Here is a 55,618-nt window from a genome sequence, read left to right as displayed (position 1 = left end):
CTTCCACCGCGTTGATAATATGCGTTAAAAAATAGTGCCCGTCGGAAAAATACGATGGGCAACAGGCGTTTCTTTGCGTACACTTGGGCTTACCCACAATGCAAGGAAACGCCATGCGGTTTTTCCGCCTTTCTGTCGCGCTGCTGTTTGCCTCTAGCCTCTTGACCCTGCCCGCGGCGGCCGAAACCCTGCGTCTGTGTTTCGAAAACAAGGATGCGCGCCCCTGGCGCACAGCCGAGGGCGACGGCCTCGACTTCACCCTGCTGCGCGAAGTGGCGCAGCGTCTTGATCTCCAGATCGATTTTCAGGCCCTGCCATGGAAGCGCTGCCTTGCCATGCTGCAGGCGAATCAGGTCGACGGCGCTTTTTCGGTCTCCTACAGCCCGGCGCGCGCCCGCATGGCCGCTTTTCCTGGCGCTGCGCGCGTGGACGAGAGCAAGCGCATGCACATCGCCTCGTACTTCCTCGTACGCAAGAAGGGCAGCGATCTCCGTTGGGATGGCCAGCACATCAGCAACCAGCAGGGGCCGATTGGCTACCAGCTCGGCTATTCGGTGGGCGATTTCCTGCGCGACCAGAAGGTGCCGACCCAGGAGCTGAACATGCCGGCTGTCGACATCATCCGAAAACTGCTCGGCAGACAGCTGGGCGGCGCCGCTGTATTCGGTTCCGATGTGGAATCGCTGACCAAGGGGCCGCTGAGCGAGCAGTTTGAGATTCTGCAGCCGCCGCTGGTGTCCAAACCCTATTACCTGGTGCTCTCGCATGCCTTGGTCGCTGCCCGCCCGCAACGGGCCGAGCAGATCTGGTCGGCCGTGGAGGCCGCGCGCACGAGCGCGGAATTTACGCGTCTGCGCTTCAAGGGCGGCGGCGCCGACTGATCAGTAGGGCAGGTTGCCCGCGTGCTTCTTCCACAGCGGCGCCAGTTCGCCGGCGCGCTGCATGTTTTCCATGATCGTGTTGAAGGCCGGCAGGAGTTTGGCGGCCGGTTTCTCGATGCCCGCAATCAAGTGCAGGCCGGGCGCCTGCGCACCCTCGATGTTCTGATGGCGCAGGGCGGGATCGTCCAGATAGGCATCGCGCCCGAGATTGAGGGTGGCGATCGTCTCCAGCTCTTCCGGGAAGTAATCGCAGCGGCCCGCTTTCAGCTTGTTGATCATGGCGCGGTAGGAATGCCCGCCCTGGTCGAGTTCGCCTTCGCGCAGCCCATAGTGCAGATAGCTGGAGCCGAGCATGCCGCAGCCGCGGTAACGCTTGAGCTCGCGCACATGACTGACCTGAATCGGGCGCGCGCTCGTGTAGAAAATCTGGGGCGTCAGCGTCTTGTAGGGTTTGGAGTAGGCAAAACGCTTGGCCCGCTCGGGATCGTAGTAGGCGCCGAAAGCAAAGTCGACCTGGCCCTCGGCCACCAGTTGCAGGCAACGCTTCCATGGAAGGTCGGTACGGAAGCTGGCCTGGTGACCCATGCGGCGGAAGGATTCGGTCAGCACGTCGACCATGAAGCCGGCCGCCACCGGCGCGCTGTTCGCGGATTTTTCGACGTAAAACCAGGGCGGACCTTCACCTGGCTCAGAGCAAAAACTCAGATGCGCGGCCCGTGCCGGCGCGGCCAGAAAAAACAGGCCCAGCAGAGTGATCGACAGTCGGGTATGCATTTTTGAGAAAATTGCAATAGCAACAAAATGTGTTGCATTGAGCTTATCACTTCTCGTGCTTACGCGAAAGGAATGATCAGCCGAAATCGAATCCGGCCTGCACCGGCGCTGGGGAGGATTGCTGGCTCACCGGACGCGCCAGCTGGGCGCCCTGATTGCGGACATTGCCCAAGGCCTTGTCGACCGGATACCAGTCAAACAGTTCCGCCTGCAGCGAGGCTTCATGCGCGAGGGTATCCGCCTGGGCGTGGGACAGATGCGGATCGAGCCACAGGGCAGCGCTGTCCGCGTCGAACACGAGCGGCCGGCGGCTGTGCAGGTCGACCAGGCTGCCCTCGGCCCCGTAAGTGATGATCACGAAACCGGACTCGGCAGGATGTTCGCCAGCCGGGCCGACTGAGGCAATCCCCGCCAGGAAAAGCGGCTGGCGCGATTTCAGATGGATATGCCAGGGCTGCTTATCCTTCGGGCCGCCCGTCCACTCGTACCAGCCATCGGCGGGAACGATCACCCGGCCATGTGCGAACAGCGGAGCCCAATAGCGCTGATTGAGCTTCTCGAGCCGGGCATTGGCCGCGACCGGAATCTTGTCCATGGCCCAGGCCGGGCGGTAACCCCAGAACAGGTCGTCGATGCGCTGCTCGCCATCAGCCACATGCAGGACTGGGCGGGCCGTGCCGGGCGACACATTGAACAGCGGCTGCGCCTGGCTGGCGTCCGTGAACGCCGTCCAACGGAAGGCGAGGGCGTAGTGGCGTGGGGTTTCGTTTTGGTCGATGCGGGCACACATGCCTGCATGATAGCGCGCATGCTATGCTGGCGCGTTTCGTATTCACAGCTTTTTATGAGCACTCTGGAACTGGCCGCGAACGCGATGATGACCATCGCCATCATTCTGGCGGGGCGCAATAACATCCATAGCTGGTGGACCGGCATCGTCGGCTGCCTGCTGTTTGCGATCTTGTTCTATGGCAGCCAGCTGTATGCCGACGTCGCGCTGCAAGCGTTCTTCATCGCGAGTAATTGTCTGGGTTGGTGGCAATGGCTGCGCGGGGCCGAAGGCAAACCCCTGCCCGTGACGCGCGTGCGCCTGCCGACTGTGGCCTGGATGATGCCGATCGGCGTCCTGGCCACCGGCGCCTACGGCTGGATGTTGCATCGCTTTACCAACGCCTACGCTCCCTTCATCGATTCGGCCGTGCTCGTTTTCAGCATCTTCGCCCAGTTGCTGATGATGCGGCGTAAGCTCGAAAACTGGCTGGTCTGGATTGCCGTCAACGGCGTCGCCGTGCCGCTCTACCTCAGCCGCGGCCTGCATTTGACGGCGGCCCTGTACGCTTTCTACTTCTGCTACGCCATCTATTCGTGGCGGCTGTGGCGCAAGCTGGCGCTGGTGGACGCGCCGGCGGTACTAGTCCCCGAGCGGCAATAAGGACGCCCGCGCCAGTGCGCGCACCTGGGCCGCCAGCCGTTCCAGCGCCGGCGACTGCACGCGCCAGGCGTGCCAGTACAAAGGCACATCGATCCAGCGCCCGGGCGCCAGGTCGTGCAGTGGCGTGCTGACCTGCTGGTCTGGCAGCATGCCGTAGCCGATACCGAGCGCGATGGCGCGCGCAAACGGCTCGCTGGCCGGAATGTAATGGCAAGGCACGCTTCCGGGCGGCAGGCCAAGCTCCTGCTCCAGAAAACGCGCCTGCAAGCTGTCCTTCCGGTCGAACACCAGCAAGGGCGCACGGCGTGCGGCCTCCCGCTCGAGACCCTTGGGGAACCAGCGCTGGGCGAACGCTGGCGCCGCCAGTAACCGGTAGCGCATCCTTCCTAATGCTTCGACGACGCCGCCGCGCATTGGTTCCGCTGCCGTTGAAATCGCGGCCAGCGCCCGGCCTTCGGCCAGCAACTGATAGGTATGGTCCTGGTCATCGAGGGCGAGATCGAGCAGCAGTCGCTCGCGTGCGAGAAAATCGGCCAGGCCGGGCAGCAGCCAGGTGGCGAGCGTGTCGTGGTTGACGGCCAGGGCCAGGCGCAGCGGCTGCTCGCGCGTGTCGGCCTGAAACTCTTCGCTCAGCAATCGGGCGCGTCGCAAGTATTGGAGCAGACGCTGGCCGTCCTGGGTGGCGCGGCAGGGCTTGCCGCGCACGACCAGGGTCATGCCGAGTTCCATCTCAAGCTGGCTGACCCGCTGGGAAACGGCCGAGGGCGTCAGATGCAGCTGCGCCGCCGCCTGGTCGAAACTGCCACTGTCGATCACGGCGAGGAAGGCCTCGCCTTTGCGGAAGTCCAGCATGCCCATGCTCCATAATTAAGCAAATTTAACTCTAACTGAAATTACGTAAATTTGGTTTATCTTTTGGCCGTGGGCGGGCAAAGTAGGCGCATGGACTATCTACCCGCTTACCTGCAAGGCCTGAGCCTGTCTGCCGGCCTCATCATGGCCATCGGCGCCCAGAACGCGCATGTCATCCGCATGGGGCTGAGCCGCCAGCATATTGCGCTGACGGTCGCCACCTGCACGCTGATCGACATGCTGCTGATCGCGGCAGGCGTTGCCGGGATGGGGCTGCTGATCCAGTCCTCGCCGCTGCTGCTGCAAGGGGCGCGCTGGGGCGGGGCCGGCTTTCTGTTCTGGTATGGCGTGCGCAGCTGGCGCGCCGTATGGCAATCGCACAGTCTGGCGGCCGGGGCCGACCGGCCGCTGACGGCGCGTGCAGCCTTGCTGACCGTGCTCGCCATGTCCCTGCTGAACCCGCACGTCTATCTGGACACGGTGGTGCTGATCGGCGCCATCGGCGGTGGCTTCCCCGCGCCGGCCCGGCCGGCCTTCGCCCTCGGGGCGATGAGCGCTTCGGCACTGTGGTTCAGTGCGCTGGCGCTGGGCGCCCGGCAGCTCGCGCCTCTATTCCAGCGTCCGCTCGCCTGGAAATGCATCGACGCCCTGACCGGCAGCACGATGCTGGTGCTGGCCTGGCAGGTGGACAAGGGCTGGTAAGCCGCCATTGGCCGAATTTCGCGCCATTCACCGACCCGCAACCGCCGTCCGCCGAATTCCGCTTTTGCAGTGGAAGGGCTTCCTTTATCTTTCATCCATACCAATTTTCCACCCAAGGAGAGAACGATGAAAGACGGGTATAGCTGGCGCGGCCAATTGCTTTGGGGTCTGATCCTGATCGCCATTGGCGCAGCCTTTTTGTTCGACCGCCTCGACATGTTCGATATGCGAGACCTGTGGCATTATTCGCCGCTGCTGCTGGTCGTTTTTGGCATTAACCGCCTGTTCGACTACACCCAGGTGAAGGTCCTGATCGGCGGCCTGTGGATGATTTTCATGGGCCTCTGGGTCTTCGCCAATTTCGAAGGCTGGTTCGATTTCAACTTCCACAATAGCTGGCCGCTGGTGGTCGTTTTCGGCGGCATCGTGATGATTGTGGAAGCGATCCTCAAACAACGCGGCAAGGAGTAATGTGCGATGAAACACGATTTTCAGAAATCTCTTCCGGGCCAGGTCGTCCTCGGCATTTTCGCGATCGGCTTTGGCCTGCTGTTCCTGCTCGATAACCTCGACATTCTGAATGTGCGTCACGTGTTGTCCTTCTGGCCGACCGTGTTCATTCTGTTTGGTCTGCTGAAGATTTACGATACGCGCACCCCCGGCGGTTTGTTCCTGGGCGGGATGCTGGTGCTGATCGGCGTGATCATGACGCTCAATCGTCTTGGCTTCTATTACCTGGGCTGGCATACGCTGTGGCCGGTGGTGATGATTTTGCTCGGCATTTCGGTGGTCGCGCGTGCCATGCTCAATCGCCGCAATATCGAGCAGGGTGCCGATGGCCTTGCCCCGGCCCCTGAGCGCGATAGCGACACGGTCGAAGCTACGGCCATTCTCGGTGGGTTCAAGCGCCGCATTCTGTCGCAGCAATTCAAAGGCGGCGAGCTGACCGCGATTATGGGCGGCTGCGATATCGACCTGCGCAATGCCTCGATTGAAAGCGAAGCGGTGATCAATGTGTTTGCCGTCTGCGGCGGTATCTCGCTGCGTATTCCGCCCGATTGGACGCTGGTGATGAATGGCACCCCGATTCTGGGCGGCTTTGACGAAAAGACCGCAACGCCGCCGAATCAATCCAAACGCCTCGTCATTCAGGGTTACGCCATCATGGGTGGTGTGGAAGTGCGCAACTGATGAATGGGCTGATGTCCTCGCGGCGCGGTGCTGCGCTGTATCTGCTGGTCTGGCTATTGACAGGCATGTCGCTGGCGGGCCTGATCGTGGCCTCAACCAATGCCGCGTGGACGAACGCACTGGTGTTTGCCGTCCCGGTCACCGAAATCTTCGCTTTCGGTGCCGGGTTTTCGGCTTTCTATTTGTGCCGCGCCTATCCGCTCGGTGAGCGCAGCGCCTGGCAGATCATCGGTGTATTTGTGCTGGCGGCGATCGTGGCCGCCAGTATCTGGGGCGGCATTTGCCTCGCCTGGAACGCTTTGCTGCAATCCTTCGGCGTGGAGTGGGCAGGGCTTGAATGGACGCCTTTTCTGCGCGGGCTGGTATTCGGTCTGGGCATGGCCTTGTATGGCCTGACTGGCCTCGCCCATTATCTGGTGCGTGAATTCGAGCGGGCGCGCCAGGCCGAAAGGCGGGAATTCGAATCCCGCCTGATGGCCCAGGATGCCGAATTGCGCATGCTGCGCACCCAGATCGATCCGCATTTCCTTTTCAATAGCCTCAATTCCATCAGCGCGCTGACTGCGTTCGACGCCGCCCGCGCCCGTGAGATGACTTTGCAGCTATCGGATTTTTTCCGTATGAGCTTGCGTCTGGATGCCCATAAAAAGGTGAGCATCGATACGGAAATGCGCCTGATTGGCCATTTTCTGGCGATTGAACAGGTGCGTTTTGGCAGCCGCCTGCAAGTGCAGAACGAGGTGGAAGAAGCGGCGCTGGCCTGCCTGGTGCCGCCGATGATTTTGCAGCCGCTGGTCGAAAACGCGGTCAAACACGGCATTGGCCAGATGACGGCGGGCGGTTGTATCCGCATTCGTATCGCGCGTCAGGGCAGCCTGTTGCGCATGGCCGTGGAAAACGAGATCGACCCCGATGGCGCAAGCGCCGCACCGGGGAATGGCATTGGCCTTGCCAATGTGCGTCAACGCCTGCAGACCGAATACGGCACCGAAGCGAGCGTATTCTGGGGCGCGCAGGATCAGGTATTCCGGGTCGAATTGACTGTGCCGGTTTTGGAGGGAGAGGACGCCCATGCGGGTAATCATCGTTGATGACGAAGAGTTGGCGCGCATGGTCGTGCGCGAATTCCTGCGCAAGCAGCCGGATATCGACATTCTGGCGGAATGCGCCAATGGCTTCGAGGCCGTTAAGGCGATCACCGAACTGGAGCCCGATCTGGTTTTTCTTGATATCCAGATGCCTAAGCTCGATGGCTTTGAAGTGGCAGAATTGGCCGGCAACCGCACGCGCTATATTTTTGTCACGGCTTACGATCAGTATGCGCTGAAGGCCTTTGACATCCACGCGATCGACTATTTGCTCAAGCCATTTAGCGAACAGCGCTTTCAGGCGGCCCTGCAACAGGCGCGCGAGCGGATTGCGCCGGTCAATGTCCAGGCACTGGCGCAAGAAGCGAACGCGCATAAGAGTCTCGAGCGCATTGTGATTCGCGATGGCAGCCGGGTACACGTCATTCCGGCGGAACGCATCAGCTATATCGAAGCGCAGGACGATTATGTGCAGATCCGTTCCGAAGGCAAGGACTATCTGAAGAACCAGCGCTTGTCGGAACTCGAAACCCAGCTCGATCCTGCCCGATTTGTGCGCGTTCATCGCTCCTACATCCTCAATCTGGAGGCGATGGAGCGCATCGAGCAGTATGCCAAAGACAGCCATCAAGCCATTTTGAAGGATGGGGCCAAACTGCCGATCAGCCGCAGCGGTTATCAGAAGCTGCGCGCCATCATTCAATAAGGCGTGGCTGCCACCATTGGGGGAGTAGGGCGCGCACATCCGGCTGGGCGAAACGGTCATCGATCAGGCAGACCATGCCGCGATCGCCTTCACTGCGAATTACGCGCCCGGCTGCTTGCACCACTTTTTGCAGGCCCGGATAGAGATAGGTGTAGTCGTAACCGGCGCCAAACAGGGCGTCCATGCGTTGGCGGAATTGCTCATTCACCGGATTAAATTGCGGCAGACCCAGACTGGCAATCCATGCGCCAATCAGGCGCGCGCCTGGTAGATCAATACCCTCGCTGAAGGCGCCGCCGAGTACCGCAAAGCCAATCCCCCGGGCATCCGGCTGAAAGCGGCCGACAAAGGCGGCGCGCTCCGCCTCCGGCATGGCGCGCGTCTGCCGAAAGACGGGGATGTCCGGGTGCGCGTTCTGGAATGCCAGGTAGACCTGCTCCAGATAATCAAAGCTGCTGAAAAAGGCCAGATAATTGCCGGGCTGCGCCCGATAGCCATTGGCCATCAGCGCCACAATGGCAGGCACGCTGGCCTGCCGCTCCTTGTAACGGGTCGAAATATGCGCAGCCAATTGCACTTCAAGCTGGCCGCTGTTGAACGGTGACGGAATATCGATGCAGCCTGCCGTTTCAGGCATACCGAGACTGTCGCTGACAAAATGCCAGGGACTGAGCGTGGCCGAAAACAAAACGGCCGACCGCGCAGCCGAAAGCCGTGGCTTCAGATAGGGCGCCGGGACAATATTGCGGATGCAGATAGTCTCGCCATCGCTGATATCGCAAATGGCGTGGGGGCCAAATTCCTCGGCGAGACGCGCGAATTGGATGGCATCGAAATAGACATCGAGCATGGCGGAATCGAGTGCCAGCGGGGCTTGCGCCAGCGTTTCGGTGACGCTTGAAATGAGACTCTGCACATCGGCGATCAGGTCTTTCGGTACCTCCTGCAGCACCACATAGTCGTCCTGCGGCGCCTGCCGCCAAAAGCGATTGATGGCTGAAAGACGCTTCTTGATTGGCGCGGGCGCCAATTTGCGCGCCCCGGCCAGCGCGCCTTTGCGCAGCGCGGCAGAATACATGGCGCGTGCACGCGGCAGCAGATTGTGCGCTTCATCGACCAATACCTGCACTTGCCATTGGTTTTCCAGCGTCAGGCCATACAGCATGCCGCCATAGTCGAAGTAGTAGTTGTAATCGCCGATGATCACATCGGCCCAGCGTGCCATTTCGCTCGACAGGTAATAGGGGCATACCGAATGGCGCTGCGCGATGGTCGCGATGCAGTCCTGATCGAGCATGCTCTGCTGCGCGGCTTCGGTACGTGCGGCGGGCAGGCGATCATAAAAGCCTTTGGCGAGCGGGCAGGACTCGCCGTGGCAGGTTTTGTCCGGATGAACGCAGGCCTTATCGCGCGCAACCAATTCCAGCACGCGCACCGGCTGCTTTGGCAAGGCGCGATGTAAGGCATCGAGCGCCAATTGCCGCCCCGAGGTTTTTGCAGCGAGATAGAAGCTACGGTCGATCAGACTTTTTCCCATGGCCTTCAGGCTCGGGAACAGGCAGGCCAAGGTTTTGCCGATACCGGTCGGCGCCTGCGCCATCAGCGATTGCCGCTTCAGACAACTGGCATACACGGCCTCGGCGAATTTGCGCTGGCCGGGACGGAATTGGGCGAATGGGAAGGCGAGCGCATTCAAGGCCGCATTGCGCGCCTGTTGATGCGCCATTTCCTGTTCTGCCCACACCAAGAAGCGCGTACAGAGCGAAGTAAAAAAATCGGCCAGTTCTTCGGCGCTGCGCGTCTCCGTCACGGCGGTTTCCTGGCGGCTGCCGATATCGAAATACACGATGGCGAGCTCAATTTGCTTTAAGCCGCGTTCGAGGCACAGCATATGCCCATATACGCGCGCTTGCGCCCAGTGCAGCGCGCGCTGATTCTCGGGCAGCGTGCTCAATTCACTGCGATGGGTTTTGATTTCTTCCAGCAGATTGCGGGAAGGGTCATAAGCATCGGCCCTGCCGCGCACCAGCAGCGGGCCAAATGCGGCCTGCAGTTTGACCTCGCATTCGCAGCCCGGTGCACGGCGTGCCTGGACTTCGGCATGCCCCGCCATGCCTTCCTGACCAGTGGGTGACGGGGTAAAGCGGGTATCGAGGTCGCCGTGTTTTGCCGCGAATTCGCACAGGCCGCGCACCGAAATCAGGTAGGGTTCTGCCATTGCAAATAACAGACAGTGACGGGCATCGCGTGCTCTGCACAATATGCAATCCAGCGCAGCTGGTTGTCCTGCAGGCGGTCGCCTGGACCTTTGACTTCCACCATCCGGTAGCGTTTTTCGCTTGGCCAGAACTGTATGAGATCGGGAAAGCCGGTGCGATTGGCCTTCAGATCGAATAGCATGCGTTCAAACCATTTGCGTAGATGCTCAACCGGAATGCAGTCGAGTGCCATGTCGATCAAGGCTTCATTCAGCGCGTCCCAGATCAGAAATGGCGATTGCGTGCCATGCTTGTCTCGGAAGGTGGCGAGGATGGTATCGCGGTAGCGGCCATCGTCCAATTGTTGAAAGCAGGCCTCAAACAAATGCGCGCGGCGGCCATGAAAATCGCCGCTATGCAGATCGACGGGGCCGCGGTGGAAAGGGTGGAAGAATGCGCCCGGAATCGCACTGAAAATGGCGGGCCAGCACAGCAGGCCAAACAGGCCATTGATCAGGGCATTCTCGACATAAAAGGCCGGCGCCTCGTCGGAATGCAGATGCAAGCGTACCGTCTCCTCCACACACCAGAAGTCCTCGGGCTGGGGTAGGCAAAGTTCCAGCGTGTCGGCGTCCCTGGCATTGGCTTTGGCGGATTTTTGCAGACCAAGCTTGCGTTGCAGACGCGGCGCAATCCGCTGCAGGTGCTGAATTTCGGTTTCGCTTTCCGGTGCAGCCAGGGCGGATTCCAGCAGCCGGTGTGCCGCACCATATTGCGCGTCTTTTTCCAGCACACGCACGGCACGTGCGCGCGCCCCGGGATAGCGCGTCTGCGCATAGGCGGCATAGGCTGCCTGCCATTGCTGGAGCTTTTCCAGTTGCTGACCGATCTGAAATACCAGCTTTTCGCGCCGGCTGCGCAGCCATTCGTTTTCCGGATGCGGCGGCGGCACTTGTCCGAGCAGATCGGCCGGGTCCTCGCCGGCGAAAAAACGGTCCTTCAGTGCCTGGATGGCGAGATAGGCGTCGATGTCATCGCGATTGCGGAAGCCGCGTGAGGCGGGGCTGAATTCGACGCGCTCGTATTTGAAAATGCCCAGGTCGGACAGCACGAATTCGGACCAGTCTTGGTAGGCATTGCCAAAAAAGATAAGACGCAGACGATCGCAGAGGGCCTGCACGCAGATGCGCAGCACGGTATCGCTACTGCCGCGGCACCAGTCAGAAAAACGGCGGGCATCCGGATATTGGCTGCGCAGTGCCTCGAGCTGATCGGCCTTGCGGGCCTGACGCTCATGACCATTGAGGCCAAAAATGCTGATGATCTCTGGCTTGCCTAGCAATTGAAACAGGGTGTCCAAGTCAATTGCCGGGTCCTGCTCGAGCAAGCCCGCGCCGATCAGCGGGCGGGCTGCATCGAGGGTATTGCCGATTTCCGCATAACTGAGTTTGGAGGCTCGAAAATGCTCCCCCTTGCGCATCACCATGCGCACAAACAGGGCTTGTGCAGGCTGGGGCAGGGCGCGAAAACACACGAGGAAGTCCGATTCCTCCGGCGTGAGCAGGTCGGCATAGCGTGCGCCAATCCAATCGAGGACTTGGTGAAAATTGTCCAGATAGTAGAAAGGATTGTCGATGGTGGCTTGCATGCGCGGCTCATTGCTGTGCATTTATACAGTATAACCGAAGCTGCGCAGACGTGATCAGGGCTTGGGCGTGGAGGCGGGCGGTGTTTGCGTGCGCCGCACAATGGCGGCAAGTAAGGCCTCGTCTGGATCACTGGCGACTGGCTTGCGTACCGGAACGAGCGGGCGGCGTGGTGGCGCCGGACGGACGGTCGGCGCGGGCTGAGGTATGGCGGCGACGGTGACCGGCGGCAGCGGCAGCGGCGCGACATCGGGTGCTTCGATCAAGACCGGAGCCGGAAGCGGCGCCGCGTGCAGAACCGGAGGCGGCTCTGCCATGACTTGTTGGACAGGCGGGTCGGGCCGGTCGAACAGGCTGAGCGCGAGGATTCCCGTCGCCAGCAGAAGCAGGGCGCCGGTCCACGCCCACGGACGCCAGTGCCGCCGGATGGGGCGGCGCGCGGGCAGTCCATCCAGCTGGGCAAGGATGGGTGCGTCGGCGTGTTGATGCGGCGCCTGATCGAGCAGACTGGGCGTTATGCGCGTGGCTTGATTTTTCTCGGGCTCTTGCACGGCTGCAATTCCTAAGATGGGCATGCCCCGATTAGAGCGCTTTCCCTCTCCGCCATGCTGATCTGCGTCGCATTCCTCGTCTTTTTCATCCTGGCCGCCCTGCTATGGAGCATGGCCTTTCCGGCTGAGACGGGACTGTGGCGCCTGCAATTGCGCCTGAAAACACCGATACGCTTTATTCGGCGCCACCCCTGGCAGCTGGCGGCGGGCATCGCCTTGCTGATGTTGCCGCTGGCCCTGGCGCTGTGGCTGGGCGGCGAGGGCAGCCTGCCGGAACCCGAAGAGCGGGCCGGCGCGCCCGACCCACTGGTACTGGAACTGCTGCGCGGCGAGCAGCTTGTGCCGCCGGTACCGCTGCCGCCCGACATCTTTACCACGCGCGAGGTCGAGGCCATCCGCCCGCTGCTCGGCGAGGCCAGCCGGAATTGGACGCAGCTCGACGCTGACTATCGCCAGCGCCTCTTGCTGGTGTTCCGATGGATGCACGAACGCTACGGCTATGACATGACCTTGATCGAGGGCTATCGCAGCGCGGAACGCCAGAACCGCCTGGCCAGCCTGGGGCCGCAGGTCACCAATGCGCGGGCCTTTCAGAGTTACCACCAGTTTGGCCTGGCAGGCGATAGTGCGTTTATTCGTGATGGGAAATTGGTGATTTCCGAGCGTGATCCCTGGGCGGCGCGCGGCTATCAGCTGTTCGGCGCACTGGCCGAGGCGGCCGGCCTGACCTGGGGTGGACGTTGGGCAATGGCCGACCTGGGCCACACCGAACTGCGGCGGCCGACGCGCTGAGCAGACGCTTGCTTGCAATCAAGCTTGCCAATTGGAATGGATGCGAGGATGGCTTTCCCATCGTCCACTTCCTGCACATCATGCGTCGATTTTGGCAATTCTGCACAGACGGCCGCGTGCTCGGCGGCATCGTGCTTACCGCACTCGTGCTCGCCTATGTTCTGGCGGACGAGACCTGGCGACTCTGGCTGTTGACGGGGATCGCGGCGCTGCTGGTCCTCCTTATCCTGGTGTTGGTGGTGTTTGGTGCGCGCTACGTGTGGCGACGCCAGCGCGGCATGCGGCTGCGCGCCGCCATGGCGCCTGCCGCAACCGTGGACAAGGGCGCGGCCGAACACGAGGCCCTGCGCAAACAGGTGCTCGATGCCGTCGACACCATTAAGACCTCGCGTCTCGGCCTGTCGCGCGGGGCGGCGGCCTTGTATGACCTGCCGTGGTTCATGATCATCGGGAATCCGGCGGCGGGCAAAAGCAGTGCCATCGCGCATTCGGGCCTGCACTTTCCGATCACGGACAGCAAAGCCCTGCAGGGTGTGGGCGGGACACGCAATTGCGATTGGTTTTTTACGACCGAAGGCATCCTCCTTGACACAGCGGGGCGTTATGCGGTGTCAGACAGCGACCGGCGTGAATGGTTCACGTTTCTGGACCTGCTGAAGAAGCAGCGCCCGCAGGCGCCGATCAACGGCATCCTGATTGCGGCCAGTCTGGCCGAGCTCGGGCAGGGCCAGCCGCAGGCCGCGACCGACCTCGCCAAGGCCCTGCGCTCGCGCGTGCAGGAGCTGACCGAACGCTTGTCGGTGCACGCGCCGGTCTACGTGCTGTTCACCAAGGCCGACCTGATCCCCGGCTTTGTGGACTTCTTTCAGGATCTTGAGCCAGCCGAGCGCGAGCGCATTTGGGGAGCGACCCTGCGCTACAACCGGCGCCGCAGCGGCGGCGATGTGCTCGCTTTCTTCGATCAGGAATTCGATCTGCTGTGCCAGGGTCTGAAGGCCATGCGGGTGGCCAATATCAGCGCGCGCAAGGGGCCGGCGCAGGCGCCGGGTGTGTTCAGCTTTCCGGATGAATTCGCCGCCTTGCGGGCCTCGCTGCACAGCTTCCTGTCGATTCTGTTCGACGAAAATGCCTACCAGTTCAGGCCCATCTTCCGCGGCTTCTACGTGACCAGTGCGCTGCAGGAGGGCCAGGCCCAGCCCGGCCAGCAGCGCGCCGTCGCCGAGCGCTTTGGATTGAACTTTGTGGCGAGTGCCCCGGTCACAGCTAAAACGGGCGGGATGTTCCTGCGCCGCCTGTTTCGCGAGGTGATCTTCGCGGATCGTGAGCTCGTGCGTCGCTATCGCAGTCCGGCCCGCATGCGCATGCGTCTGGCTGTTTTGGCCTTGGTCACCCTGGGGTTCGGCTCCGGTCTGGGCGTCTGGAGCTGGTCTTACATGGGCAACCGCGCCTTTCTGGCTGGCGTGCGCGCAGACCTGGGCAAGCTGCGCCAATGGCAGGCGCAGCGCAGCGATCTGCAAGCCCGGCTCGAGGCTCTCGAACTGCTGCAGGACCGTATCGACCAGCTGGCCGACTACCGCCGGGCGCGTCCGTTGGCGCTGAGCTTCGGGCTCTATCAAGGAGAGGAGGTGGACAAGGGCTTGCGCCGCGCCTATTACGACGGGGTTCGCACGATCATGCTCGATCCGGTGGTGGCGCAGATCGAGGCGCTGCTGACCGAAATGAGCAGCAATCCCGAGCGCCTGGGCAGCGCGGCGCCAGCGGAGCGTAAGCGTGACGAAACCTATGCAAGCGCGTCCGCAGCCTCGGCCGAGGATTGCTACAACGCGCTCAAGGCTTACCTGATGCTGGCCGATCCGGCGCGGGCCGAGGCTGGGCATCTGACGGACCAGCTCACCCGCTTCTGGCGCGGCTGGCTCGAGGCTAACCGCGGCAGCATGCCGCGCGAGCAGATGATACGTATCGCCGAGCGCGTGGTTGGCTATGTGGCCAGCCATGCGGACGACGCGCAGTGGCCGCGTGTGGCGGCAAAACTGGCCCTGGTCGATCAGGCGCGCGATAGCCTGCGCCGGGTGGCACAGGGGCGGCCGGCCATTGACCGCGTGTATGCCGATATCAAGGCGCGCGCCGGGACGCGCTTTCCATCGGTGAGCGTCGCGAGCCTGCTTGGCGAGCAGGACCGTGGGCTGCTCACCGGCAGTGCCGTCGTGGCCGGTGCTTTCACACGGGCCGCGTGGCAGGGCTATGTGGCCGCCGCCATCAAGGAGGCGGCCGGTAAAGATTTGCAGAGCACGGATTGGGTTCTCAAGACCGTGAACCATAATGACTTGAGTCTGGAGGGCAGCCCCGAGCAAATCCAAAAAAACCTGAGCGAGCGCTACAAAGCCGACTACATCCGCGAATGGAAGGCCTTTCTTCAGGGTGTCTCGGTGGCGGACATGCGCACCTTCGAGGCGAGCGTCAGTGCGATCAACCGCCTGGCCGAGCCGCAGGCCTCGCCGATCGCGCGTGTGCTGCGTGCAGTGGCCGAGCAGACACGCTGGGATCAGCCTGCCGCCGTGTCAGCGGACAAGGCGAAGCTCGAGCGTAGCCTGTGGGCCTGGTTCAAAGACCTGGTGGTGCGGCCCGAACTGCGCACCGGCGTGGATGCCGCCATGGAGCTGGGTGCGCGTGCCGATGCGCAGTCGGGCAGCGTGGCGCGCGAGTTCGCCGGTGTGGCGCGTCTGGTCAGTCCGCTGGACAAGGAGGCTTCGCTGCTGTCTGGCTATCTCGATAGCCTGGCCAGGCTGCGCGCGCGCCTGAACCAGCTGAAGAACCAGGGCGACCCGGGGCCTGGCGCGCGTCAGCTGATGCAGCAGACGCTCGACGGCAGCGGTTCCGAGTTGGCGGACGCGCTCAAGTACGTGGATGAGCAAATGCTGAGCGGCCTGCAGGACGGACAAAAGCAGAGTCTGCGCCCGCTGCTCGTGCGGCCGCTGATGCAGACCTTTGCCATGCTGCTCGGACCAAGCGAAGCGGAGCTCAACAAGATATGGCAGGCCCAGGTGCTGCAGCCATTTGAGCGCAATCTGGCCAGCAAATACCCGTTCGCGCCCAAGGCCACGCTTGAGGCGAGCTCGGCTGAGATCGGGCAGGTGTTCGGGCCCGACGGTGCGATTGCGAAATTCGTCGGCGCCAGCATGGCCTCGCTCGTCGTCAGGCGGGGTGACCAGCTTTCGCCGCGCACCTGGGCCGAGATGGGCATTCAGCTTTCGCCGCTGGCGCAGCAGGGCTTTCCTGGCTGGCTGGCGCCGCTGTCCAACCATGGCATTGCGGCGCCGAGTACGCCGACGACGGTGTTTCAGATGCTGCCCCAGCCCTCGCCGGGAGTGAGCAGCTTCACGCTCGAGATCGATGGGCAGCAACTGCAGTACAAGGGTGGCCAGGCGGCCTGGACCAGCATGGTCCATCCGGGCGCGCAAGGTGTGCCGGGTGCGCGGATTCTGGCCCAGACAAGCGATGGCCGCAGTGTGGAGATTTTGAATGAGGCGGGTGAATTCGGGCTCAAACGCATGATCGACGCGGCGGTACGCACGCGCAAGGACAATGGCGTGTTCGGGCTGCAATGGCAGCGCCAGGGCGCGATCGTCAATGTCGACCTCAAGGTGATCAGCAATAGCGAGGCCAGTGCGTCGGACAGCAAAGGCTTCCTTGGCCTCCGCCTGCCGGATGCTGTGGCCGGCACCGCTGTGCAGAACGTCGCGGGGACGCCATGACTACCGACACCCGTCTGACCTACTTTGGCAAGCTCCCTTCGCGCGGGGACTTTGTCGGCGCGGCGCCCGGCCAGGGCGTGGTTCAGGCAATCGACCAGTGGCTTGCCGCTACGCTGCAGAGCCTGCAAGCCAATCCGCGCTGGAAGCTCATCTACGACGCCTTGCCGCCGACCGACTTTGCCTTTGTCGGCCCGCGCCGGCGGCATGCGATCGCCGGGCATTTCCAGGCCAGCCGCGATCAGGCCGGGCGCCGCTTCCCCTTCGTTGTTCTGCAATTGCACGAGGGCACGGCAGACGCGGGGGCAGTAGCCGAGTCAGCCGTGCATTTCAGCCCGTTCTGGCAAGCCATGCCGCCACAGGTCAGCGAACTGATCGCGGCGGCCAATCCCGCCACCCGCCTGCAGCATCTGTGCAGCCAGAGTGTCGCGCCTGCGCACCCCGTCCCCACGGCGGACTGGACCCTGGAGGCCCTGGCGGCCAGCCTCGACATGCCAGACCTGCCGCGCCTGATTGTGGCCCTGGGTCTGCTGCTGCAGCCGCTGGCGGACCGGCCTGATGCGCCCGCCTGTCTGGGCAAGGCGCTGGTCCTGCCGATGCCCGATGCCTGGCCTGAGCGGAGTCAGGCGGCGTGGTTCTGGCTCAGCCTGCTGGAACCCTTCATTGCCGGCACCGATGTTGAACTCTTGCAGCTCTACACGCGCTTTGACGGCCGCCCTGTGTTGCTGCTGGACTTCCACGGCGCCTCCGCCAGCAGCCTGCTCGGTGCGATGGACCCTTTGGCCGGTGCCATGATCCAGGTCCGCTTTCATGAGCTGGGCTGGCTGGATGCGGCCCTCGGCAGCGCACTCGAGGCGCGCCAGCTGGCCGCTTTCCTGGCCCAGCCGCGTCTGCCACTTGGGCTGGCGCGCGAACTGTTTCTGCACACCTTCCTGAAGAGGGACGTCCATGCTTAGCCTGCTCATCGCATTCGCGGCCGAGGCCGTCAGCATCAGCGGCACCATGCCGGACGAAGCCACCCGCGCCGCGCTGGTCGCACGCCTGCGCAGTCAATTTGTCGAGGTGCGCGACGACACCAGTAGTGGCAAAGTCAGCATGCCCGCCAGCTGGGACCAGCAGATGCAGCGCCTGCTGGGTCCCCATCTGAAGCTGGTTCACAAAGGCACACTGACGGTGGAGGGTTACCGCGTCAGCATCGCCGGCGAGGTCGCGTCGGAAGCGCAGCGGCAGCAGGTGCTGAGCGAACTGAGCGCGGCGCTCAGCCCGAATTACACGGTCAGCCACAAGTTGCGTGTGGTAGCCGGTGAGCAGGCCGTGCTGGATGCGGCCCTGGCCGAGCGTATCGTCGAGTTTGAGTCGGGCAAGGCCAGCCTGACCGAGCCGGGCCGGCGCCTGCTCGATCAGATGGCCGAGGCCCTGCTCAAGGTCAAGGGCAAGCGCGTCGCCATCATCGGCCATACGGACAATGCCGGCGCGCGCGCGGGCAATCTTGCGCTCAGCCATGCGCGGGCCATGGCCGTGCGTGACTATGTGGTGGCCAAGGGTGTCGATCCGGCCAGCATCAGCGTCAGTGGCGAGGGGCCGGACCGGCCGGTCGCCGACAATGCCACGCCCGATGGCCGGGCCCGCAACCGGCGCATCGAGTTCCACGTGCTGTGAAGCTCAGGGCAGGTGGACCGTGAAATTGGCGGGCCGGGCGGGCATGCTGATCAGCACTTCCGGCTTGCCGAGCACGGCCACCGTCTGCCGGTGCAACTGCCAGCGCAGCAGGCCAAACACGGCCGCGCTGGCCAGCAGCATCACGGCGCAGGCGATCACCAGCGAACGCTCACTGTGCAGTTCGTAGGCGATGCGGTCGGGCCGCTCGGCATGGGGCGCGAAGGCGGGCGCCTTGCCCTGCATGCGCGTGATCTCCTCGCCCAAGCGCAGACGCAGGGCATGCAATTTGCCGTCCTCATCCAGCGCGTACTTGCCGCGAAAGCCCAATAGCAGGCACAGGTGGAAGACTTCGAGCACGCCCACGTGGGCGCTGCCGCGCGCGCGCCAGTTTTCCAGCTTGTTGAAGAAATGCTCGCCCGCCAGCTGATCACCGAACAGGCGCAGCTGCAGTGGCCGTGTCTCCCATTGCTGGCGAATCGAAAAAGTCGAGCCGAGCACGATCTCGTCGAGCGCCGCGCAGTACGCATATTTGGCGTCCTGCACATCCTCATGCGGCATGGCCAGCTGGCGCGCGCGGCTGTCGACCTGACCGAGGAAGCGGATGAGCTGTTCGGCCAGGTCGGTCTCGGGACGCGGACCGCAGCCGCGCTGCAGCAGCAGCATCGCCTGGAAGCCATCGGCCATCAGATCGGCGAGGCTGGGCTGGGGCAGGGCGCCGGTGCTCGGTTCAGGCGTGGTACGGCGGTCGATACGGCGTTGCTGGCTGGCCATGGCGCTCTCCTCGGTGATGACGATGCCTCATTCGAACATTTCCGTCACGAATCGATCATGCGCCGACGCAAGTCTTTCACGCCGCCACGATTGCTTGACAGCGCGCAATTCAACAAGTTTCGCGACGCCAATAATGGTCTTCATTTCCACGAGACAAGAGGAGGCCCGCATGAAGCAGTTCCATGTCCTGCCCCTGCTGGGAGTGCTGCTCCTGGCGGCCTGTTCGGCGCCGCCGGTGGCCAAGACCAGCATCGAGGCGCCGCCCATCGCCGCCCCGCTCGACACCATCCTGGCCGAGGCCGATGCCGCCGGCCGCGCCGGTCAGGTCGACAAGGCACGCGCCTTGCTGCACAAGGCCGCTGCCGCCTACCCAGCCGACAAGCAAGCCTGGCTGAGCCTGGCCCAAGGCAGCTTCGACCGGGGTGAGTACGGCGAGGCCATCAGCGAAGCCCAGCAGGTGCTGCAGCGTGACGCCGAGAACAAGGTGGCGCACAGCATCGTCGCCGTCAGCGGTCTGCGCGCCGCCAGCAGTGCCCTGGCCGAGCTGTCGATGCGCAACAACCTGGCCGGCAACGTCCGCAACGAGGCCCAGGAGCTGGCCAAGCTCTTGCGTACGAGTCTGGGCGAAGCGGAGCTGGTGCCGGCCAATGCAGGCGCGCGCACCAAGCCGGGCCCGGTCACCACGCTCAGGAGCAAGCCAGGCCTGGGCAATAAAAACGCCAGTGATCCGTTTGGCGCCCTCAAGTGAAAGGATGAGCATGGCTAAGAACGAAAGTGTGCAAAAGCGCCTGCAGCGCGTGCGCGCCCCGCGTGTGCAGATGACCTACGACGTGGAAGTGGGCGACGTGATCGAGAACAAGGAGCTGCCCTTCGTCGTCGGCGTCGTCGGCGACTTTGGCGGCAGCAGCAAGAAGCGCCTGAAGGAGCGCAGCTTCGTGGCCGTGGATAGCGGCAACTTCGACGAGGTGCTGGCCTCGGTCGCGCCGGAAGCCAGTTTCAAGGTGCCCAATCTGATCGACGGGCAGGGCGGCGAGTTCGGTGTCCAGCTGCAGTTTCAGGCGATGCAGGACTTTCGCCCGGAATCGATCGTCCAGCAGGTGAGCCCGCTGCGCAATCTGCTCGAAGCACGCACGCGCCTGGCCGACCTGCGCAACAAGCTGGCCGGCAACGACAAGCTCGAAGACCTGCTCAGCGACGTGCTCAGCAATACCGAACAGTTGCAGCAACTGCAGGCTGCCACCCAGACCGAGGAGGACTGCTGATGTCCGCATTGATGGAAGCTATTGCGCCAAGCGCCCCGGCGCACGAGGCCGACTTGTTGGACCAGATCGTCGACCAGAGCCGCGTGGCGGCCTCGGCCAGCGAGCATGCGCGTGCGCGCGATCTGATCGGCGAGCTCGTGCGCCAGGTCATGGCCGGCACCGTCGTCATGTCGAGCAATCTGTCGGCCACGATCGACGCCCGCATCGCCGAGCTGGACCAGGTGATCTCGGCCCAGCTCTCGGCCATCATGCATGCGCCCGAGTTCCAGCAGCGCGAACGCTCCTGGACCGGCCTGCATTATCTGGTGCGCAACGCCGCCTCGGGCAAGGGCGTGCAGGTCCGTCTGCTCAACGTCACCAAGCGTGAACTGGTGAAGGATTTCCAGTCGGCCATCGAGTTCGACCAGAGCACGATCTTCAAGAAGATCTACGAGGAAGAGTTCGGCACCTTCGGCGGCGCCCCCTACGGCGCCCTGATCGGCGACTTCGCCATCACACGCCAGCCCGAGGACATGTATTTCCTCGAGCAGATGGCCCATGTGGCCGCCGCCGCGCACGCACCTTTCCTCACGGCCGCCGCGCCCGAACTGTTCGGTCTCGACAGCTTTGGCGACCTCGGCAAGCCGCGCGATCTGGCCAAGGTCTTCGATACCATCGAGTACGCCAAGTGGAAGGCCTTTCGCGACACCGAGGACGCGCGCTATGTCGGTCTGTGCCTGCCGCGTTTTCTGGGCCGTCTGCCGTTCAATCCGGTCGATGGCACCACGGTCGAAGGCTTCAATTTCGTGGAGGACGTGGACGGTAGCGACCACCAGAAATACCTGTGGTGCAACGCCGCCTATGCCTTCGGCGCCAACCTCGCGCGCGCCTTCGACCACTTCGGCTGGTGCGCGGCGATTCGCGGCGTCGAGGGCGGCGGCCTGGTCGACGACCTGCCGACCCACACCTTCAAGACCGATGACGGCGATATCGCCCTCAAATGCCCGACCGAACTGGCGATCACCGACCGGCGCGAGAAGGAGCTGTCCGACCTCGGTTTCATTCCGCTCGTGCACTGCAAGAACACCAGTTACGCCGCCTTCTTCGGCGCCCAGTCGGCCCAGCGCGCCAAGCGCTACAACAACGACGCGGCCAATGCCAACGCCACGCTCTCGTCGCAGTTGCAATACATCTTCGCCGTCTCGCGCATCGCCCATTACATGAAGGCCATGATGCGCGACAAGATCGGCAGCTTCGCGGCGGCCTCGGGCGTGGAGGACTATCTGAACCGTTGGCTGACCAAGTACGTCCTGCTGGACGACAACGCCAGCCAGGACCAGAAGGCCCAGTTTCCGCTGCGCGAGGCCACGGTCCAGGTCAGCGAGGTGCCGGGCAAGCCGGGCGTCTACCGCGCCGTGTCCTTTCTGCGTCCGCATTTCCAGCTCGATGAGCTGTCGGTGTCCCTCCGTTTGGTCGCGGAGTTGCCGCAATCGACCAAAGCCTGATCCTTCCACCTCACAAGGAGTTAAGAATGGCAATAGACGTCTACCTGCAAATCGATGGCATCAAGGGCGAGTCGGCCGATGACCGGCATCGCGACTGGATCGAATGCCAGTCCGTGCACTGGAGCGTGTCGCAGCCGCGTTCGGCCACGGCCTCGACCAGCGGCGGCCACACGGCCGAGCGCTGCGAGCACAGTGAAATCGTGATCACCAAGATGGCCGACCTGGCCACGCCGATCCTGCTGCAGACCTGCTCGTCCGGCAAGACCATCCCGCGCGCCAAGCTCGAGTTCATGCGCGCCGACGGCCAGGGCGAGCGCATCAAGTACTTCGAGATCGAGCTCGAAAATGTGCTGATCGGTGAGGTCAACCCGACCGTAGGCGAGGGCGACATCCTGCAGGAAAGCCTGGGCCTGAAGTTCTCCAAGGTGAAGTGGAAGTACACGCAGCAGAAGATCGGTGGCGGCGCCGGTGGCAACACCTCCGGCGGCTGGGACCTGGCCAGCAACCGCATCGTCTGAGCCACACCCACCCTCCTGGCCCCGCGCGGTCCTAGCCCGTCCTGCGCGGGGCTTTTTCTTGCCCGGATACCGATATGGACCTCAATCTGAAAACCCTGGTCAGCAAATTCAATGACACCACGCGCACTGCCGCCGCCCGCGCCGCCAACCTCTGTCTCGGTCTGGGCCAGTTCGAAGTCGATGTCGAGCACCTGTTCCTGGCCCTGCTCGAGCAGCCGGCCAGCGATGTCGCCTGCATTCTGCGCCATTGCGACATCAGCCTCACGCGGCTGGAGAGCGACCTGCGCGCCGAGCTGAAAGGCTTTGCCAGCGGGGCCACCCGCACCCCCGTTTTTTCGCGCCATCTGCCGCAGCTGTTCGAACAGGCCTGGCTGATCGCCTCGCTCACGCCGCTGCAGCCGGCGCGCATCCGCAGCGGCCATCTGCTGCTGGCACTGCTGAATGATCCGGCGCTGTCGCAATTGGCCCAGCGCGCGTCGGGCGCATTTGCGCGCATCCCGCGCGACCGTCTCAAGCACGATTTCGACAAGCTCACCGCCGGGTCGCAGGAGGCAGGCAGCGCGCCCCCGCCCGATGACGCGCCCGGTGCGCCAATTCCGATGGCGCGCGCCACGCCGGCGCTGGAGCGCTACACCACCGACCTGACCGCGCGCGCCCGCGCCGGCGAACTCGATCCGGTGATCGGGCGATCGGCCGAGATTCGCCAGACCATCGACATTCTGCTGCGCCGGCGCCAGAACAATCCGATCCTGACCGGCGAAGCGGGTGTCGGCAAGACCGCCGTGGTGGAAGGCCTGGCCCTGCGCATCGCCAGCGGCGATCTGCCCGCGGCGCTCAAGCAGGTCGCCATCCACGTGCTCGATCTGGGCCTGCTGCAGGCCGGCGCCAGCGTCAAAGGCGAATTTGAGAGCCGTCTGCAGGCCGTCATCGATGAAGTGCAGGCCAGTCCGCATCCGATCATCCTGTTCATCGACGAGGCGCATACCCTGGTCGGCGCTGGCGGTGCGGCCGGTCAGAACGACGCGGCCAACCTGCTCAAGCCCGCGCTGGCGCGCGGCAGCCTGCGCACCATCGCCGCCACCACCTGGGCCGAATACAAGCGCTACTTCGAGAAAGACGCCGCGCTGGCGCGCCGCTTCCAGGTCGTCAAGGTGGAGGAGCCGGACGAAGAAAACGCCTGCGCCATGCTGCGCGCGCTGGCCGCGCCGATGGAGCGCCACTTCGGCGTGCGCATTCTGGATGAAGCGGTGGTGCAGGCCGTGCGCCTCTCGCACCGCTACCTGAGCGAGCGCCAGCTGCCCGATAAGGCCATCGGCGTGCTCGATACGGCCTGCGCCCGCGTCGCACTCGGCCAGTCGGCCCAGCCGGCGGCCATCGAGAGCCTGCATAGCCAGCTGGCCGCGAATGCGGCGCGGCTGGCAGCGCTGGAGCGCGACGCGGCCGCCGGCCTGCCACAGGGTCTGCAGATCGACAGCCTGCGCGCCGAACGCGCCGATCTCAGCGCGCGCCTGGCGGAACTGGAGCAGCGCTGGCAGGACGAGCGCGCCCTGTGCGCCCAGGTGCAGGAGATCCGCGCCGCCGCCGAGGGCAGCAGCGACACGCGCATCCGCGCCGAACTGCGCGACCTGCAGCTGCAGCTGGCCAGCCTGCAGGGCGAATCGCCGCTGGTGCCCGCCCAGGTGGACGGCGCCGCCGTCGCCGCCGTCGTCGCCGGCTGGACCGGCATTCCGCTCGGCCGCATGCTGAAGGACGATCTGGCCGTGCTGGCCACACTCGGAGACTTGCTGGCGGCGCGCGTGGTCGGCCAGCCGCACGTGGCCGGCGCCATCGCCCAGCGCATCCGCTGCGCGCGCGCCCGCCTCGACGATCCGGCCAAGCCGCAGGCCGTATTCCTGTTTGCCGGTCCCTCCGGCGTCGGCAAGACCGAAACGGCGCTGGCTCTGGCCGAACTGCTGTATGGCGGCGAGCGCAAACTCATCACCATCAATATGAGCGAGTTCCAGGAGGCGCACAGCGTCTCCGCCCTCAAGGGATCGCCGCCGGGCTATGTCGGCTTTGGCGAAGGCGGTGTGCTGACCGAGGCCGTGCGCCGCCAGCCCTACAGCGTGGTGCTGCTCGACGAATTCGAAAAGGCCCATGCCGACGTGCGCGAGCTGTTCTACCAGGTGTTCGACAAGGGCCGCCTCGATGACGCCGAGGGCCGCAGCATCGACTTTCGCAACACCATCCTGATCGCGACCTGCAATCTCGGCGCCGCCCAGATTATGGCCGCCTGCGCAACCGCCACACCGAGTCCGGCCGAACTGGAGGCCCTGGTGCGTCCGCTGCTGGCCCAGGCCTTCAAGCCGGCCCTGCTCGGGCGCATGAGCGTGCTGCCTTTTTATCCGCTGGCCGAGGAAAGCCTGGCCGCCGTGGTCCGCCTCAAGCTCGATCGCATCGGCCAGCGCCTGCTGCAGCAACAGCGCGCCAGCTTCCACTACGATGGCGCCGTGGTCGACGCCATTCTCGCCCGCTGCGACCAGCCCGAGGCGGGCGCGCGCCATGTCGATGCGCTGTTGGCGCGCCATCTGCTGCCGACGCTGGCCGATACCGTGCTGACGGCGCTCGGGGAAGGGCGCGAAATTCTGTCGGTGCAGGCCACGGCCGCCGCCGACGGCAGCCTGCAGCTGCGCGTCGACCAGGCCTGAGGAGACCAGCATGCTCGATCTGCCACGCCTGCTCGACCCGATCCACCCGAACACGCCCTGCGGCGAAGACCTGAGTTTTTCGGCGGAGCTGGACGCCATTGCGCGGGCGCGCCAGGCGGACGATCCGACGCTCGATCAAGGCGCCTGGGTCAGCGACCTGAAGGAGGCCGACTGGCCGCTGGTGGCCGCGCGCTGCAGCGAGCTGCTGTCCAGCCGCAGCAAGGACCTGCAACTGGCCGTCTGGCTGGCCGAAGCCCACGCGCACCAGGGCGACACGGCGGCCCTGGCCGATAGCCTGCGGCTGATCGCGCGTCTGTGCCAGCACTACTGGGAGGGCCTGCATCCGCTGCCCGACGAAGCCGGACCGGAACGCCGGATCGGCAACCTGTGCTGGCTGGCCGCGCAGCTGCCGCAATGGATCGCGCAGCAGCAGCAGCCGGGTGAACTGGCGAACGCGCTGCGTGAACTGGAAGCCGCGGTCGACCTGCGCCTGGGCGCCGATGGTCCGAGCTTCAGCCCGGCCATGACGGCGCTCGAACGTTTTCCCGCGCCTTGCGAAAATCAGCCGGACAGCGCGCCGGCCGGCGACGCGCCCGCAAACGGCGGCGCGCTGCAGACGCGCGCGCAGGCCATCGCCCAGCTGCGCAGTGTGGCCGCCTGGTTCCGCGCGAATGAACCGCACAGCCCCGTGGCTTTGCTGGCCGAGCGTGCGGCCGCCTGGGGCGAGCAGAATCTGGAGCAATGGCTGCGCAGCGTGATCAAAGACCACGCCACGCTGGCCCAGCTGGAGGAGACGCTCGGCCTGGGGCCGCGCGCCGATGGATGATTACACCTTGACCTTGGCCGCCGCCGCTTCGATCTGGGCTTCGACCATTTTCACCGCCTCGCGCGTGGCCCGGGTCACTTCCTCGTAGCCGCGGAAGGCATTGTCGATGGCGGCCTTCACGATCTGCACGGCGTCCTTCGAACCCGGCTTCACATGCTGGGTCACGTCGTAGATCAGGGCCGACAGGCTGTTCTTCGATTCCTTCAGGTGGGCGTCGGCGGCCTGCTCGAATTCGTCTTTCATCTGCAGGATGATGGCGGTCAGCTGCTCCGCGTATTCCTTGGTGTTCTGCATACCGGGCGGCAGATTGGCCATTGCGGTCAGGGCCGCCTGCGCGCTCGGCGCGCGGCCCAGCTCTTTGCTGGCCTCCATCGCGTCCTTCATCGCACTCTGGGCCGTGGCCACGTTCAGGGCCACCACTTGTTCGACACCCTGAATGGTCTTTTGCGCCAGGGCGTTAAAGGTCATCATCTGCAGTTCAAACAGGGTCTTGGTGGCGTTGGCGAACTGTTCGGGACTGGTGAACATGCGGTCTCCTTATGCAGGTGCTGCGTCGTTATTGGATTGGGGCGCCACGCGCGGCAAGCGCAGACGCACCGTTGTGCCCTCGCCAGGGGCGCTGGACAGGGCGATGTCGCCGCCCAGCAGGCCGTCGACGATGTTATACACCAGGTGCAGGCCCAGTCCAAGCGAGCCGCCGGCCATGCGCGTGGTGAAGAAGGGATCGAATACCTGGTGCTGGAGTTCGGGCGGGATGCCGGCCCCGTCGTCCACCACCGTCAGCATGATGGCGCCATGCGGCGCGCTGGCCGCCGTGATGCGGATATGCCCGGCCGCGCCGGCCGGGAAGGCGTGCACGAGGCAGTTGTCGAACAGGTTAGACAGCACCTGCAGCAGCGGGCCCGGATAGCTGTCCATCTCGAGGCCGTCTTCGATCTGGCTGTGCACGTGGATGCCGCGCTCCTCGGCGCGCGGTTTGAGCGACTGCAGCACGTCGCGCAGCAGACGCGTGGCCGAAAATTCGCGCCGCTGGGCGCTGTCCTGGTCCACCGCCAGCTGCTTGAAGTTGGCCACCAGTTCGGCCGCGCGCAGCAGATTGCGCGTGACCAGTTCGGCCGCCATGCGCGTATCGGTGATGTAGGCCTCCAGCGTCGAGCGGCGGATGCCCTGGGCCAGCGCCTGTTCCAGCGTGTCGGCGCGGCTGCTCAGGGTGGTGGCCGCCACCAGACTATTGCCGATCGGGGTATTCAGTTCGTGCGACATGCCCGCCACCAGCGTGCCGAGCGCGGCCAGCTTGTCGCGCCGGACCAGTTCCGCCTGGGCCGAGCGCAGCGTCTCGTTGGCCTGGGCCAGTTCGGCGTTCGCCTGCGTGAGCGCGGCGGTGCGCGCATCGACCATCTCCTGCAGCTTTTCGCGGTGGCGCGCCAGCTCGCGCTCGCGCCGGATCCGCTCGATGGCGATGCCGGCCAGATGGGTCGCGACCTCGATCAGGCGGAACTCCTCCGGCCCCGGACTGCGCACGCTGCGGTAGTACATGGCGAAGGAGCCGAGCACCTGGCCATGCTCGACGCTGATCGGCGTGGACCAGCAGGCGCGCAGGCCGTAAGCCAGGGCCAGAGCCTTGTAGTCGGCCCACAGCGGATCGTGTTCGATGTCGGAGACGATGACCGTGGCATTGCGGTACATGGCGGTGCCGCAGGACCCGGCCACCGGGCCGATCGGCACGCCGTCGAGGGCGTCCATATATGCCTTGGGCAGATTCGGGCCCGAAGCGGGACGCACATGCACGCCGTCTTCGTCCAGCATCAGAATCGAGCACAGCACGCCGGGCGCGAGTTCTTCGATCAGGACCAGCAGGCTGTCGAGCGTGGCCTGCAGGTCGGCCCCGCGCGCCACCATTTCGAGCAGGCGCGCCTCGCCCGCGCGCAGATGCTCGGTGCGTTTGCCGTGGGTGATGTCGAGGATGCGCAGATGTAGCAGGCGCCGTTCGCTGATGGGCAGCTGCACGAAGCGCAGCTCGGCGTCGAAGCTGCTGCCGTCGGGGCGCTGCAGGCGCAGTTCGCCCACCTGGCGCAGGCCGGCCGCGACATCGGCCAGCATGGCGCGCACCGTGTCGTCGGCCGGGCGGGAATCGGCCTGCAGCGGCGCGCACAAGCCGGTCAGCGACAGCTGGCGCAGCGCCTCGAAGGTGTAGCCGAGCAGGCCGCAGGCGTGCACATTGGCGTCCAGCAGACACTCGCAGTCGAGGTCATACAGCAGCACCGCGTCCGGTGAGCCCATGAGCATCGCATGGTAGTCGATCCGCAGCGCAGGCACGGCGCAGCCCGCGCCGGCGCCGTGGGGGGCGTCGGCTGCGGCATGCAGCGGCGGTGCCGGGAAGCGGTAAACCATGACCTACGCTCCTCAGGGATAGTCGTCTCTAGTGTAGCGCAAGCGCCTTGCCCCGGCCAGTCGGGCCTAGTGGCCGTGCGCGTGCGGCTTGCGCGTGGCCTGCGGCAGGCTGGCGTCGCCGGCCGGCGCCGTGTCCGGCGCGCGCTGCAGGGGCAGGGCGGCGCTGTCGCCCTGGTACTCATAGGCCTGGGTGCCCGGCGGCGGCTGGTACCAGCCCGGATCGCGGTAGTCGCCCGGCTTCTGGTCCTTGCGCACTTTGATGGTGGTGAACATGCCACCCATACCGATCGGGCCGAACGGGCCTTCGCCCGTCATCATCGGCAGCGTGTTGGGCGGCAGCGGCATGCTCATCGTCGCCATCTCGTGCATGCCGTGCTGGCCCATGGCCATATAGCCCGGTACCAGATTGCCAATCTTTTCCATCGCCTCGGACTGGTCGACCCCGATCATGGTCGGCACCGCATGGCCCATCGCATTCATCGTGTGGTGCGACTTATGGCAGTGCAGCGACCAGTCTCCGGGTTCGGTGGCGGTGAATTCGATCGCCCGCATCTGGCCGACGCCGACATCGGTGGTCACCTCGGGCCAGCGGGCCGTGGGCGGCACCCAGCCGCCGTCGGTGCCGGTGACGACGAATTCGTGCCCGTGCATGTGGATCGGGTGGTTCGTCATCGTCAGGTTGCCGACCCGGATGCGCACCTTGTCGCCGAGGCGGCAGGGCAGGCTGTCGATGCCGGGGAAGACGCGGCTATTGAAGGTCCACAGATTAAAGTCGAGCATGGTGTTCACGCTCGGCGTGGCGGCGCCCGGCTCGATGTCGTAGGCCGCCAGCAGGAAGCAGAAGTCGCGGTCCACGGCCATGAACTTCGGGTCCTTCGGGTGGGTGATCCACAGACCCATCATCCCCATCGCCATCTGGGTCATCTCGTCCGCATGCGGGTGGTACATGAAGGTGCCGGCGCGGCGCGCCGTGAATTCATAGACGAAGGTTTTACCCGGCATGATCGGCGGCTGGGTCAGGCCGGTCACGCCGTCCATCCCGGCCGGCAGGCGCTGGCCGTGCCAGTGCACGCTGGTCGCTTCGGGCAGGCGGTTGGTGACGAACACGCGCACGCGGTCGCCTTCCACCACTTCGATGGTGGGGCCGGGCGACTGGCCGTTGTAGCCCCACAGGCGCGCCTGCATGCCGGGCGCCAGTTCGCGCACGACCGGCTCGGCCACCAGGTGGAACTCCTTGACGCCCTTGTTCATGCGCCAGGGCAGGGACCAGCCATTGAGCGTCACCACCGGATTGAAGGGGCGGCCGTTGGCCGGCAGCGGCGGCGGCACAGTGCCGGCGTGCGCCATGCTGGCCGCTTCCGGCATCGAGGTGATGATGGCGGCCGCACCAGCGCCGCCGAGGAATTCGCGTCGGGATACCATGGTCGAATCAATCCTTGGAAGGGGAACCGGCCACCAGGGCCTGGTCGAGGGCCGCGTCGGCCAGCCAGAAGTCGCGCTGCGCCTCGATGGCGGCGCTGACGGCCTGAATCTGCTCGCGCGCATCGGCCAGCAGTTCGAACACGCTGGTCAGCATGCCGTTATAGCGCAGCAACTGTTCGTCGGCGATGCGCTTTTTCAGGGGGACGATCTCGTCGCGGTAGTGGCGCGCGATGTCGTAGCTGGCCGTGTAGCTCGCATGGGCAGCGCGCACTTCGGAGCGCGCCGTCAGGGCCGCGGCGCGTGCCTGCAGCACGGCGCGCTCGTAGTCGGCGCGGGCGCGCGCGGCGCGGGCGTCGCCAAAATCGAAGAGCGGGATCTCGAGCCCGATTTCGACGCCATTGCCGCCGCTGGCGCGCACCGGGCCCGCTTCCAGCACATTCACAAAGCGCTGGGTCTGGATCAGACGGTGGCTGGCCGCCACGGCCGCCACTTCGTTTTCGGCGCTCAGAATATCGAGGCGGGTGCGCAGGGCCGTCGCTTCGGCATCCTGCACGCTGCGCGCCGCCGCCGGCAGATCGGGCAGGCGTTCGGGCAGCGTAAAGCGCGGGGCGTCCAGACCCAGGGCGCGGGTCAGGCGTTCGCGTTCGCTCACGGCCTGCTGGCGCGCCTTGGCCAGCGCCGCCACGGCGTCGGCGAAGAAGGCCTGCTGGCGCGCCTGCTGGAAGGCGCTCCAGTTGCCCGCCTTGGCCATGCGCTGCGCCAGATCGTGGCTGGCGTCGGCCGCGTCTTTCACCTGCTCGGCGTAGGCCAGCATCTGCTGCGCCGCCACCGCACCGTAGAAGGCGCGCCGCGCCTCATTCGCCACGGCCAGGGCTTCCTGGGCGGTGCGCAACTGGGCCTGGCTGAAGCGCTGCTGCTGCATGGCGCGCTCGGGCCCCATGGTAAACAGGGCGTACAGGGGCAGCATCAGCGTGCGCTCGATGTCCACATCTCCGTGGCTGCTGGTGCGCTTGAAGCTGAAACCGGGATTCGGCAGCCGCCCGGCCTGCACCAGCTCCGCCTCGGCCATGCCCAGCTCCGCATAGGCGGCGCCCAGGCGCGGGTGGCGCGCCAGCGCGATGCGCACGGCCGCATCGGGACCGAGCGGCTTGGCCAGCAGGGGCTCGACCTGATCGGCCGCGGCGGCTTGGGGCAGGCCGCGCTCGGCGCGCAGCTGGTCGATGCGGGTGCGCCCGCCGTCTTCCGAAAAACTGGCGCAGCCCGTCAGCAGGGCGGCGGCGAGGGCAAACGGCAGCAGCTTCATGCCGCGCTGGCCGGGTAGCCTTCGTCGGCCAGCCGGGCTTGGATGGTCGCGGGGTCGGCGCTGCTCTCCACCTGCACGGTGTGGCTGGCCAGGTCGCAGTTGACTGTGGCCTGCGGGTCCAGCGCCTGGATCGCGCCGGTGATCGTGCGCACGCAGTGGCCGCAGCTCATATCGGGAATAGTCAGGTTCAGCATGGTGTCCTCCTGTGACGATAGGCGCTATGATGAACCTTACTACGATGGGAAGGTCAAGGTTTTTTTGTGCTTGACCTTTCCATGATGGGAAGGTTTAAGCTGGCCAGCATCGTATTTCAACAGGACCGGTCATGAGTACCAGTAAAGACATCGATCTGAGTATTGAAGGCATGAGCTGCGCCGCCTGTGTCAACCGCATCGAGCGGGCCGTGCGCAAGCTGCCCGGGGTCGAGAACGCCCAGGTCAATCTGGCCACCGAGCAGGCGCGCGTGAGCGTGGCGGACGATGGCCCGGACGCCGCCGCCCTGATCGCCGCCGTCGTGCAGGCCGGCTATCAGGCGCATGAAATGAACCCGGCCGCCGCCGCGCCCGAGGCCGTCCCGGCGAACGACTGGCGCGAGCTGGCCCTGGTCGTCGGCGGCGGCATCCTGACCCTGATTCTCAACCTGCCGATGCTGACCGGGCTGGAGATCGCGCCCCTGTGGCAGTGGCTGCTGGCCACCCCGGTGCAGCTGCTGGTGGGCGCGCGCTTTTATGCCGGCGCCTGGGCCGCGCTCAAGGACCGCAGCGCCAATATGGACGTGCTGGTGGCGATCGGCACCAGCGCCGCCTATGGCCTGAGCGTCTACCAGGCCTTGACCGTGGCCCACCACGCCCACCTGTATTTCGAGGCCGGCGCCACCGTCATCGTCCTGGTCCGCCTCGGCAAATGGCTGGAGATGCGGGCGCGCCGGCGCGCTTCGGCCGCCATCCGCGCCCTGCATGCGCTGCGCCCGGCCACGGCGCGCGTGCAGCGTCATGGGCAGGAGGCCGATATCCCCGTCGCGCAGCTGCGCGTGGGCGACCGGCTGGTGCTGCGCCCGGGCGAGCTGATTGCGGCCGACGCGCGCGTGCTCGAAGGCCGCTCCCAGACCGACGAATCGATGATGACGGGCGAAAGCCGCCCGGTCGACAAGGCTGCCGGCGCCGCCCTGATCGGCGGATCCGTCAATGGCAGCGGTCTGCTGCTGGCCGAGGTGACGGCGGTCGGCACCGAGACCGTGCTGGCCGGGATCATCCGCGCCGTCGAGAACGCGCAGCTGGGCAAGGCGCCGGTGCAGCGCATGGCCGACCGCGTGACGGCGGTTTTCGTCCCGGTGATTCTGCTGATCGCCCTGATCACCCTGGCCGGCTGGCTGCTGGCCGGGGCCGGGACCGACCAGGCCATCATCAATGCAGTGGCCGTGCTCGTCATCGCCTGTCCGTGTGCGCTTGGACTGGCCACGCCGGCCGCCATCATGGCCGGCACCGGCACCGCCGCGCGCCAGGGCATTCTGATCCGCGACGTCGAGGCGCTCGAGCTGCTGCACAGCGTGCAGGCGATCGCCTTCGACAAGACCGGCACCCTCACCGAGGGCAAGCCGCGCCTCGTCAGCCAGCAGACATTCACGGGATCGGCGGCCGAGCATCTGCGCCTGGCCGCCGCCATGCAGAAGGGCAGTGAACATCCGCTCGCCAAGGCCGTGCTCGACGCGGCGGCTGGCCAGGCGCTGCCGACCGCGGTCGACATGCAGGCCGTGCCGGGGCAGGGCGTGCAGGCCGAGATTGACGGCGCCCGCTATGTGCTCGGCAACCGCCAGCTGCTGGCGGCCCACGGCATCACGCCCGAGGGCGGCGTGGCCGAGCAGGCCGAGGGCCACAGCCTGGCCTGGCTGGCGCGGGTGGCGCCCACGCCTGCGCTGCTGGGCCTGTTTGCCTTTGGCGACGCCCTCAAGCCCGAAGCTGCCGCCGCCGTCGCCCAACTGCATGCCCAGCAGCTGCGCGTGCTGATGCTCTCGGGCGACAATGTGGGCAGCGCCGAGAAGGTGGCCGCCACGCTCGGCATCCGCGAAGTGCATGCCGGCCTGTCGCCGACCGACAAGGCGGCCATCGTGGCCCGTCTGCATGGCGAGGGCGTGCGCGTGGCCATGGTCGGCGACGGCATCAACGACGCGCCCGCGCTGGCCGCGGCCGACGTCGGCATCGCCATGGGCTCGGGCACCGACGTCGCCATGCACACGGCCGGCGTCACCCTGATGCGCGGCGACCCGCGCCTGCTGGCCGGCGCCATCGACATCTCGCGCCGCACCTGGCGCAAGATTTTGCAGAACCTGTTCTGGGCCTTCATCTTCAACGTGGCCGGCATTCCGCTGGCCGCCTTCGGCAAGCTCAATCCGATGATTGCCGGCGCCATGATGGCCGTCTCGAGTGTATTTGTGGTCAGCAACGCCTTGCTGCTGACGCGTTGGAAATCAGGAGCACAGCATGCATAACATTGGAGAAGCGGCCAAGCTGTCCGGCGTCTCGGCCAAAATGATCCGCCACTACGAATCGATCGGCCTGATCCAGGCGGTCAACCGCACCGAGGCCGGCTACCGCCTGTACGGCGAGTCCGACATCCGCGTGCTGCAGTTCATCCAGCGCGCGCGCGCCCTTGGCTTTTCGCTCGAGCAGATCGGCAATCTGCTGACGCTCTGGCAGGACAAGAACCGCGCGTCCAAGGATGTGCGCGCGCTGGCCAAGCGCCACCTGGCCGAGCTGGACGAGAAGATTTCGGAATTGCAGGCGATGAAGCGCACGCTCGAACACCTGGCCGCGTGCTGCCACGGCGACCAGCGCCCCGACTGCCCGATCATCGAGACCCTGGCCGCCGCCTGAAGCCTGGCGCAATGGAAAAATGGGGTCTGACCCCATTTTTCGGTGCGGAAAAGAAAAACGCCGTATCCCTGAAACAAGGCTACGGCGTTTTGCGGTTAGGCGGTAGATGGTGCCCACGGAGGGACTCGAACCCCCACACCTCGCGGCACATGGACCTGAACCATGCGCGTCTACCAATTCCGCCACGTGGGCACTGATCTTGCATAACGCTGATGTTGCAGACTGCTGGTGCCCACGGAGGGACTCGAACCCCCACACCTCGCGGCACATGGACCTGAACCATGCGCGTCTACCAATTCCGCCACGTGGGCAACATCAACTTCTGCTTTCCGCTGCTTTGCAAACTTCACTAGCTGCGGAAGACCAAGATTATAGCGGAAGAATTCTAAATGTCAAAGCGCCTGCAAAAGAAATTTTAGGTGTGCACCGGCGCTATCCCTTACACTAGCATCATGTTAACCAAGAAGAAGAGCGAAGCAGCCTTGAATTCCACCGCTACCACCATTCCGAGCCGCGAGGACATCCTCGCCATTTTCCGCAACGCTGAAGGCCCACTCGATGTGCACACCCTGGCCCGTACCCTGCGTGTGCGCGGCGAGGCGCTCGATGTGCTGGTACGGCGTCTGGTCGCCATGGAGCGCGACGGGCAGTTGCGCACGAATCGCGACGGCCAGTATGTGCTGCTCGACCATTCGGCCTTCATCGCCGGCCGCGTTTCGGCCCACCGCGACGGCTATGGCTTTGTCATCCCCGACGATGGCAGCGAAGACCTGTTCCTCAATGAGCGCGAAATGCAGAAGGTCCTGCACGGCGACCGCGTGCTGGCGCGCATGTCGGGCCTGGACCGGCGCGGCCGCCCGGAGGCGAGCATCGTCGAGGTGGTCGAGCGCGGCAATTCCCATGTGATCGGCCGCCTGCTGCAGGAAAACGGCACCTGGGTGGTGGCGCCCGAAGACAAGCGCATCGGCCAGGATATTCTGGTCATGGGCGGGCCGGGCAAGGCGCGCGCGGGCCAGGTGGTGTCGATCGAACTGGTCGAACAGCCGGCGCGCTTCCGTCAGCCGGCCGGCAAGATCGTCGAAATCCTCGGCGAACTCGACGACCCGGGCATGGAGATCGAAATCGCCGTGCGCAAGTTCGGCGTGCCCCATATTTTCTCGGACGCCGCCCTGAAGCAGGCCGCCAAGCTGCCCGACGTGGTGCGCGCGGCCGATCTCAAAGGCCGGGTCGACCTGCGCGATGTGCCCCTGGTGACCATCGACGGCGAGGATGCGCGCGACTTCGACGATGCCGTGTATTGCGAGCCGGTCAAGATCGGCCGCACCCAGTGCTACCGCCTGATCGTCGCCATTGCCGACGTCAGCCACTACGTCAAGCCGAACGACGGCCTCGATGTCGATGCGCTCGAGCGCTCGACCTCGGTGTACTTCCCGCGCCGCGTGATTCCCATGCTGCCGGAAAAGCTGTCCAACGGCCTGTGCTCGCTGAACCCGAATGTCGACCGCCTGACCCTGGTCTGCGACATGGTCGTCACCCTCAAGGGCGAGCTCAAGGCTTATCAGTTCTATCCGGCCGTGATCCACTCGGCGGCGCGCCTGACCTATACCGAAGTGGCCGAAATCCTCGGCAACACGAATGGCCCGGAAGCGGCGCGCAAGGCCTCGCTGGTGCCGCATCTGGTCCACCTGTACGAGGTCTTCCATGCGCTGCAGAAGGCGCGCATGGCGCGCGGCGCGATCGACTTCGAGACGACCGAAACCTATATCGTCTGCAATGCCTTCGGCAAGATCGAGAAGATCATTCCGCGCACGCGCAATGACGCGCACCGCCTGATCGAGGAGTGCATGCTGGCGGCCAACGTCTGCGCGGCCGATCTGCTGATCCGCCATAAGCATCCGGGCACCTACCGCATCCACGCCGGTCCGACCAAGGAAAAGCTGATGCAGGTGCGCACCTTCCTCAAGCAGGTGGGCCTGAGCCTGGGCGGCGGCGACACGCCGGCCGCCTCCGACTACGCCGAGCTGATGAAGAAGGTCAAGGAGCGCCCGGACGCGCCGATGCTGCAGACCATGCTGCTGCGCTCGATGCAGCAGGCCGTCTACAGCCCCGACAACATCGGCCACTTCGGCCTCGCGTATGAGGCCTATGCCCATTTCACCAGCCCGATCCGCCGCTATCCGGACCTGCTGACCCACCGCGCGATCAAGGCCATCCTGCAGGGCAAGCGCTACGAGCCCAAGGGCATCGATACCAGCACCCTCAACACGGCCCTGTCGAACGCCGCCCGCAAACAGCTGGCCAAGGACCGCGCCGAAGGCAAGCACAAGCGCGAAGCCGACATGACGATCTGGGACGCGCTCGGCGTGCACTGCTCGGCCAACGAGCGCCGCGCGGACGAGGCCTCGCGCGATGTCGAAGCCTGGCTCAAGTGCTACTTCATCAAGGACAAGCTGGGTGAGGAATTCACCGGCACCATCAGCGGCGTGACCAGCTTCGGCATCTTCGTCCAGCTCGACGCCCTGTTTGTCGAGGGCCTCGTGCATGTGACCGAACTCGGCCCCGACTACTTCCAGTACGACGAGGCGCGCCACGAACTGCGCGGCGAGCGCACGGGCAAGCGCTACCAGCTGACCGACCGCGTGACCGTGCAGGTCAGCCGGGTCGACATGGAGGCGCGCAAGATCGATCTGGCCCTGGTGCTGGACAACACGCCGACGATCCGTCCGGCCAAGGCGCGCGCCGTGGCCGAGGCCCCGGCCAGCAAGGTGCGCAAGCCGGCCAGCAAGACCCCGCGCCACGAATTCGAGCGCGAGTCGGCCAATTACGGCGGCAAGGCGCGCCCGAGCAAGGCGCGCAAGGGCAAGACCGAGGCCGCGCCCGTGCGCGCCAGCAAAGCCGCCAAGAAGCCGGTCGCACGCCCGACCAAATCCAAGAAAAAGCGTTAAACCATGAAGAACAAAATGATTTTCGGCTTCCACGCCGTGACCTCGCGCCTGCGCCATGAGGCCGCGTCGGTGGAAGAAATTTTTGTCGACGCCACCCGCAACGACCGCCGCATGCAGGACCTGATCGCCCATGCCAAGGCGGCCGGCGTGCGCGTGATGCCGGTCGAGTCGGCGCGCCTCGACAAGATCGTCGGCACGCACCGCCACCAGGGCGTGATCGCCTTCGCCAGCCAGCTTTCGCTGGCCCGCAATCTGGATGAGCTGCTGGACGCCGTCGAAGGCCCGCCGCTGCTGCTGATCCTCGACGGCATTACCGATCCGCACAATCTGGGCGCCTGCCTGCGCGTGGCCGACGGGGTCGGCGCGCATGCCGTCATCGTGCCCAAGGACCGCGCCGTCGGTCTGAATGCGACGGCGGCCAAGGTCGCCTCGGGCGCGGCCGAAACCGTGCCCTACATCACCGTCACGAATCTGGCGCGCACCATGCGCGAGCTGAAGGAGCGCGGCGTGTGGCTGATCGGCACTTCCGACGACGCCGACAAGACGCTCTACGAGGCCGATTTCAGCGGCCCGGTGGCCCTGGTCATGGGCTCGGAAGGCGAGGGCATGCGCCGCCTGACGCGCGAAACCTGCGATCTGCTGGTCTCGATTCCGATGCTGGGCTCGGTGGAAAGCCTGAACGTGTCGGTGGCCTCGGGCGTCTGCCTGTACGAGGCGCGCCGCCAGCGCATGGCCAAGGGCCAGTAGGGTCTTTGCGCCAGCGCCTGCAGACGGTTTCCGGATAGGCTAAGATGCAGATCTTATAAGCACTGCATCGACCCCCATGTTTGCCCGCCTGCGAGACGACATCCACAGCATCATTGCCCGCGACCCGGCTGCCCGCAACGCCTGGGAGGTGCTGACCTGTTATCCGGGTCTGCACGCGATCGTCATGCACCGCTGGGCGCACTGGTGCTGGCTGCACCGCATGAAGTGGCTGGGCCGCTTCATCAGCTACCTCGCGCGCATGATCACCGGCATTGAAATCCACCCGGGCGCGCGCATCGGCCGGCGCGTGTTCATCGACCATGGCTTCGGCGTCGTCATCGGCGAAACGGCCGAGGTCGGTGACGACTGCACGATCTACCAGGGCGTGACCCTGGGCGGCACCTCCCTGCATGCGGGCAAAAAGCGCCATCCGACGCTCGAGCGCGGCGTCATCGTCGGCGCCGGCGCCCAGGTGCTGGGCGGCTTTACCGTCGGCGAGTACGCCAAGGTCGGCTCGAACGCGGTGCTGCTCAAGCCGGTGCCGGCCCAGGCCACGGCGGTCGGCAACCCGGCCCATGTGATCCAGAAGGACCAGCATTCGCGCAGCGCCGAGATTTTCGCGGCATATGGCGTCACCCCCTACGGCGACGATCCGCTGTCCAAGGCTTTGCGCGGTCTGCTCGACCATGCGCTCAGCCAGGAGGCGCAGATCGAGCGGATTCTGGCCATTCTCGAGCGCCAGGGCATCACGTGCAGCGAGGTGCCGGCCTGCGAGAAACTCAATACCAATGACATCAACAAATTCGTGGAGTAAGCCCGCATGAGCAGCGACGGCGCCGATGGCGCATTGATTCTGGACCTGTTTGAAATCCGCGTGCTGGCCGTGCTGGCCGAAAAAGAAGCGCTGACGCCCGATAATTATCCGCTCTCGCTGAACGCGCTGACCAATGGCTGCAACCAGCTGTCGAGCCGCGATCCGGTCATGCAGCTGTCCGAGGAGACGGTGGCCGATACGCTGGCGCGCCTGAGCGAGGCGCGGCTGGTGAACACGGTCGCGCAGCCGGGCGCACGCGTGGTCAAGTACGAGCACCGCATGCGCATCAAATGGTCGCTCGAGCAGGACAAGCTGGCCGTGCTGACCATCCTGATGCTGCGCGGTGTGCAGACGGCCGGCGAAATCCGCACGCGCTGCGGCCGCCTGCATGAGTTCAAGTCGGTGGCCGAGGTCGAAACGGCGCTGCAGTTCCTGATCGACAAATACCCGCCCCTGGTCAAGCGCCTCGAGCTGGCGCCCGGCACCAAGGAACCGCGCTACGGCCATCTGCTGGCCGGCGAGGAGTCACTGGCCCAGGCCGCGACGGCCTTCGGTCCGGCCGTGGCCCCGGCCGGCGGCCGCGTCGGCGAACTCGAGCAGGAGGTGGCCCGCCTGCGCGAGGAGCTATCCGCCCTGCGCAGCGAGTTTGATACATTTAAGCAACAATTCAACTAAGTAATTTGTATCCCCTGCTTGCAATAGGGATTTAGCCGGCATATTCTCCCTTCGCGATCCCAAGCGACCGGCGATCGCGCTCGACAACAGAGCCCGATACGGGCCATTCCGGGAGGGGGGGCATGCGCAATAACCAACCTGTGACGAACAGGGAGTATGTGCTGGGCGACGCGGAAACCGTCGTGTCCAAGACTGACCTGCAGGGCAATATCACCTACGTCAACCGCGACTTCATCAAGATCAGCGGGTTTTCCGAAGAAGAGCTGCTGGGGGCGCCGCAGAACATCGTGCGCCATCCCGACATGCCGCCGGCCGCGTTCGCCGATTTCTGGCGCACGATCCGCGCCGGGCGCGCCTGGAATGGCTTCGTCAAGAACCGCTGCAAGAACGGCGACCACTACTGGGTCGAAGTCCAGGCCGCGCCGCTCGTGCAGGATGGGCGCATCAACGGCTACACCTCGATCCGCGTCAAGCCGCGCCGCGAGGACGTGGCCGCGGCCGAAGCGGCCTATGCGCGCCTGCGCGCGGGCGACAACAGCATCCGCATCGAGGCCGGACGGGTGGTGGCGGTCAGCTGGCGCGACCGCTTTGCCTTTCTCCAGCGCCTGAGCCTGCGCCACCGCCTCGGCATCAGCATGGGCCTGCTGGTCACGGCCTTTGCCGTCTGCGCCGCCGTGCCGGGCATGGCCCTGCCGGCCGCCGTGGCCGGGGTGCTGCTGGCCAGCCTGTGCTACCGCTGGATCACCGCCCATATCCTCGATCCGATGGAGGCGATGTGCGCCGACATCGGGCGCATGGCCAGCGGCGACCTGTCGGCCCGCATCGATGACGGCGGCTACCGCGAGGTCAGCGCCTTGCGCCAGGCGCTGCGCGTGCTGCAGACCAATGTCAAGCTGCTCATCGGGCAGATCAAGGAAGTCTCCGGTTCCGTCAGCGAAGGCGCGGCCGCCATGGCCCAGGGCCAGGGCGAACTGTCCACGCGCACCGAGAACCAGGCCAGCGCGCTGCAGGAAACGGCGGCCACGATGGAACAGATGAATGCGGCCCTGCGCCACACGGCCGAACATGCCGAGGACTGCGACCGCCTCGTCAACGCCACCGCGGCCACGGCGCGCGGCGGCGGCGAAGCGATCGACGCCGTCATCCAAACCATGCAGGCCATCCGCACGAGTTCGGCGCGCATCGGCGAAATCATCGGCGTGATCGACGGCATCGCTTCGCAGACGAATATCCTGGCCCTGAACGCCGCCGTCGAGGCTGCGCGCGCGGGCGAGGCGGGACGCGGCTTTGCCGTCGTCGCCCAGGAAGTGCGCACCCTGGCCCAGCGCACGGCCGCGGCCGCCCACGAAATCAAGGGCCTGATCCAGGCCTCGGGCGGGCAGGTCGAGGCCGGCGGCAAGCTGGTCGATCTGGCCGGCGGACGCATGCAGGAGATTCTGGGCGGCGTCACCGAAGTGGTCAGCCATATCCAGACCATGAGCCAGACCCTGCGCGAGCAAAGCAGCGGGATCGAACAGGTCAACCTGAGCCTGGGCGAGATGGATGCGGTGACCCAGTCGAACGCGGCCAGCGTGGAGGAATCGGCGGCCGCCACCGATCAGCTGAGCCAGCAGGCCCAGCACCTAATCGCCCTCGTCAATTCCTTCCGCCTGGTCCCCGACGCGGGCGCGCCAGGGCGGCGCCAGCCGGCCCGTCTGGCCCGCATGGCCGGGGCCGGCGTGGCGTAACCAAGTCACAATTTGCAGAATGCGCTTGCTTGTCAATGCGCTAAGGATTATGCTTTAGGAGCAATACAAGCGGGCGGCACGCCCGCTTGCTCCGCCTGCGCCCCGTCCTCGCCAGGCGACCGTGCGCGCCCCATCCTCGCGCCGCAATTCCCACAACAAAAACAGCGATAAGCATGCCCGCCGGTGTGAGCCCGTGCGCGCATGGGCGGAAGGCTCATTCATGAAGCGAAACACCAAGCCCCTGATTCTGATCGTCGACGACGATCCCCTGATTCTCAGCCTGCTCGGCAATTGCCTGCGCATGGCCGGTTACGAGGTTGCCCAGGCCCAGTCGGGCGAGGCGGCGCTCGACTATGTGGCCGAGCGCCTGCCCGATCTGGTGTCGATTGACGTCGAAATGGGCGGCATGAGCGGACTCGAGCTCGCGCAGCGTCTGAAAAGCCGCAGCGTGGCCTTCATGTTCGTGTCGGCCCACGCGCAGGAGGAGATTGTGGCGCGCGCCAAGGAACATGGCGCGGTTGGCTATCTGCTCAAGCCCTTCGAAGTCAACCAGGTGGTGCCGGCCTATGCGACCGCGCTCGAAGTGGCCGGCGAACTGCGCCGCCTGCGCGAGAACGGCGAAAACCTGACGGCCGCCCTGAACGCCGGACGCGAAACCAGCATGGCGGTCGGCCTGCTGATGCGCGCCTACCAGACCAACCGCATCGTCGCCTTCGACGCCCTGCGCGAGTATGCGCGCGCGAATCGGCGCAAGATCAACGACGTCGCGGCGGCCATGCTGGATGCCGAGGAATTGTTTAACGACTTCGAGTTAATTATCTCTAAAAACCGATAGTTTTGTTTTCAAAGGATTCAGCGTAGTTTCGTTTCTGCAAGGATTTCTGAATCCTTGATGCAGGTCAAAGCCGCGTGCAAATGCTTGCCTTTATGCTTATGCCCGGCGTTGATGGGGTGCGCTGCGCACCCCTTCTGTGAGCACGCCGGTTGCCCAGCCCCGCAGCCTTCTCCATCTGGCCTTAACAGCGCCAGGCCTCGGCCCTTTCTCCGCGATCTCGCATCGCCGCAACCTGAGCAATGGCCCTTGCCCTACCAAAGAGATAGACATGGCCAAGAACCATCACGTCACACAACGGGAATACGTCCTGCAAGACCATGAAACCGTGGTCTCCAAAACGGACTTGCAGGGAAATATCACTTACGCCAACCGCGATTTCATGAAGATCAGCGGTTTCAGCGAAGACGAACTGGTCGGAGCGCCGCAGAACATCGTGCGCCACCCCGACATGCCGAAGGCGGCCTTTGCCGACTTCTGGAGCACGCTGCAGCGCGGCCACGCCTGGCATGGCCTGGTCAAGAACCGTTGCAAGAACGGCGACCACTACTGGGTCGAAGTCAATGCCGCGCCGCTGATCAAGAACGGCAAGATCAGCGGCTATACCTCGGTGCGCATCAAGCCGGACCGCGCCGCCGTCGAGGCGGCCGAGCGCGCCTATGCGGCGATCCGCAATGGCCACGGCGATCTGGGCGTCGACAATGGCGCCGTGGTCAAGCGCAGCGCCTGGGATGGCCTGCGCAAGCGCTTCGATTTCAATATCCACCAGACCTGCATGATCCTGAACGGCACGATGGCGGCCGGCTTTACGGCCGTGCTCGCCCTGAGCCCGCATCTCGGGCTGCGTCTGGTGGGTCTGGCCGGGATCGCCATCGCCGGCTTCAGCGCCTGGTGCGTGCACCAGCGCGCGCTGGCGCCGCTGGCCGAGACCTGTGCCGATCTGACGCGCCTGAGCGCCGGCGACCTGAGCGGCAAAATCCACGCCCACGGCAATACCGAAGTCAGCAGCCTGCGCCAGTCGCTGCGCGTGCTGCAGACGAATATGAAGCTGCTGATCGGCCAGATTCAGGAAGTCTCGGGCCTGGTCAAGGACGGCGCCGACCAGCTGGCCCATGGCCACCACGATCTGCAGGCGCGCACCGAGGCCCAGGCCTCGGCCCTGCAGCAGACGGCCGCCTCGATGGAAGAGATGACCAGTTCGGTGCGCGCGACTGCCGAGCACGCGGGCGAGTCCGAGCGTCTGGTGCAGGAGATGACCCGCCTGGCGGGCGAGGGCGGGGCGGTGATCGACAATGTGATCCAGACCATGGCCGCGATCGAAGCCAGTGCCGCCAAGATCGGCGACATCGTCGGCGTGATCGACGGCATCGCCTTCCAGACCAATCTGCTGGCCCTGAACGCCGCCGTCGAAGCGGCCCGTGCCGGCGAGGCCGGACGCGGTTTCGCCGTCGTCGCGCAGGAAGTGCGCGCACTGGCCCAGCGTTCGGCCACGGCCGCGCGCGAAATCACCGGCCTGATCGCCCAGTCCTCGCGTCATGTGCAGCAGGGCAGCGCCCAGGTCGACAAGGCCGGGGCCACGATTCACCGCATCTGCGACGCCGTGGCCGATGTGACCTCGCATGTGACCGATATCTCGACGGCCCTGCGCGAGCAGAGCATCGGGATCGAACAGGTCAATGATGCAGTGGCGAGCATGGATGAAGCCACCCAGTCGAATGCGGCCATGGTGGACGAGGCCGCCGCAGCGACGCGCAGCCTGACTCAGCAGGCTGCGACCTTGATGGAGCTGGTCGAATCCTTCCAGCTGTTGCAGAAACCGGCGGCGCCGGTCGCCCCCCAGGCGGGCTCGCGGCCGCGCCTGGCGGTGGCCAACGCTTAAGTGTCGTCGCGGTAGCGGCGCAGGCGGACGGCCCCGGCCAGCATGGCCAGGCCGGCCAGCGCGCCGCCCCAGGCCGCCGGCGTGGCCAGCGTGCGCCAGGCGTGTTGGGCGACCAGGCCCAGGCTCGGCCCCTGGTCGCGCACGACTTCGGCCATGCCCTGCATGGTCTCGTTGTCGTACAAGAACCAGATGCCCGGCACAAAGCCTGCGAGCGCGCGCAGGATGCCGCTGCGGATCACCAGATTGACGTCAAAGCCCAGACCGAGGCTGGCGTCCAGCATCTTCAGGGTGGCGATGGCCAGCAGCGGCAGGCCGACCGCCCACAGCAGGGCCTTGCTGCGCGCCCAGCTCGACACCAGCATCAGCCAGCCCAGGGTCGGCAGGGCCCAGATGATGAACACCGGCAGCATCGACAGCAGCTGCAGGGGCGCGATGTAGAGCGCCGGCGTGCTGAACACGCGGCCCGTGATGTTCACGCCGTGCATGGCCAGCGCCGTGCACACGATCGGCACCATCAGGAAGGCGCTGAGGGTGGCGGCGGCAAAGCTCAACACCGGCATCACCACCAGGGCCGACAGGGCCTTGGACAGCACGGTCATGCCATCCGACACCGGCAGCGATTTCCAGAACAGGATGCTGCGGTCGCGCCGTTCGTCATACAGGCAGGAGGCGGCGTAGAAGAACATGGCCAGGGCCATCATCAGGAACACCGGACCGGCCAGGGCCATATAGGCCACGCTCAGGATATCAGCCAGCTTGTCGGGCGGGGCGCCGCCCTCGGACATGTGGACCAGGGCGCCGCTGTGCTGGCCGCCGCTCATGCTTTTGTAGAGCAGGGTGCCGCCGGCCAGGCTCACCAGGGCGCCACCGACGATGGCCGGGGTCCAGAGGAAGGCCCCCTTGTGTTCCCAGAATTCGCGCTGCATCAGCCATTTCAGGGTATTCATGCGTAGCTTCCTTTCATCTTGGCCACGAACAGATCGGCCACACTTGGATTGCGGATCTCGCCCAGGGCGCTCAGCTGGGTGCGCGGCACGCCTTCGTACAGCAGCACGGTCTTGCCGAACACCGGACGCTGGTCGATCGGGCCGAGGGCGCTGGCGGCGGCCAGCTTGTCCGGATTGACGAGCAGCTCGGTGTAGCGCTCGCCCATTTCCTCCATGCTCGATTGCAGCACGATCTTGCCGTCGCGGATGAACATCAGGTCGGACAGGATGTGTTCCACTTCTTCCACCTGGTGGGTGGTGATGATGATGGTCTTGTCCTCGTCAAAATAGTCTTCCAGCAGGTTCTGGTAGAACTGCTTGCGGTAGAGGATGTCCAGGCCCAGCGTCGGTTCGTCGAGCACCAGCAGGCGCGCGTCGATGGCCATCACCAGGGCCAGGTGCAGCTGCACGATCATGCCCTTGGACATGGCCTTGACCTTGGTATCCGGATGCAGCTTGGTGCGCGCCAGATAGCGTTCGGCCTTGTCGCGCTTGAAACGCGGGTGCACGCCGGCCACGAAATCGACGGCGTCTTTCACCTTCAGCCACTTGGGCAGGATGGCCACGTCGGCGATGAAGCAGACATCGCGCATCAGGGCGTCGCGCTCGGTGCGCGGGTCCTTGCCCAGCACCTTGAGTTCGCCCTCGAAGGGGATCAGGCCGAGCGCGGCCTTGAGGGTGGTGGTCTTGCCCGAGCCGTTCGGCCCGATCAGGCCGACGATGCGGCCGGCCGGAATCTCGAAATCGATGTGGTCGACGGCCAGCTGCTTGCCATAGCGCTTGCTCAGACCTTTGGCGGAAATCACGGCAGTCATGCGCGTCCTCCCTGATGCAGCAGTTCCTCGACATTCAGGCCGAGGCGGCGGATGCGCTCGAGCATGGCCGGCCATTCCTCGCGCATGAAGCGCTCGCGTTCGCTGGCGAGCAGTTTTTCGCTCGCACCTTCGCTGACATACATGCCAATTCCCCTTCGTTTTTCAACTAATTCCTCATCGACCAGCTCCTGGTAGGCGCGCGATACCGTGATCGGGTTCAACTGGTATTCCGCTGCGACCTGGCGTACCGAAGGCAGGGCATCGCCGGCCTTCAGCACCCCGTCGAGCATCATCCCGATCACGCGCTCCTTGAGCTGGAGGTAGATGGGCGTCTGGTCGTTCCAGCCGATGGTCATCGCTCCTCCTGTGGTGGTGTAGCGTAGTGGTGTTGTAGTGAACTATAACACCATGGCGCACAAAGGCAAGCGGAATCGGATATGCACGTGCTCAGGGCAGGGGATGGGTGTGCAGCTGGCCGTCGGCCGTGAGCGCCAGAAAGCCGCCGCGCAGCGGGGGCGCGTCGCATTCCCAGTCGGGCAGCACATAGCGGCGCAGCGCGCCGAGCGTGTGCAGGGCCGGCTGATGGGTGTGGCCGTGGATCAGCACCGCGCAGCCGGTGCGGGCGAACAGGGCGGCGATGGCGTCCGGATTGACGTCGGTGAGCCGGTAGTCGGGGCCGGACTGGGCCGCTTTCGAGCCTTGGCGCAGACCGGCGATGATGTCCTTGCGCTGGGCCAGGGGCAGGGCCAGGAACTGGGCCTGCCAGGCCGGATCGCGCACCTGGGCGCGAAAGGCCATGTATTTGCTGTCGTCGGTGCATTCGGCGTCGCCATGCACGAGGGCGATGCGCAGGCCGGCCAGTTCCAGCACATGCGGCTCGCTCAGCAGCGTGAGGCCGGCGGCAGCGGCAAAGGCGGGACCGACGAGAAAATCGCGGTTGCCGGCGATCCAGTAGAGGCGGGTGCCGCTGTCGGCCAGGCGGCGCAGGGCGGCGACGATGCCGGCGGCAAAAGGATCGGCGAGGTCATCGTCGCCGGCCCAGTATTCGAAGATATCCCCCAACAGATAGACCGCCTCGGCCGCAGCTGCCGGCCCGGCCAGAAAGCGCAGAAAGGCTGCGCAGGTGGCCGGGTGCGACGGCTGCAGGTGCAGGTCGGAGAGAAACAGCGCGAGGGGGCGCGCCGCCTGCATCAGAGGACTTCGACCTTGGTGATGACGATGTCGGTCTTGGGCACGTCCTGGAACATGCCGCTGCGGCCGGTCGGCACGGCGCGGATCTTGTCGACCACGTCCTGGCCTTCGATCACTTTACCGAACACGGCATAGCCCCAGCCGTCCTGGCCCGGGTAGTCGAGGAAGCTGTTGTTCTTGACGTTGATGAAGAACTGGGCCGAGGCCGAGTGCGGCGCGCTGGTGCGGGCCATGGCCAGGGTGTAGGTCTCGTTCTTCAGGCCGTTCTTGGCTTCGTTTTCCACGGTCTGGTCGGTGGGCTTCTGCTTCATGCCCGGCTCGAAACCGCCGCCCTGGATCATGAAGCCATCGATCACGCGGTGGAAGATGGTGTTGGTGTAGTGGCCCTTGGCCACGTAGTCGAGGAAGTTGGCGACGGTTTTCGGAGCCTTGTCGGCGTCCAGTTCGACGACCATGTCGCCTTCGGTGGTGAAGATCTTAACGTTGGGCATTTTGTGTCCTGCTGAGGAATGAAAAAGGGCTTATTTTACCGTCTTGAGCACGGTGGTCGCCGTAATCGTGATCGGATTCACCGGCACATTGCGAAATTCGGCATTGATATCGTCGACCAGCACGGCCTTGATTTTGTCGACCACCTCCTGGCCTTTGACCACGCGCCCGAACACCGTGTAGCCGTGGCCGTCGGTGCCGGGGAAGTCGAGGCCGGGATTGTCGACCGTGTTGATGAAGAACTGAGAGGTGGCCGAGTTCGGGCTGGCCGAACGCGCCATGGCCAGCGTGTAGGCCTTGTTCTGCAGGCCGTTCTGGTCCTCGATCGGGATCGCCTTGCGCACGCCGGGCTTGGGTTTCAGGTCCTTGGTGTAGCCGCCGGTCTGGATCATGAAGTCCTTGATGACGCGGTGGAAGATGGTGTTCTTGTAGTAGCCGGCCTTGACGTATTTGAGGAAATTGTCGACCGTCTTCGGCGCCTTCTCGTCCTCGAGTTCGACCACGATGTCGCCCTGGGTCGTCTTGATGAGGACCTGCGGCAGTTCGCGCGCCGGCGCCTCGGGGGCGGGGGCAGGGGCCTCCTGGGCGAAGCTGCTGGCGGCAAACATCAGGGCGATCAGCGAAGCGCAGAATCGGCGAACGTGCATGGTGGTAATCCTCTCCTGGAAATTCGTGCCGCGCCAGCTTCAGGTGCTATACTTCGCGGCTTGACGTTCCATTCTATCAAAGAAGAACAAACCCGAGGACACCCCGATCCGGCACACTGGACCTGAGACGCGCCCCCTTGCAGGGCCTGGCGCGCCGGTCCTTTGTTTTGTCACTGATCCGCAGAATCCATGAGCAATTTGAAGATCTACAACACGCTCGCGCGTGAGAAACAGACGTTCGTTCCCATCGTGCCCGGCAAGGTCGGCATGTACGTCTGTGGCATGACGATCTATGACTACTGCCACATCGGACATGCACGCATGATGATGGCTTTCGACGTCATCTACCGCTGGCTGAAGGCCTCGGGGTACGAGGTCAAATACGTCCGCAATATCACCGACATCGACGACAAGATCATCAAGCGTGCCGTCGAGAATGGTGAGAGCATCGGCAGCCTGACGGCGCGCTTCACCCAGTACATGGATGAGGACACCGCCCAGCTCGGCATCCAGCCGCCGACCGATGTGCCGCGCGCCACCCAATACGTGCCGCAGATGCTGCAGCTGATCGAAACGCTCGAGTCCAAGGGCCTGGCCTATCAGGGCGCGGACGGAGATGTGAACTACGCCGTGCGCGGCTTCGACGGCTACGGCAAGCTGTCCGGCAAGTCGCTCGACGATCTGCGCGCCGGCGAGCGCGTCGACGTCAACACCGGCAAGCGCGATCCGCTCGACTTCGTGCTGTGGAAGGCCTCCAAGGCCAGCGAGCCCGAGGAAGTGAAATGGGCCTCGAAGTGGGGCAGCGGGCGGCCCGGCTGGCATATCGAGTGCTCGGCCATGTCGTGCGCGCTGCTGGGCGAGCATTTCGATATCCACGGCGGCGGCCAGGACCTGCAGTTCCCCCATCACGAGAACGAGATCGCTCAGTCGGAAGGGGCGAGCGGGCGCCAGATGGTCAATTACTGGGTGCACAATGGTTTTGTGCGCGTGGATAACGAGAAGATGTCCAAGTCCCTGGGCAATTTCTTCACGATCCGCGATGTGCTGAAGAAGTACGACGCCGAAGTCGTGCGCTTCTTCATCATGCGCGCCCACTACCGCAGCCCGCTCAATTACTCGGACGCCCATCTGGACGACGCCAAGACGGCACTGACGCGCCTGTACACGGCCCTGGCCGATGTGGACGCGCCGGCCGCGGCCGTCGACTGGAACGCGGCCTATGCGCGCCGCTTTGCCGAGGCCATGGACGACGACTTCAATACGCCGATCGCCCTGGCCGTGCTGTTTGATATGGCGACCGAGCTGAACAAGTCCAAGGACCCGGCCCTGGCCGCCCAGCTCAAGGCCCTGGCCGGCGTGCTCGGCCTGCTCGGACGGGCGCCCCAGGCCTTCCTGCGCGGCAGCGCCAGCGAGGGCGATGCCGCCATCGAGGCCCAGATCGCCGCCCGCCTGGCCGCCAAGCAGGCCAAGAACTGGGCCGAGTCCGACCGCATCCGCAAGGAATTGCAGGCGGCCGGCATCATCCTCGAAGACAAGCCGGACGGCACGACCAACTGGCGCCGCGCATAATGGTCATCAAACCGGCCGATCTTGGCACGCCCGTGGCCCGCGTGCCCGACTACTGGGAAGAGGCGAAAGCCGAACTCATGAAGCGCGACCGCATCATGAAGAAGCTGATCCCCCAGTTTGGCGACCTGTCCCTGGTCGGCCATACCGACCCCTTCTTGACGCTCGCGCGCTCGGTCGTCGGCCAGCAGATCTCGACCCAGTCGGCCGAGGCGGTCTGGGGCCGCGTGCTCGAGCTGTGCCCCAAGGTCGCACCGGCCCAGGTGCTCAAGGCCGGGCAGGAAAAGCTGATCGGCTGCGGCCTGTCCAAGCGCAAGGCCGACTATCTGCTCGACCTGGCCCAGCACTTCCGCGACAAGCTGGTGCACGTGGACAAATGGGCCGAGATGGACGACGAGGCGGTGATCGCCGAACTGGTGGCCATCCGCGGCATCGGCCGCTGGACAGCCGAGATGTTTTTGATATTTAATCTGCTCCGTCCAAATGTCTTGCCTTTGGACGATGCCGGCTTGATCCAGGGGATCAGCCGCAATTATTTCTCCGGCGAACCGGTCTCGCGCAGCGATGCACGCGAAGTATCGGCCAACTGGGAACCCTGGCGTACCGTGGCGACCTGGTATTTATGGCGTAGCCTGGACCCGGTTCCTGTAAAATAAGCACTTCGCCGGACCTGATAGGGAGAACCCATGAGCAAAACAAGTTTCCTCAGTTTCGAGCAGCCCATTGCCGAGCTGGATTCGAAAATTGAAGAACTGCGTTTCGTCCAGGACGATTCGGCTGTCGACATCTCCGAAGAGATCGACCGCCTGGCCAAGAAGAGCCAGCAACTGACCAAGGACATCTACGCCAAGCTCACGCCGTGGCAGGTGTCGCAGATCGCGCGCCACCCGCAGCGTCCGTACACGCTCGATTACGTGCGCGAAATTTTCACCGACTTCCACGAACTGCACGGCGACCGCAGCTATGCGGACGACCTGTCGATCGTCGGCGGTCTGGCCCGCTTCAATGGCCAGGCCTGCATGGTGATCGGCCACCAGAAGGGGCGCGACACCAAGGAACGCGCGGCCCGCAATTTCGGCATGCCCAAGCCCGAAGGCTATCGCAAGGCCATGCGCCTGATGAAGCTGGCTGAAAAATTCGGCATCCCCATTTTCACCTTTGTCGACACCCCGGGCGCATTCCCCGGCATCGACGCCGAGGAGCGCGGCCAGTCCGAAGCGATCGGCCACAATCTGTACGTGATGGCCGAGCTGAAAGTGCCGCTGATCGCCACCATCATTGGTGAAGGCGGCTCGGGCGGCGCGCTGGCCATTGCCGTCGGCGACGTCGTGATGATGCTGCAGTACGCCACCTATTCGGTGATTTCGCCTGAAGGCTGCGCCTCGATCCTCTGGAAGACGGCCGAGCGCGCCTCCGACGCGGCCGACGCCCTGGGCCTGACCGCCCACCGCCTGAAGGCCATGGGCCTGATCGACAAGATCATCAGCGAACCGCTGGGCGGCGCCCACCGCGATCCGAAACAGATGGCCGGCCTGCTCAAGCGTGCGCTGGCCGATTCGCTGCGCCAAGTTCAGGGCATGAAGACCAAGGACCTGCTGGCCGCCCGCCACGAAAAGCTGATGGGCTACGGTAAGTTCAAGGAAACCACGCCCAGCGAAGAGTGAGCCAGCCGGCTTCACTGACGCAGGCCTTTGCGCGCGCGCTCGACAGCGTGCGCGCCGAAACAGCGGCGGGGCAAGTCCTCGCCGTTGCCTTTTCCGGCGGCCTGGATTCCAGCGTGCTGCTGCACCTGGCGCGCGACTACGCCACCCGGCACGGCCTGCGCCTGCTGGCCCTGCACGTCCACCATGGTCTGAGCCCGAACGCCGACGCCTGGCTCACGCATTGCGCGGCCGAGTGTGCGGCCCTGCGCCTGCCGTTCGCGTCCAGCCGCGTGCAGCTGCAGCCGGACGGCACGGGCGTGGAAGCGGCCGCCCGCAAGGCGCGCTACGCCGCCCTGGGCGCCCTGTGCGTGCGCCACGGCGCCGACCTGCTGCTGACCGCCCACCACCAGGACGACCAGGCCGAGACCATTTTGTTGCAGCTGGCGCGCGGCAGCGGCATAGCCGGCCTGTGCGGGATGGACAGCCACCACCGCGCCCCCGGCCTGCTGGGCACCGATGCGGTGACGCTGGCCCGCCCGCTGCTGGACGTGGCGCGCGCCACGCTCGAACAATGGCAGCGCGAACACGCGATTGCCTACATCGACGACGAATCCAACGCCGACCCGCGCTACGCCCGCAATGCGCTGCGCCACCAGGTGCTGCCCGCCCTGGAAGCGGCCATGCCCGGCTTTGCCACACGCTTTGCCCGCGCCGCCACCCACGCGCGCGCCGCCCAGCGCATGTTGCAGGAACTGGCCGCGGCCGATTTGGCTGCCTGCTTGGTATCAGACGCGCTCGATCTGGAGAAGTTCCGTCAATTGAGCGAAGACCGTGCGAATAATCTGCTGCGCCACTGGTTTGCGCAGCGCGGCATCCGCATGCCCTCGACCAGCTGGCTGCAGGAAATGACGAGCCAATTGCTGCAGGCGCGTGCCGATGCCAATCTGTGCGTCAGCCATCCCGATTGCGAGATCCGGCGCTACCGCGGCCATCTGCATATCACGGCCCACCCGGCCCCGCTGCGCGGCGAGCGCGAAGCGGGCGAACCGCTGCGTTCGGGCCAGGCCTTCCGATGGCAGGGCGAGGCCGAACTGGCCTTTCCCGACTACGGCGGCGTGCTGCGCTTCGAGCCGGACGAGGCCGGCATCGATGCCGCCTGGCTGCGCGCCCAGGCCCTGGAAATCGACTTCCGGCGCGGCGGCGAGACGCTGAAGCTGGCCGCCAACCGGCCCACGCGCAGCCTCAAGCAGCACTATCAGGCGCTGGCCGTGCCCGCCTGGCAGCGCAGCCGCCTGCCCATCGTCTGGGCCGGGCGCCAGCTGTTGTTCGCCGCCGGCGTCGGCATGGACGCGCGTCAGCTGGGGCAGGGCGGGGCGCCACGCGTGCGTCTGGTTTGGCAATAGTTGTTCAGAATACCCCCGTCTTTTGGCATGACCATATGCCTAAAACGTATGATTTAATGCATTCTGTGTCTTGTTATTTTGCATTGCAGCATGTAGAGTAGTCTTCCTTTGATCATTTTTTGAGCGGGAAGTTTTTCAGAGTATGGCTTTAATCGTCCACAAGTACGGCGGTACGTCGATGGGCTCGACGGAACGCATCAAGAACGTCGCCAAGCGCGTCGCCAAATGGCATGACGCTGGGCATCAAGTGGTGGTGGTCCCCTCGGCCATGTCCGGCGAAACCAATCGTCTGATTGGGCTGGCCAAGGAAATGATGGAATACCCGGATCCGCGCGAACTGGACATGATTGCCTCGACTGGCGAGCAGGTGTCGGTCGGCCTGCTGGCCCTCGGTCTGATGTCGCTCGGTAAAAAGGCCGTGTCCTACGCCGGCTGGCAGGTCGGCATCAAGACCGACTCCGCCTTCACCAAGGCGCGCATCCAGTCGATCGACGATTCGCGCATCAAGGCCGACCTGAACGAAGGCAAGATCGTGATCATCACCGGCTTCCAGGGGGTGGACGAGGACGACAACATCGCCACGCTGGGCCGCGGCGGTTCGGACACCTCGGCCGTGGCGATTGCTGCCGCCATCAAGGCCGACGAGTGCCTGATTTACACCGACGTGGACGGGGTCTACACGACCGACCCGCGCGTGGTGTCGGACGCGCGCCGTCTGAAAACCATCACCTTTGAAGAAATGCTGGAGCTGGCCTCGCAGGGTTCGAAAGTGCTGCAGAGCCGTTCGGTCGAATTCGCCGGCAACTACCGCGTGCCGACCCGCGTGCTGTCCTCGCTGACCGACCCGCTGATGCCGCTCGCAGAAGAAGCCCAATCGGGCACCCTGATTTCGTTTGAGGAAGACAACATGGAACAAGCAGTCATCTCCGGTATCGCGTTCCTGCGCGATGAGGCCAAAATCACCGTGCTGGGCGTGCCCGACAAGCCGGGCGTGGCCTTCCACATCCTGGGACCGATCGCCGAAGCCAACATCGAAGTCGACATGATCATCCAGAACCAGTCGGTGGCCGGCAAGACCGATTTCACCTTCACGGTCTCGCGCAATGACTACCACAAGGCCATGGGCGTGCTGGAGCAGATCAAGGGCAATATCGGCGCCGAAGAAATCATTGGCGACACCAAGGTGTCGAAGGTGTCGGTGGTGGGCGTGGGCATGCGCAGCCATGTCGGCATCGCCGCCAAGATGTTCGAGACCCTGGCCAAGGAAGGCATCAACATCCTGATGATCTCGACCTCGGAAATCAAGATCACGGTCCTGATCGATGAGAAATACATGGAGCTGGCCGTGCGTGCCCTCCACAAAGCCTTTGAACTGGACAAGGAATAAGGGTTTTTCGAGAAAATTCCCTTGGTCGCCTTGACCAATACACCTGTAGCCGCTATCATCGCGGCTCTTGTTTGCGAAGGCTGACAAGAATCGTTGACTAGTGCAACGAGGAGACGTGGCCGAGTGGCCGAAGGCACCTCCCTGCTAAGGAGGCATACGGGCAAAACCTGTATCGTGGGTTCGAATCCCACCGTCTCCGCCAGAAATAAGTAAAGAAGCCGCCCTTGAGGCGGCTTTTTTATTTCCTGCGCTAACATCAAACGGCAGGCGCCTCAGTAGCATCGAAGGGGAGCCAGGCTCCCGCACAATCCAATCCCTCCCTGCAGCCCACGCGAGCAGTGCCGCGCGACGATTTGGCAAACGCAGATGTTTGCCGGACCTTCAAAATTGAATTTATGCAAGGTGTGTTTGCCGTTTCGGATTAGGGTGTGCTAAATTGAGATATCGTCTTGATATTGTTGGCTTATTTTTCATCTCGGGCCGCCCCAATTATGAAAACGTCGGAAAAAATTGCACCTGTTAGGGTGCCTACTTCTCGTTAGAGTTCCAGTCATGTTCGGACGAATTCGGAATTGGATTGTTGGAGAACATAGCTGGCGCGCTGATCACGAGGCGACGTGGGGTCCGGCGACGGCGCTAGATGCTAATGGTTCAACACCATTTCAGAAGGAGTGCTCCGCCGCGCTCGGGGTCGCAATTTCAGGTCTAGTGTTTGAGAAATCCGGACGAGAAGAGTCGTACCTGTTAGGGAGAATTCCGCATACTGAGGCCGATGTATATGTCTACCTAAGCGGCGCCAATATTCATGCACGCGGTTACGACTTTATCGCTGAGGAATGGGACTACAGAACGCCAGCTGATTTAGTTGCCGCCGTTGTAAGTGAAGCTCAAAAAGCGAGCTTTTCTCTAACCACAAATTCAACACGGACGCGCTGAAGCGCGCCGGTTAATCAGCACGTTAGGCTTCAATATGGTTGGCCCTTCGAATTTCGACATCGACGCATCTCGTATTCTTGAGGAACGCGTTTCGTCCTTAAGAACTCTGACCTATGAGCGAGCCATTGGATTTCCTGAGACTTCGGAGGAAGAGACGATTGTTGTGGCTGGAAAGCGCTGCAAATTGATTGTCTTTCGTCAGCCCGGACCTGAAGAGCTTACCGATTCAATTCTCATCACAGTTCTGCTCTCAAGGAGCGGTCTTCTGGGCATCACCCAATACCACACAGAACGCGGCCTATTATTTTCGCCAGCAAACCCAGTGCGCGAAGCGACGGACATGGAGCTTTTGCAAAATGGCGGCTAACGGTCCTAACTTGTCAATCAACCCGGACTCGCTGACGCGCGCCGGTTACCTCAACGTTAGGCCCGGCTCTGAAAATGATTTTTTCTTCCACCACTTCGCTTAGCGCCCTAGCTGTTGGCAACGCGGCGAGCTTGGCTGCGCTCGGCACTCAGGCCGGTGGTTATTCGAAGTTCAGCGGCGAGCTTGAATCGGAGCGGTTCGCACGCGCACGTGTGGTCGCTCGCGCGGGCACTGATGTGGCGGCTCGTTCGGGGCAAGTTCTTGGGCCGTGTCTAACATTTCATTCAACCGGACGCGCTGAAGCGCGCCGGTTACTTCAACGTTGGGCACTTGAGGAATGAACGATCTGGCTCCATTGCACCTAGCTATCCTTTTCGGCGTTTTTTACTTCGCGGTGCTTTTCGTGAATGTGTTTCTGAATCGACGTGAATTTGAACGATTCCCTGAAAAGGGAAAGCGTTATGAAGCGCTTCCTTTCGTTTATAAGCTCATCTGTCGGCTTGTTGTTCTGCCGATGTTTGCTGCGACAATTCTTGTGCCTTGGGCCTTCTTCTTTGCAATCCTTAGCTTCTTTCTTCTTGAATCAGCATGTGTTCGGTGGTATCGCAGGGCAGGACTCTACTAATGGCAATAAGAACTTTATCGCCCAACCTCCTATTCCAGCGGACGCCTAGCGGCGCCGCTGAACCCGCACGTTAGGCCCGGCTCTGAAAATGATTTTTTCTTCCACCACTTCGCTTAGCGCCCTAGCTGTTGGCAACGCGGCGAGCTTGGCTGCGCTCGGCACTCAGGCCGGTGGTTATTCGAAGTTCAG

At 64.6% G+C, this 55,618-nt stretch carries 51 protein-coding genes and 3 tRNA genes (1 of these 54 running past the window's edge); 34 read left to right on the top strand and 20 right to left on the bottom strand.

Features of this window, described 5'->3' with window-relative positions:
- Positions 1–28: the end of a translational machinery protein gene (locus tag LZ005_RS07685; protein ID WP_237806346.1), read on the top strand. The gene continues 332 nt to the left of window position 1, outside the view; the window shows 28 of its 360 coding nt (coding positions 333–360); its start codon lies off the left edge, out of view; it ends in the stop codon at positions 26–28.
- 85 nt (positions 29–113) lie between these two features.
- On the top strand, positions 114–881 hold the full coding sequence (locus LZ005_RS07680; protein ID WP_237806344.1) for an ABC transporter substrate-binding protein: 768 nt from the start codon (positions 114–116) through the stop codon (positions 879–881).
- Here the strand turns inward: LZ005_RS07680 and LZ005_RS07675 are convergent, their stop codons facing one another.
- The gene (locus tag LZ005_RS07675) at positions 882–1,655 is read right to left on the bottom strand and encodes an ABC transporter substrate-binding protein (protein ID WP_237806342.1); all 774 of its coding nucleotides are present in this window, start codon (positions 1,653–1,655) and stop codon (positions 882–884) included.
- Positions 1,656–1,731: 76 nt separating this feature from the next.
- On the bottom strand, positions 1,732–2,445 hold the full coding sequence (locus LZ005_RS07670; RefSeq protein ID WP_237806339.1) for an SOS response-associated peptidase: 714 nt from the start codon (positions 2,443–2,445) through the stop codon (positions 1,732–1,734).
- Between the two features lie 54 nt (positions 2,446–2,499).
- On the opposite strand from LZ005_RS07670, the gene pnuC reads away from it, so the two are divergent.
- Positions 2,500–3,087, top strand: coding sequence for a nicotinamide riboside transporter PnuC (gene pnuC, locus LZ005_RS07665; RefSeq protein ID WP_237806337.1), 588 nt, complete (start codon positions 2,500–2,502; stop codon positions 3,085–3,087).
- Here the strand turns inward: pnuC and LZ005_RS07660 are convergent.
- Positions 3,067–3,939 carry a LysR family transcriptional regulator ArgP gene (locus tag LZ005_RS07660; protein WP_373889310.1) on the bottom strand — a complete coding sequence of 291 codons (873 nt, stop codon included), beginning with the start codon at positions 3,937–3,939 and terminating at the stop codon, positions 3,067–3,069. The two genes, pnuC and LZ005_RS07660, sit on opposite strands and share 21 nt — an antisense overlap.
- Before the next feature lie 90 nt (positions 3,940–4,029).
- On the opposite strand from LZ005_RS07660, the gene LZ005_RS07655 reads away from it, so the two are divergent.
- From LZ005_RS07655 to LZ005_RS07635, 5 genes are all read left to right on the top strand, one after another.
- Entirely contained in the window at positions 4,030–4,641 is a 612-nt protein-coding gene (locus tag LZ005_RS07655) for a LysE/ArgO family amino acid transporter (protein ID WP_237806333.1), read from the top strand.
- Between the two features lie 126 nt (positions 4,642–4,767).
- A complete protein-coding gene (locus tag LZ005_RS07650; protein ID WP_237806331.1) occupies positions 4,768–5,112 on the top strand; it encodes a LiaI-LiaF-like domain-containing protein in 345 nt (114 codons plus the stop codon).
- 6 nt (positions 5,113–5,118) lie between these two features.
- The gene (locus LZ005_RS07645) at positions 5,119–5,832 is read left to right on the top strand and encodes a LiaI-LiaF-like domain-containing protein (RefSeq protein WP_237806329.1); all 714 of its coding nucleotides are present in this window, start codon (positions 5,119–5,121) and stop codon (positions 5,830–5,832) included.
- A complete protein-coding gene (locus LZ005_RS07640) occupies positions 5,832–6,923 on the top strand; it encodes a sensor histidine kinase (protein ID WP_237806327.1) in 1,092 nt (363 codons plus the stop codon). Before LZ005_RS07645 ends, LZ005_RS07640 begins: the two co-directional genes overlap by 1 nt.
- Positions 6,904–7,626 carry a LytTR family DNA-binding domain-containing protein gene (locus LZ005_RS07635; protein ID WP_237806325.1) on the top strand — a complete coding sequence of 241 codons (723 nt, stop codon included), beginning with the start codon at positions 6,904–6,906 and terminating at the stop codon, positions 7,624–7,626. The genes LZ005_RS07640 and LZ005_RS07635 overlap by 20 nt, the downstream gene beginning before the upstream one ends.
- On the opposite strand, the gene LZ005_RS07630 is transcribed toward LZ005_RS07635, so the two are convergent.
- The 3 genes from LZ005_RS07630 to LZ005_RS07620 are packed head-to-tail and all read right to left on the bottom strand — an operon-like array spanning position 7,616 to position 12,021.
- Positions 7,616–9,844 carry an ATP-dependent DNA helicase gene (locus LZ005_RS07630; protein WP_237806323.1) on the bottom strand — a complete coding sequence of 743 codons (2,229 nt, stop codon included), beginning with the start codon at positions 9,842–9,844 and terminating at the stop codon, positions 7,616–7,618. The two genes, LZ005_RS07635 and LZ005_RS07630, sit on opposite strands and share 11 nt — an antisense overlap.
- On the bottom strand, positions 9,826–11,472 hold the full coding sequence (locus LZ005_RS07625) for a VRR-NUC domain-containing protein (RefSeq protein ID WP_237806321.1): 1,647 nt from the start codon (positions 11,470–11,472) through the stop codon (positions 9,826–9,828). Before LZ005_RS07625 ends, LZ005_RS07630 begins: the two co-directional genes overlap by 19 nt.
- Positions 11,473–11,526: 54 nt before the next feature.
- Positions 11,527–12,021 (bottom strand): hypothetical protein, encoded by a 495-nt coding sequence (locus LZ005_RS07620; RefSeq protein ID WP_237806319.1) that lies wholly within the window; start codon positions 12,019–12,021, stop codon positions 11,527–11,529.
- Between the two features lie 54 nt (positions 12,022–12,075).
- Here LZ005_RS07620 and LZ005_RS07615 point away from each other — a divergent pair, with 54 nt between their 5' ends.
- Genes LZ005_RS07615 through LZ005_RS07600 form a run of 4 tightly spaced genes read left to right on the top strand, consistent with a single transcriptional unit; the run spans position 12,076 to position 18,221 of the window.
- Positions 12,076–12,813 (top strand): M15 family metallopeptidase, encoded by a 738-nt coding sequence (locus LZ005_RS07615; protein WP_237806317.1) that lies wholly within the window; start codon positions 12,076–12,078, stop codon positions 12,811–12,813.
- Positions 12,814–12,821: 8 nt separating this feature from the next.
- On the top strand, positions 12,822–16,565 hold the full coding sequence (gene tssM, locus LZ005_RS07610) for a type VI secretion system membrane subunit TssM (RefSeq protein ID WP_237806315.1): 3,744 nt from the start codon (positions 12,822–12,824) through the stop codon (positions 16,563–16,565).
- Positions 16,562–17,518 (top strand): type VI secretion system-associated protein TagF, encoded by a 957-nt coding sequence (tagF, locus tag LZ005_RS07605; RefSeq protein ID WP_237806313.1) that lies wholly within the window; start codon positions 16,562–16,564, stop codon positions 17,516–17,518. The genes tssM and tagF overlap by 4 nt, the downstream gene beginning before the upstream one ends.
- Positions 17,511–18,221, top strand: a complete 711-nt coding sequence (locus LZ005_RS07600; protein ID WP_237806311.1) for an OmpA family protein — start codon at positions 17,511–17,513, stop codon at positions 18,219–18,221. The genes tagF and LZ005_RS07600 overlap by 8 nt, the downstream gene beginning before the upstream one ends.
- Before the next feature lie 3 nt (positions 18,222–18,224).
- Here the strand turns inward: LZ005_RS07600 and icmH are convergent, their stop codons facing one another.
- Positions 18,225–18,992 carry a type IVB secretion system protein IcmH/DotU gene (icmH, locus tag LZ005_RS07595; protein ID WP_237806309.1) on the bottom strand — a complete coding sequence of 256 codons (768 nt, stop codon included), beginning with the start codon at positions 18,990–18,992 and terminating at the stop codon, positions 18,225–18,227.
- A gap of 169 nt (positions 18,993–19,161) precedes the next feature.
- Here icmH and LZ005_RS07590 point away from each other — a divergent pair, with 169 nt between their 5' ends.
- From LZ005_RS07590 to LZ005_RS07565, 6 genes are all read left to right on the top strand, one after another.
- Positions 19,162–19,740 (top strand): tetratricopeptide repeat protein, encoded by a 579-nt coding sequence (locus LZ005_RS07590; protein WP_237806307.1) that lies wholly within the window; start codon positions 19,162–19,164, stop codon positions 19,738–19,740.
- A gap of 10 nt (positions 19,741–19,750) precedes the next feature.
- Positions 19,751–20,254, top strand: a complete 504-nt coding sequence (gene tssB, locus LZ005_RS07585; RefSeq protein ID WP_237806305.1) for a type VI secretion system contractile sheath small subunit — start codon at positions 19,751–19,753, stop codon at positions 20,252–20,254.
- The gene (gene tssC / locus LZ005_RS07580) at positions 20,254–21,738 is read left to right on the top strand and encodes a type VI secretion system contractile sheath large subunit (RefSeq protein ID WP_237806303.1); all 1,485 of its coding nucleotides are present in this window, start codon (positions 20,254–20,256) and stop codon (positions 21,736–21,738) included. Before tssB ends, tssC begins: the two co-directional genes overlap by 1 nt.
- Positions 21,739–21,764: 26 nt before the next feature.
- Complete coding sequence (locus LZ005_RS07575; RefSeq protein WP_237806301.1) at positions 21,765–22,256, top strand: type VI secretion system tube protein Hcp; 492 nt, start codon at positions 21,765–21,767, stop codon at positions 22,254–22,256.
- Between the two features lie 74 nt (positions 22,257–22,330).
- Positions 22,331–24,943, top strand: coding sequence for a type VI secretion system ATPase TssH (tssH, locus tag LZ005_RS07570; protein ID WP_237806299.1), 2,613 nt, complete (start codon positions 22,331–22,333; stop codon positions 24,941–24,943).
- A gap of 10 nt (positions 24,944–24,953) precedes the next feature.
- Complete coding sequence (locus LZ005_RS07565) at positions 24,954–25,769, top strand: type VI secretion system ImpA family N-terminal domain-containing protein (protein WP_237806297.1); 816 nt, start codon at positions 24,954–24,956, stop codon at positions 25,767–25,769.
- Here the strand turns inward: LZ005_RS07565 and phaP are convergent, their stop codons facing one another.
- The 5 genes from phaP to LZ005_RS07540 all read right to left on the bottom strand — a co-directional run bounded on the left by phaP (position 25,770) and on the right by LZ005_RS07540 (position 31,079).
- Entirely contained in the window at positions 25,770–26,297 is a 528-nt protein-coding gene (gene phaP / locus LZ005_RS07560) for a TIGR01841 family phasin (RefSeq protein ID WP_237806295.1), read from the bottom strand.
- A gap of 9 nt (positions 26,298–26,306) precedes the next feature.
- Positions 26,307–28,160, bottom strand: coding sequence for an ATP-binding protein (locus LZ005_RS07555; protein ID WP_237806293.1), 1,854 nt, complete (start codon positions 28,158–28,160; stop codon positions 26,307–26,309).
- A gap of 66 nt (positions 28,161–28,226) precedes the next feature.
- A complete protein-coding gene (locus tag LZ005_RS07550) occupies positions 28,227–29,582 on the bottom strand; it encodes a multicopper oxidase family protein (RefSeq protein ID WP_237806291.1) in 1,356 nt (451 codons plus the stop codon).
- 7 nt (positions 29,583–29,589) lie between these two features.
- Entirely contained in the window at positions 29,590–30,885 is a 1,296-nt protein-coding gene (locus tag LZ005_RS07545; RefSeq protein ID WP_237806289.1) for a TolC family protein, read from the bottom strand.
- A complete protein-coding gene (locus LZ005_RS07540; RefSeq protein WP_237806288.1) occupies positions 30,882–31,079 on the bottom strand; it encodes a heavy-metal-associated domain-containing protein in 198 nt (65 codons plus the stop codon). The genes LZ005_RS07545 and LZ005_RS07540 overlap by 4 nt, the downstream gene beginning before the upstream one ends.
- Positions 31,080–31,210: 131 nt before the next feature.
- On the opposite strand from LZ005_RS07540, the gene LZ005_RS07535 reads away from it, so the two are divergent.
- The gene (locus LZ005_RS07535; RefSeq protein ID WP_237806286.1) at positions 31,211–33,370 is read left to right on the top strand and encodes a cation-translocating P-type ATPase; all 2,160 of its coding nucleotides are present in this window, start codon (positions 31,211–31,213) and stop codon (positions 33,368–33,370) included.
- Positions 33,363–33,755 (top strand): Cu(I)-responsive transcriptional regulator, encoded by a 393-nt coding sequence (gene cueR / locus LZ005_RS07530; protein ID WP_237806284.1) that lies wholly within the window; start codon positions 33,363–33,365, stop codon positions 33,753–33,755. The genes LZ005_RS07535 and cueR overlap by 8 nt, the downstream gene beginning before the upstream one ends.
- Positions 33,756–33,862: 107 nt before the next feature.
- Here the strand turns inward: cueR and LZ005_RS07525 are convergent.
- Positions 33,863–33,947 (bottom strand) — tRNA-Leu (locus LZ005_RS07525).
- A 34-nt stretch (positions 33,948–33,981) separates the two neighbouring features.
- Positions 33,982–34,066: transfer RNA gene (locus tag LZ005_RS07520), tRNA-Leu, on the bottom strand.
- Between the two features lie 171 nt (positions 34,067–34,237).
- Between LZ005_RS07520 and rnr the strand changes: the two genes are divergently transcribed.
- The 7 genes from rnr (at position 34,238) to LZ005_RS07485 (ending at position 43,374) form a co-directional block, all read left to right on the top strand.
- Positions 34,238–36,700 carry a ribonuclease R gene (gene rnr, locus LZ005_RS07515; protein WP_237806282.1) on the top strand — a complete coding sequence of 821 codons (2,463 nt, stop codon included), beginning with the start codon at positions 34,238–34,240 and terminating at the stop codon, positions 36,698–36,700.
- 3 nt (positions 36,701–36,703) lie between these two features.
- Positions 36,704–37,447 (top strand): 23S rRNA (guanosine(2251)-2'-O)-methyltransferase RlmB, encoded by a 744-nt coding sequence (gene rlmB, locus LZ005_RS07510; RefSeq protein WP_237806280.1) that lies wholly within the window; start codon positions 36,704–36,706, stop codon positions 37,445–37,447.
- Between the two features lie 76 nt (positions 37,448–37,523).
- Positions 37,524–38,261, top strand: a complete 738-nt coding sequence (cysE, locus tag LZ005_RS07505) for a serine O-acetyltransferase (protein ID WP_237806278.1) — start codon at positions 37,524–37,526, stop codon at positions 38,259–38,261.
- Positions 38,262–38,267: 6 nt separating this feature from the next.
- A complete protein-coding gene (locus LZ005_RS07500) occupies positions 38,268–38,936 on the top strand; it encodes a YceH family protein (RefSeq protein WP_237806276.1) in 669 nt (222 codons plus the stop codon).
- Positions 38,937–39,118: 182 nt separating this feature from the next.
- Positions 39,119–40,663, top strand: coding sequence for a PAS domain-containing methyl-accepting chemotaxis protein (locus tag LZ005_RS07495; protein ID WP_237806275.1), 1,545 nt, complete (start codon positions 39,119–39,121; stop codon positions 40,661–40,663).
- Between the two features lie 220 nt (positions 40,664–40,883).
- On the top strand, positions 40,884–41,498 hold the full coding sequence (locus tag LZ005_RS07490; RefSeq protein WP_237806273.1) for an ANTAR domain-containing response regulator: 615 nt from the start codon (positions 40,884–40,886) through the stop codon (positions 41,496–41,498).
- 268 nt (positions 41,499–41,766) lie between these two features.
- On the top strand, positions 41,767–43,374 hold the full coding sequence (locus LZ005_RS07485) for a methyl-accepting chemotaxis protein (protein WP_269106559.1): 1,608 nt from the start codon (positions 41,767–41,769) through the stop codon (positions 43,372–43,374).
- On the opposite strand, the gene LZ005_RS07480 is transcribed toward LZ005_RS07485, so the two are convergent.
- From LZ005_RS07480 to LZ005_RS07455, 6 genes are all read right to left on the bottom strand, one after another.
- On the bottom strand, positions 43,371–44,321 hold the full coding sequence (locus tag LZ005_RS07480) for a hypothetical protein (protein WP_237806268.1): 951 nt from the start codon (positions 44,319–44,321) through the stop codon (positions 43,371–43,373). The two genes, LZ005_RS07485 and LZ005_RS07480, sit on opposite strands and share 4 nt — an antisense overlap.
- Complete coding sequence (locus LZ005_RS07475; protein ID WP_237806266.1) at positions 44,318–45,175, bottom strand: ABC transporter ATP-binding protein; 858 nt, start codon at positions 45,173–45,175, stop codon at positions 44,318–44,320. The genes LZ005_RS07480 and LZ005_RS07475 overlap by 4 nt, the downstream gene beginning before the upstream one ends.
- Positions 45,172–45,531, bottom strand: coding sequence for a GntR family transcriptional regulator (locus tag LZ005_RS07470; protein WP_237806264.1), 360 nt, complete (start codon positions 45,529–45,531; stop codon positions 45,172–45,174). The genes LZ005_RS07475 and LZ005_RS07470 overlap by 4 nt, the downstream gene beginning before the upstream one ends.
- Before the next feature lie 91 nt (positions 45,532–45,622).
- Positions 45,623–46,366: a UDP-2,3-diacylglucosamine diphosphatase gene (locus LZ005_RS07465; protein ID WP_237806263.1), complete on the bottom strand. Its 744-nt coding sequence runs from the start codon at positions 46,364–46,366 to the stop codon at positions 45,623–45,625.
- A complete protein-coding gene (locus LZ005_RS07460; protein ID WP_237806261.1) occupies positions 46,366–46,857 on the bottom strand; it encodes a peptidylprolyl isomerase in 492 nt (163 codons plus the stop codon). Before LZ005_RS07460 ends, LZ005_RS07465 begins: the two co-directional genes overlap by 1 nt.
- A gap of 30 nt (positions 46,858–46,887) precedes the next feature.
- Entirely contained in the window at positions 46,888–47,502 is a 615-nt protein-coding gene (locus LZ005_RS07455) for a peptidylprolyl isomerase (RefSeq protein WP_269106557.1), read from the bottom strand.
- Positions 47,503–47,691: 189 nt separating this feature from the next.
- Between LZ005_RS07455 and cysS the strand changes: the two genes are divergently transcribed.
- The 7 genes from cysS to LZ005_RS07420 all read left to right on the top strand — a co-directional run bounded on the left by cysS (position 47,692) and on the right by LZ005_RS07420 (position 54,804).
- Complete coding sequence (gene cysS / locus LZ005_RS07450) at positions 47,692–49,071, top strand: cysteine--tRNA ligase (RefSeq protein WP_237806259.1); 1,380 nt, start codon at positions 47,692–47,694, stop codon at positions 49,069–49,071.
- Positions 49,071–49,724 carry a DNA-3-methyladenine glycosylase gene (locus tag LZ005_RS07445; RefSeq protein WP_237806257.1) on the top strand — a complete coding sequence of 218 codons (654 nt, stop codon included), beginning with the start codon at positions 49,071–49,073 and terminating at the stop codon, positions 49,722–49,724. Before cysS ends, LZ005_RS07445 begins: the two co-directional genes overlap by 1 nt.
- A 30-nt stretch (positions 49,725–49,754) precedes the next feature.
- Positions 49,755–50,732 (top strand): acetyl-CoA carboxylase carboxyltransferase subunit alpha, encoded by a 978-nt coding sequence (locus LZ005_RS07440; RefSeq protein WP_237806255.1) that lies wholly within the window; start codon positions 49,755–49,757, stop codon positions 50,730–50,732.
- Entirely contained in the window at positions 50,729–52,114 is a 1,386-nt protein-coding gene (tilS, locus tag LZ005_RS07435; RefSeq protein ID WP_237806253.1) for a tRNA lysidine(34) synthetase TilS, read from the top strand. The genes LZ005_RS07440 and tilS overlap by 4 nt, the downstream gene beginning before the upstream one ends.
- A gap of 142 nt (positions 52,115–52,256) precedes the next feature.
- Entirely contained in the window at positions 52,257–53,501 is a 1,245-nt protein-coding gene (locus tag LZ005_RS07430) for an aspartate kinase (protein ID WP_237806251.1), read from the top strand.
- A 109-nt stretch (positions 53,502–53,610) separates the two neighbouring features.
- A tRNA-Ser gene (locus tag LZ005_RS07425) sits at positions 53,611–53,703 on the top strand.
- Positions 53,704–54,471: 768 nt separating this feature from the next.
- Positions 54,472–54,804 (top strand): hypothetical protein, encoded by a 333-nt coding sequence (locus LZ005_RS07420; RefSeq protein ID WP_237806249.1) that lies wholly within the window; start codon positions 54,472–54,474, stop codon positions 54,802–54,804.
- The last annotated feature ends 814 nt before the right edge of the window (positions 54,805–55,618 follow it).

The sequence above is a fragment of the Massilia sp. TS11 genome (assembly GCF_022012445.1).
Classification (GTDB): Bacteria; Pseudomonadota; Gammaproteobacteria; order Burkholderiales; family Burkholderiaceae_D; genus Telluria.
Note: the sequence above shows the minus strand (reverse complement) of the source record. Positions and strands in the feature narration are given on the sequence as shown.

What these genes read in the sequence shown, in the direction of transcription:
- LZ005_RS07555 (WP_237806293.1), bottom strand. Translation starts at nt 28,160, where the DNA reads ATGGTTTACCGCTTCCCGGCACCGCCGCTGCATGCCGCAGCCGACGCC.
- LZ005_RS07445 (WP_237806257.1), top strand. Translation starts at nt 49,071, where the DNA reads ATGGTCATCAAACCGGCCGATCTTGGCACGCCCGTGGCCCGCGTGCCC.
- icmH (WP_237806309.1), bottom strand. Translation starts at nt 18,992, where the DNA reads ATGGCCAGCCAGCAACGCCGTATCGACCGCCGTACCACGCCTGAACCG.
- LZ005_RS07485 (WP_269106559.1), top strand. Translation starts at nt 41,767, where the DNA reads ATGGCCAAGAACCATCACGTCACACAACGGGAATACGTCCTGCAAGAC.
- LZ005_RS07420 (WP_237806249.1), top strand. Translation starts at nt 54,472, where the DNA reads ATGGTTGGCCCTTCGAATTTCGACATCGACGCATCTCGTATTCTTGAG.
- LZ005_RS07640 (WP_237806327.1), top strand. Translation starts at nt 5,832, where the DNA reads ATGAATGGGCTGATGTCCTCGCGGCGCGGTGCTGCGCTGTATCTGCTG.
- LZ005_RS07550 (WP_237806291.1), bottom strand. Translation starts at nt 29,582, where the DNA reads ATGGTATCCCGACGCGAATTCCTCGGCGGCGCTGGTGCGGCCGCCATC.
- LZ005_RS07655 (WP_237806333.1), top strand. Translation starts at nt 4,030, where the DNA reads ATGGACTATCTACCCGCTTACCTGCAAGGCCTGAGCCTGTCTGCCGGC.
- LZ005_RS07635 (WP_237806325.1), top strand. Translation starts at nt 6,904, where the DNA reads ATGCGGGTAATCATCGTTGATGACGAAGAGTTGGCGCGCATGGTCGTG.
- LZ005_RS07470 (WP_237806264.1), bottom strand. Translation starts at nt 45,531, where the DNA reads ATGACCATCGGCTGGAACGACCAGACGCCCATCTACCTCCAGCTCAAG.
- LZ005_RS07650 (WP_237806331.1), top strand. Translation starts at nt 4,768, where the DNA reads ATGAAAGACGGGTATAGCTGGCGCGGCCAATTGCTTTGGGGTCTGATC.
- rlmB (WP_237806280.1), top strand. Translation starts at nt 36,704, where the DNA reads ATGAAGAACAAAATGATTTTCGGCTTCCACGCCGTGACCTCGCGCCTG.
- LZ005_RS07575 (WP_237806301.1), top strand. Translation starts at nt 21,765, where the DNA reads ATGGCAATAGACGTCTACCTGCAAATCGATGGCATCAAGGGCGAGTCG.
- LZ005_RS07535 (WP_237806286.1), top strand. Translation starts at nt 31,211, where the DNA reads ATGAGTACCAGTAAAGACATCGATCTGAGTATTGAAGGCATGAGCTGC.
- LZ005_RS07600 (WP_237806311.1), top strand. Translation starts at nt 17,511, where the DNA reads ATGCTTAGCCTGCTCATCGCATTCGCGGCCGAGGCCGTCAGCATCAGC.
- LZ005_RS07480 (WP_237806268.1), bottom strand. Translation starts at nt 44,321, where the DNA reads ATGAATACCCTGAAATGGCTGATGCAGCGCGAATTCTGGGAACACAAG.
- LZ005_RS07615 (WP_237806317.1), top strand. Translation starts at nt 12,076, where the DNA reads ATGCTGATCTGCGTCGCATTCCTCGTCTTTTTCATCCTGGCCGCCCTG.
- cueR (WP_237806284.1), top strand. Translation starts at nt 33,363, where the DNA reads ATGCATAACATTGGAGAAGCGGCCAAGCTGTCCGGCGTCTCGGCCAAA.
- LZ005_RS07430 (WP_237806251.1), top strand. Translation starts at nt 52,257, where the DNA reads ATGGCTTTAATCGTCCACAAGTACGGCGGTACGTCGATGGGCTCGACG.
- LZ005_RS07660 (WP_373889310.1), bottom strand. Translation starts at nt 3,939, where the DNA reads ATGCTGGACTTCCGCAAAGGCGAGGCCTTCCTCGCCGTGATCGACAGT.
- LZ005_RS07490 (WP_237806273.1), top strand. Translation starts at nt 40,884, where the DNA reads ATGAAGCGAAACACCAAGCCCCTGATTCTGATCGTCGACGACGATCCC.
- tssH (WP_237806299.1), top strand. Translation starts at nt 22,331, where the DNA reads ATGGACCTCAATCTGAAAACCCTGGTCAGCAAATTCAATGACACCACG.
- LZ005_RS07465 (WP_237806263.1), bottom strand. Translation starts at nt 46,366, where the DNA reads ATGCAGGCGGCGCGCCCCCTCGCGCTGTTTCTCTCCGACCTGCACCTG.
- LZ005_RS07565 (WP_237806297.1), top strand. Translation starts at nt 24,954, where the DNA reads ATGCTCGATCTGCCACGCCTGCTCGACCCGATCCACCCGAACACGCCC.
- LZ005_RS07680 (WP_237806344.1), top strand. Translation starts at nt 114, where the DNA reads ATGCGGTTTTTCCGCCTTTCTGTCGCGCTGCTGTTTGCCTCTAGCCTC.
- cysE (WP_237806278.1), top strand. Translation starts at nt 37,524, where the DNA reads ATGTTTGCCCGCCTGCGAGACGACATCCACAGCATCATTGCCCGCGAC.
- LZ005_RS07670 (WP_237806339.1), bottom strand. Translation starts at nt 2,445, where the DNA reads ATGTGTGCCCGCATCGACCAAAACGAAACCCCACGCCACTACGCCCTC.
- LZ005_RS07645 (WP_237806329.1), top strand. Translation starts at nt 5,119, where the DNA reads ATGAAACACGATTTTCAGAAATCTCTTCCGGGCCAGGTCGTCCTCGGC.
- LZ005_RS07630 (WP_237806323.1), bottom strand. Translation starts at nt 9,844, where the DNA reads ATGGCAGAACCCTACCTGATTTCGGTGCGCGGCCTGTGCGAATTCGCG.
- LZ005_RS07455 (WP_269106557.1), bottom strand. Translation starts at nt 47,502, where the DNA reads ATGCACGTTCGCCGATTCTGCGCTTCGCTGATCGCCCTGATGTTTGCC.
- LZ005_RS07590 (WP_237806307.1), top strand. Translation starts at nt 19,162, where the DNA reads ATGAAGCAGTTCCATGTCCTGCCCCTGCTGGGAGTGCTGCTCCTGGCG.
- tagF (WP_237806313.1), top strand. Translation starts at nt 16,562, where the DNA reads ATGACTACCGACACCCGTCTGACCTACTTTGGCAAGCTCCCTTCGCGC.
- tssB (WP_237806305.1), top strand. Translation starts at nt 19,751, where the DNA reads ATGGCTAAGAACGAAAGTGTGCAAAAGCGCCTGCAGCGCGTGCGCGCC.
- LZ005_RS07675 (WP_237806342.1), bottom strand. Translation starts at nt 1,655, where the DNA reads ATGCATACCCGACTGTCGATCACTCTGCTGGGCCTGTTTTTTCTGGCC.
- phaP (WP_237806295.1), bottom strand. Translation starts at nt 26,297, where the DNA reads ATGTTCACCAGTCCCGAACAGTTCGCCAACGCCACCAAGACCCTGTTT.
- LZ005_RS07540 (WP_237806288.1), bottom strand. Translation starts at nt 31,079, where the DNA reads ATGCTGAACCTGACTATTCCCGATATGAGCTGCGGCCACTGCGTGCGC.
- LZ005_RS07545 (WP_237806289.1), bottom strand. Translation starts at nt 30,885, where the DNA reads ATGAAGCTGCTGCCGTTTGCCCTCGCCGCCGCCCTGCTGACGGGCTGC.
- LZ005_RS07440 (WP_237806255.1), top strand. Translation starts at nt 49,755, where the DNA reads ATGAGCAAAACAAGTTTCCTCAGTTTCGAGCAGCCCATTGCCGAGCTG.
- cysS (WP_237806259.1), top strand. Translation starts at nt 47,692, where the DNA reads ATGAGCAATTTGAAGATCTACAACACGCTCGCGCGTGAGAAACAGACG.
- LZ005_RS07460 (WP_237806261.1), bottom strand. Translation starts at nt 46,857, where the DNA reads ATGCCCAACGTTAAGATCTTCACCACCGAAGGCGACATGGTCGTCGAA.
- LZ005_RS07475 (WP_237806266.1), bottom strand. Translation starts at nt 45,175, where the DNA reads ATGACTGCCGTGATTTCCGCCAAAGGTCTGAGCAAGCGCTATGGCAAG.
- tssC (WP_237806303.1), top strand. Translation starts at nt 20,254, where the DNA reads ATGTCCGCATTGATGGAAGCTATTGCGCCAAGCGCCCCGGCGCACGAG.
- pnuC (WP_237806337.1), top strand. Translation starts at nt 2,500, where the DNA reads ATGAGCACTCTGGAACTGGCCGCGAACGCGATGATGACCATCGCCATC.
- LZ005_RS07625 (WP_237806321.1), bottom strand. Translation starts at nt 11,472, where the DNA reads ATGCAAGCCACCATCGACAATCCTTTCTACTATCTGGACAATTTTCAC.
- LZ005_RS07500 (WP_237806276.1), top strand. Translation starts at nt 38,268, where the DNA reads ATGAGCAGCGACGGCGCCGATGGCGCATTGATTCTGGACCTGTTTGAA.